49 protein-coding genes and 1 pseudogene (1 of these 50 only partly in view) are annotated in these 57303 nt (G+C 62.5%); 27 read left to right on the forward strand and 23 right to left on the reverse strand.

Annotation, left to right across the window (positions count from 1 at the left end):
- Nucleotides 1–114: transposase (locus tag ACQ4W7_RS22800; protein WP_426074579.1), on the forward strand; the 114-nt coding region annotated here is incomplete at its 5' end.
- A 30-nt stretch (nt 115–144) separates the two neighbouring features.
- Here the strand turns inward: ACQ4W7_RS22800 and ACQ4W7_RS22805 are convergent.
- Together ACQ4W7_RS22805 and ppnN are read right to left on the reverse strand one after the other, a co-directional pair.
- Nucleotides 145–1215, reverse strand: a complete 1071-nt coding sequence (locus ACQ4W7_RS22805; protein ID WP_436533458.1) for a LacI family DNA-binding transcriptional regulator — start codon at nt 1213–1215, stop codon at nt 145–147.
- A gap of 199 nt (nt 1216–1414) precedes the next feature.
- Nucleotides 1415–2785 (reverse strand): nucleotide 5'-monophosphate nucleosidase PpnN, encoded by a 1371-nt coding sequence (gene ppnN / locus ACQ4W7_RS22810; protein WP_436533460.1) that lies wholly within the window; start codon nt 2783–2785, stop codon nt 1415–1417.
- 311 nt (nt 2786–3096) lie between these two features.
- Between ppnN and ACQ4W7_RS22815 the strand changes: the two genes are divergently transcribed.
- From ACQ4W7_RS22815 to ACQ4W7_RS22825, 3 genes are all read left to right on the forward strand, one after another.
- Nucleotides 3097–4602, forward strand: coding sequence for a peptide MFS transporter (locus ACQ4W7_RS22815; RefSeq protein WP_426073732.1), 1506 nt, complete (start codon nt 3097–3099; stop codon nt 4600–4602).
- 130 nt (nt 4603–4732) lie between these two features.
- Nucleotides 4733–5419, forward strand: coding sequence for a UPF0149 family protein (locus tag ACQ4W7_RS22820; RefSeq protein WP_436533462.1), 687 nt, complete (start codon nt 4733–4735; stop codon nt 5417–5419).
- 12 nt (nt 5420–5431) lie between these two features.
- Nucleotides 5432–7126 (forward strand): hypothetical protein, encoded by a 1695-nt coding sequence (locus tag ACQ4W7_RS22825; RefSeq protein WP_436533464.1) that lies wholly within the window; start codon nt 5432–5434, stop codon nt 7124–7126.
- 45 nt (nt 7127–7171) lie between these two features.
- On the opposite strand, the gene ACQ4W7_RS22830 is transcribed toward ACQ4W7_RS22825, so the two are convergent.
- The gene (locus tag ACQ4W7_RS22830; protein WP_436533466.1) at nt 7172–7741 is read right to left on the reverse strand and encodes a GNAT family N-acetyltransferase; all 570 of its coding nucleotides are present in this window, start codon (nt 7739–7741) and stop codon (nt 7172–7174) included.
- Nucleotides 7742–7797: 56 nt separating this feature from the next.
- Entirely contained in the window at nt 7798–8025 is a 228-nt protein-coding gene (locus ACQ4W7_RS22835; RefSeq protein WP_426073736.1) for a hypothetical protein, read from the reverse strand.
- Between the two features lie 201 nt (nt 8026–8226).
- Here ACQ4W7_RS22835 and ACQ4W7_RS22840 point away from each other — a divergent pair, with 201 nt between their 5' ends.
- Together ACQ4W7_RS22840 and ACQ4W7_RS22845 are read left to right on the forward strand one after the other, a co-directional pair.
- Complete coding sequence (locus ACQ4W7_RS22840; protein WP_436533468.1) at nt 8227–9417, forward strand: prenyltransferase/squalene oxidase repeat-containing protein; 1191 nt, start codon at nt 8227–8229, stop codon at nt 9415–9417.
- Nucleotides 9410–10339, forward strand: a complete 930-nt coding sequence (locus tag ACQ4W7_RS22845) for an AAC(3) family N-acetyltransferase (protein ID WP_436533470.1) — start codon at nt 9410–9412, stop codon at nt 10337–10339. The genes ACQ4W7_RS22840 and ACQ4W7_RS22845 overlap by 8 nt, the downstream gene beginning before the upstream one ends.
- Nucleotides 10340–10395: 56 nt before the next feature.
- Here ACQ4W7_RS22845 and ACQ4W7_RS22850 read toward each other — a convergent pair whose 3' ends face one another.
- Nucleotides 10396–12663 carry an OPT family oligopeptide transporter gene (locus ACQ4W7_RS22850; protein WP_436533472.1) on the reverse strand — a complete coding sequence of 756 codons (2268 nt, stop codon included), beginning with the start codon at nt 12661–12663 and terminating at the stop codon, nt 10396–10398.
- Nucleotides 12664–13035: 372 nt separating this feature from the next.
- On the opposite strand from ACQ4W7_RS22850, the gene ACQ4W7_RS22855 reads away from it, so the two are divergent.
- Nucleotides 13036–15360, forward strand: coding sequence for a penicillin-binding protein 1A (locus ACQ4W7_RS22855; protein ID WP_436533474.1), 2325 nt, complete (start codon nt 13036–13038; stop codon nt 15358–15360).
- 43 nt (nt 15361–15403) lie between these two features.
- Here ACQ4W7_RS22855 and ACQ4W7_RS22860 read toward each other — a convergent pair whose 3' ends face one another.
- A complete protein-coding gene (locus ACQ4W7_RS22860; RefSeq protein WP_426073741.1) occupies nt 15404–16102 on the reverse strand; it encodes a TetR/AcrR family transcriptional regulator in 699 nt (232 codons plus the stop codon).
- Between the two features lie 347 nt (nt 16103–16449).
- Between ACQ4W7_RS22860 and ACQ4W7_RS22865 the strand changes: the two genes are divergently transcribed.
- Nucleotides 16450–17364 (forward strand): lipase family alpha/beta hydrolase, encoded by a 915-nt coding sequence (locus ACQ4W7_RS22865; protein ID WP_426073742.1) that lies wholly within the window; start codon nt 16450–16452, stop codon nt 17362–17364.
- A 10-nt stretch (nt 17365–17374) separates the two neighbouring features.
- Nucleotides 17375–18295, forward strand: coding sequence for a lipase secretion chaperone (locus ACQ4W7_RS22870; RefSeq protein ID WP_426073743.1), 921 nt, complete (start codon nt 17375–17377; stop codon nt 18293–18295).
- 3 nt (nt 18296–18298) lie between these two features.
- On the opposite strand, the gene ACQ4W7_RS22875 is transcribed toward ACQ4W7_RS22870, so the two are convergent.
- The 4 genes from ACQ4W7_RS22875 to ACQ4W7_RS22890 all read right to left on the reverse strand — a co-directional run bounded on the left by ACQ4W7_RS22875 (nt 18299) and on the right by ACQ4W7_RS22890 (nt 25897).
- Nucleotides 18299–21076, reverse strand: a complete 2778-nt coding sequence (locus ACQ4W7_RS22875; protein ID WP_436533477.1) for an ATP-binding protein — start codon at nt 21074–21076, stop codon at nt 18299–18301.
- A 51-nt stretch (nt 21077–21127) separates the two neighbouring features.
- Complete coding sequence (locus tag ACQ4W7_RS22880; RefSeq protein WP_436533479.1) at nt 21128–22171, reverse strand: putative bifunctional diguanylate cyclase/phosphodiesterase; 1044 nt, start codon at nt 22169–22171, stop codon at nt 21128–21130.
- Nucleotides 22171–23769 carry a methyl-accepting chemotaxis protein gene (locus ACQ4W7_RS22885; protein ID WP_436533481.1) on the reverse strand — a complete coding sequence of 533 codons (1599 nt, stop codon included), beginning with the start codon at nt 23767–23769 and terminating at the stop codon, nt 22171–22173. Before ACQ4W7_RS22885 ends, ACQ4W7_RS22880 begins: the two co-directional genes overlap by 1 nt.
- Before the next feature lie 364 nt (nt 23770–24133).
- Nucleotides 24134–25897, reverse strand: coding sequence for a methyl-accepting chemotaxis protein (locus ACQ4W7_RS22890; protein WP_436533483.1), 1764 nt, complete (start codon nt 25895–25897; stop codon nt 24134–24136).
- A gap of 340 nt (nt 25898–26237) precedes the next feature.
- Here ACQ4W7_RS22890 and ACQ4W7_RS22895 point away from each other — a divergent pair, with 340 nt between their 5' ends.
- From ACQ4W7_RS22895 to ACQ4W7_RS22925, 7 genes are all read left to right on the forward strand, one after another.
- Nucleotides 26238–27182 carry a 5'-nucleotidase gene (locus tag ACQ4W7_RS22895; RefSeq protein WP_426073748.1) on the forward strand — a complete coding sequence of 315 codons (945 nt, stop codon included), beginning with the start codon at nt 26238–26240 and terminating at the stop codon, nt 27180–27182.
- 87 nt (nt 27183–27269) lie between these two features.
- Nucleotides 27270–30713, forward strand: a complete 3444-nt coding sequence (gene mfd / locus ACQ4W7_RS22900) for a transcription-repair coupling factor (protein ID WP_426073749.1) — start codon at nt 27270–27272, stop codon at nt 30711–30713.
- A gap of 56 nt (nt 30714–30769) precedes the next feature.
- Nucleotides 30770–31612 (forward strand): phosphoserine phosphatase SerB, encoded by an 843-nt coding sequence (gene serB / locus ACQ4W7_RS22905; RefSeq protein ID WP_426073836.1) that lies wholly within the window; start codon nt 30770–30772, stop codon nt 31610–31612.
- A 117-nt stretch (nt 31613–31729) separates the two neighbouring features.
- Nucleotides 31730–32458, forward strand: a complete 729-nt coding sequence (locus ACQ4W7_RS22910; protein WP_426073750.1) for a hypothetical protein — start codon at nt 31730–31732, stop codon at nt 32456–32458.
- A complete protein-coding gene (locus ACQ4W7_RS22915; RefSeq protein WP_426073751.1) occupies nt 32455–33375 on the forward strand; it encodes a TIGR04222 domain-containing membrane protein in 921 nt (306 codons plus the stop codon). Before ACQ4W7_RS22910 ends, ACQ4W7_RS22915 begins: the two co-directional genes overlap by 4 nt.
- Nucleotides 33365–34222 carry an MbnB/TglH/ChrH family RiPP precursor modification enzyme gene (locus ACQ4W7_RS22920; protein ID WP_436533487.1) on the forward strand — a complete coding sequence of 286 codons (858 nt, stop codon included), beginning with the start codon at nt 33365–33367 and terminating at the stop codon, nt 34220–34222. The genes ACQ4W7_RS22915 and ACQ4W7_RS22920 overlap by 11 nt, the downstream gene beginning before the upstream one ends.
- On the forward strand, nt 34219–34494 hold the full coding sequence (locus ACQ4W7_RS22925; protein WP_436533489.1) for a hypothetical protein: 276 nt from the start codon (nt 34219–34221) through the stop codon (nt 34492–34494). The genes ACQ4W7_RS22920 and ACQ4W7_RS22925 overlap by 4 nt, the downstream gene beginning before the upstream one ends.
- A 7-nt stretch (nt 34495–34501) precedes the next feature.
- Here the strand turns inward: ACQ4W7_RS22925 and ACQ4W7_RS22930 are convergent, their stop codons facing one another.
- Complete coding sequence (locus ACQ4W7_RS22930) at nt 34502–36367, reverse strand: serine hydrolase domain-containing protein (RefSeq protein WP_436533491.1); 1866 nt, start codon at nt 36365–36367, stop codon at nt 34502–34504.
- Between the two features lie 86 nt (nt 36368–36453).
- On the opposite strand from ACQ4W7_RS22930, the gene ACQ4W7_RS22935 reads away from it, so the two are divergent.
- Nucleotides 36454–36816: a DUF4870 family protein gene (locus ACQ4W7_RS22935; RefSeq protein ID WP_436533493.1), complete on the forward strand. Its 363-nt coding sequence runs from the start codon at nt 36454–36456 to the stop codon at nt 36814–36816.
- Between the two features lie 37 nt (nt 36817–36853).
- On the opposite strand, the gene ACQ4W7_RS22940 is transcribed toward ACQ4W7_RS22935, so the two are convergent.
- A complete protein-coding gene (locus ACQ4W7_RS22940) occupies nt 36854–38020 on the reverse strand; it encodes a cystathionine beta-lyase (RefSeq protein ID WP_436533495.1) in 1167 nt (388 codons plus the stop codon).
- A gap of 221 nt (nt 38021–38241) precedes the next feature.
- Between ACQ4W7_RS22940 and ACQ4W7_RS22945 the strand changes: the two genes are divergently transcribed.
- Nucleotides 38242–38817 carry a PEP-CTERM sorting domain-containing protein gene (locus ACQ4W7_RS22945; RefSeq protein WP_436533497.1) on the forward strand — a complete coding sequence of 192 codons (576 nt, stop codon included), beginning with the start codon at nt 38242–38244 and terminating at the stop codon, nt 38815–38817.
- A 125-nt stretch (nt 38818–38942) separates the two neighbouring features.
- Nucleotides 38943–39653 (forward strand): annotated as a pseudogene (locus tag ACQ4W7_RS22950) (ISL3 family transposase); the annotation flags it as partial.
- An 82-nt stretch (nt 39654–39735) separates the two neighbouring features.
- Here ACQ4W7_RS22950 and rimO read toward each other — a convergent pair.
- Nucleotides 39736–41091, reverse strand: a complete 1356-nt coding sequence (rimO, locus tag ACQ4W7_RS22955; protein ID WP_426073837.1) for a 30S ribosomal protein S12 methylthiotransferase RimO — start codon at nt 41089–41091, stop codon at nt 39736–39738.
- Between the two features lie 295 nt (nt 41092–41386).
- Here rimO and ACQ4W7_RS22960 point away from each other — a divergent pair, with 295 nt between their 5' ends.
- Both ACQ4W7_RS22960 and ACQ4W7_RS22965 read left to right on the forward strand, forming a co-directional pair.
- The gene (locus tag ACQ4W7_RS22960; RefSeq protein ID WP_436533499.1) at nt 41387–42919 is read left to right on the forward strand and encodes a beta propeller repeat protein; all 1533 of its coding nucleotides are present in this window, start codon (nt 41387–41389) and stop codon (nt 42917–42919) included.
- A 144-nt stretch (nt 42920–43063) separates the two neighbouring features.
- Nucleotides 43064–43168, forward strand: coding sequence for a DUF1203 domain-containing protein (locus tag ACQ4W7_RS22965; RefSeq protein ID WP_436533625.1), 105 nt, complete (start codon nt 43064–43066; stop codon nt 43166–43168).
- A gap of 72 nt (nt 43169–43240) precedes the next feature.
- Here the strand turns inward: ACQ4W7_RS22965 and ACQ4W7_RS22970 are convergent, their stop codons facing one another.
- The 3 genes from ACQ4W7_RS22970 to phaC form a co-directional block, all read right to left on the reverse strand.
- Nucleotides 43241–43831: a nucleotidyltransferase family protein gene (locus tag ACQ4W7_RS22970; protein WP_436533501.1), complete on the reverse strand. Its 591-nt coding sequence runs from the start codon at nt 43829–43831 to the stop codon at nt 43241–43243.
- Nucleotides 43832–44029: 198 nt separating this feature from the next.
- The gene (phaR, locus tag ACQ4W7_RS22975; RefSeq protein ID WP_071076767.1) at nt 44030–44593 is read right to left on the reverse strand and encodes a polyhydroxyalkanoate synthesis repressor PhaR; all 564 of its coding nucleotides are present in this window, start codon (nt 44591–44593) and stop codon (nt 44030–44032) included.
- Between the two features lie 224 nt (nt 44594–44817).
- A complete protein-coding gene (gene phaC / locus ACQ4W7_RS22980; RefSeq protein ID WP_426073759.1) occupies nt 44818–46542 on the reverse strand; it encodes a class I poly(R)-hydroxyalkanoic acid synthase in 1725 nt (574 codons plus the stop codon).
- 238 nt (nt 46543–46780) lie between these two features.
- Between phaC and ACQ4W7_RS22985 the strand changes: the two genes are divergently transcribed.
- Nucleotides 46781–47014, forward strand: a complete 234-nt coding sequence (locus ACQ4W7_RS22985; RefSeq protein ID WP_436523000.1) for a hypothetical protein — start codon at nt 46781–46783, stop codon at nt 47012–47014.
- Between the two features lie 16 nt (nt 47015–47030).
- Here the strand turns inward: ACQ4W7_RS22985 and pgeF are convergent, their stop codons facing one another.
- Both pgeF and ACQ4W7_RS22995 read right to left on the reverse strand, forming a co-directional pair.
- Nucleotides 47031–47816: a peptidoglycan editing factor PgeF gene (pgeF, locus tag ACQ4W7_RS22990; protein WP_436533504.1), complete on the reverse strand. Its 786-nt coding sequence runs from the start codon at nt 47814–47816 to the stop codon at nt 47031–47033.
- Nucleotides 47816–48841, reverse strand: a complete 1026-nt coding sequence (locus tag ACQ4W7_RS22995) for an RluA family pseudouridine synthase (RefSeq protein WP_101481730.1) — start codon at nt 48839–48841, stop codon at nt 47816–47818. Before ACQ4W7_RS22995 ends, pgeF begins: the two co-directional genes overlap by 1 nt.
- A gap of 89 nt (nt 48842–48930) precedes the next feature.
- Here ACQ4W7_RS22995 and ACQ4W7_RS23000 point away from each other — a divergent pair, with 89 nt between their 5' ends.
- Nucleotides 48931–49734, forward strand: a complete 804-nt coding sequence (locus ACQ4W7_RS23000; protein WP_071076763.1) for an outer membrane protein assembly factor BamD — start codon at nt 48931–48933, stop codon at nt 49732–49734.
- Nucleotides 49735–49771: 37 nt separating this feature from the next.
- Here ACQ4W7_RS23000 and yaaA read toward each other — a convergent pair whose 3' ends face one another.
- Nucleotides 49772–50542: a peroxide stress protein YaaA gene (gene yaaA / locus ACQ4W7_RS23005; protein ID WP_436533506.1), complete on the reverse strand. Its 771-nt coding sequence runs from the start codon at nt 50540–50542 to the stop codon at nt 49772–49774.
- Nucleotides 50543–50572: 30 nt separating this feature from the next.
- On the opposite strand from yaaA, the gene ACQ4W7_RS23010 reads away from it, so the two are divergent.
- The 3 genes from ACQ4W7_RS23010 to ACQ4W7_RS23020 all read left to right on the forward strand — a co-directional run bounded on the left by ACQ4W7_RS23010 (nt 50573) and on the right by ACQ4W7_RS23020 (nt 53420).
- Nucleotides 50573–51007, forward strand: a complete 435-nt coding sequence (locus ACQ4W7_RS23010) for a putative toxin-antitoxin system toxin component, PIN family (protein ID WP_436533508.1) — start codon at nt 50573–50575, stop codon at nt 51005–51007.
- A gap of 83 nt (nt 51008–51090) precedes the next feature.
- Nucleotides 51091–52269, forward strand: a complete 1179-nt coding sequence (locus ACQ4W7_RS23015) for a pyridoxal phosphate-dependent aminotransferase (RefSeq protein WP_436533510.1) — start codon at nt 51091–51093, stop codon at nt 52267–52269.
- A 47-nt stretch (nt 52270–52316) separates the two neighbouring features.
- Complete coding sequence (locus tag ACQ4W7_RS23020) at nt 52317–53420, forward strand: HD-GYP domain-containing protein (RefSeq protein ID WP_436533512.1); 1104 nt, start codon at nt 52317–52319, stop codon at nt 53418–53420.
- A gap of 7 nt (nt 53421–53427) precedes the next feature.
- Here ACQ4W7_RS23020 and ACQ4W7_RS23025 read toward each other — a convergent pair whose 3' ends face one another.
- Complete coding sequence (locus ACQ4W7_RS23025) at nt 53428–54243, reverse strand: DUF2625 family protein (protein ID WP_436533514.1); 816 nt, start codon at nt 54241–54243, stop codon at nt 53428–53430.
- Between the two features lie 167 nt (nt 54244–54410).
- On the opposite strand from ACQ4W7_RS23025, the gene ACQ4W7_RS23030 reads away from it, so the two are divergent.
- Nucleotides 54411–54653, forward strand: a complete 243-nt coding sequence (locus tag ACQ4W7_RS23030; protein WP_436533516.1) for a hypothetical protein — start codon at nt 54411–54413, stop codon at nt 54651–54653.
- Between the two features lie 136 nt (nt 54654–54789).
- Here ACQ4W7_RS23030 and ACQ4W7_RS23035 read toward each other — a convergent pair whose 3' ends face one another.
- The 3 genes from ACQ4W7_RS23035 to ACQ4W7_RS23045 all read right to left on the reverse strand — a co-directional run.
- A complete protein-coding gene (locus ACQ4W7_RS23035) occupies nt 54790–55692 on the reverse strand; it encodes an alpha/beta hydrolase (protein WP_436533518.1) in 903 nt (300 codons plus the stop codon).
- 165 nt (nt 55693–55857) lie between these two features.
- Nucleotides 55858–56505, reverse strand: coding sequence for a hypothetical protein (locus ACQ4W7_RS23040; RefSeq protein WP_426073771.1), 648 nt, complete (start codon nt 56503–56505; stop codon nt 55858–55860).
- An 81-nt stretch (nt 56506–56586) separates the two neighbouring features.
- A protein-coding gene (locus ACQ4W7_RS23045) for a tetratricopeptide repeat protein (protein ID WP_436533520.1) crosses the window boundary here: on the reverse strand, nt 56587–57303 show its 3' portion. The gene runs 351 nt beyond the window's last position; the window shows 717 of its 1068 coding nt (coding positions 352–1068); its start codon lies off the right edge, out of view — the gene reads right to left on this strand; the stop codon is at nt 56587–56589.

The following is a 57303-nucleotide window of genomic DNA, read 5'->3' on the forward strand; positions in this document are numbered from 1 at the left end:
CTCGAGGGTGTCAACAACCGCATCAAAGTTATCAAGCGGATGGCTTACGGTTTCCGGGACTCGGCATACTTCTTCCTCAAAATCAAGGATGCGTTCCCCGGCAAAGTGCGATGAACCAAAAAAAGGGCTACGCCCTCTTCCCCTTCAAGCGTCGCCGTACTTGCCTGCTTTTCCCCCTTGGGTGGAATTGCGCACAATCAACTTACCCGGCAACAGCACCTCGCGCGGCGGGCATTGCTCGCCCTGCAGGCGAGACAGCATGCACGTCATCGCCGAAAAGCCGATCTCGTAAGTCTGCTGCTCGATCGTGCTCAGGCCCGCCAGCGGCGACCACGGCAATTCATCAAAGCCCAGCAAGCCCACGTCTTGCGGCATGCGCAGCGCAAGGCGCTGCAGCATCAGCGCCAGTTCCAGCGCGACCATGCCGTTCGAGGCCAGCAGCGCCACGCGGCGGCCGCGCCACTGCGCCAGGCATTGCCGTACCTGCGCGTCGATGGAGGGACTGTCGTCCAGGTCCACTGCCAGCACTTCGCCCACGCAGCCGGGATGTTCGGCCATCACGGCCTGAAAACCGTCGGCGCGCATCTGCCGCGAACTGACGCCCGTCAATGGCGGCGCGACGAAGGCGATGGCGTCGAAACCCTGCTCGATCAGATGCGTGGTGGCCAGCCGGCCCGCTTGCACATTGTCCAGGCCCACCAGGTCAAAATCGGCGCCCTCGATGCGGCGGTCGACCAGCACGATGGGCATGTCCGCCTGCTGCAAGTCGGACGACTGGATGTTGCGCCCCTGCGTGTTGACGATCAGCCCTTCCACGCTGTACGAGCGCAGCGCGGCAAGCGACTGCCGTTCGCGCTGCTCGTCATTACCGGTATTGCACAAGATCAAGGTGTAGCCATGCTGCTGGCAAGCCGCTTCCACGCCGCGCAGCACGGCCACCGTGTAGGGGTTCAGCATGTCCGCCACGACCATGCCGATCAGGCGCGTGCGCCCGCGCTTGAGGCCGCGCGCCATCTGGTTCGGCTGGTAGCCGAGGCGCGCGATGGTGCTGTCGATCTGCTGGCGGATGTTCTCGGACAAAGCGTCCAGTTCGCCGCCGAGAAAGCGCGACACACTGGTCTTCGACACGCCCGCCTCGCGCGCCACCTGGGCGATGGTCACGGGCCTTGCCGGCTCGCCGGAGGCTGTTTTTTTGCTGCCACGTACTGTATCCAAGGTTGCTCCCGACTGCCTGTTGACATCCAAACGTTAAATTTGGAACCGGTTCCAAAGATAGCACCACAGAATCGATGACGCAAGCGATTTGAGCGCTTGTGGCGATGAAGGAACACGCTGGGGGCCATGCAGAGGGGATTACGCCGCTGCCCGCCCCCGGCAAACGCGGAGTCGGGCAGCGCGATGACTGGAAGGTTGCTTACTGGATTACGGTGTAACAAGGCACGTAGGCCGTACCCGCCAGCTTCATGCGGTGCTGCGCCACGAACGAGGCCAGCAGCGCATCCATGGGGACCATGATGTCCTTGTCGCCATGGATTTCGAAGTTGCCGTGCTCTTCGATCGAGCGGATACCGTCGTCCTTGACGTTGCCCGCCACCACGCCGGAAAACGCGCGGCGCAGCTGGGCTGCCAGCAAGTGCGTGGGCTGATTCTTGTGCAAGCTCAGGTTGCGCATGTTTTCATGCGTGGGATGAAACGGCTTCTGGAACTCGTGGTCGATCTTCAGCAGCCAATTGAAGTAATACGCATCGCTGTGGGCCTTGCGGAATTCGCGCACCTGGCGTATGCCTTCGAGCATCTCGCGCGCCACCAGTTCCGGGTCGTCGATGATAATTTTATAGCGCTGCTGCGCTTCCGGGCCCAGCGTGTCGCTGATGAACTGGTTGATCTGCACGAAATACTCACGCGAGGTTTCCGGTCCCGTGAAAATCAACGGGAAGGGAATCTCGGCATTCTCCGGGTGCAGCAGGATGCCGAGGATATACAAAATCTCTTCGGCCGTACCGGCGCCGCCGGGGAACACGACGATACCGTGGCCCGCGCGCACGAACGCTTCCAGGCGTTTTTCGATGTCCGGCATGATGACCAGGTCATTGACGATGGGATTCGGCGATTCGGCGGCAATGATGCCCGGCTCCGTGATGCCCAGGTAGCGGCCATTGTGCAGGCGCTGCTTGGCGTGGCCGATGGTGGCGCCCTTCATGGGACCCTTCATGGCCCCCGGGCCGCAACCGGTACAGATGTCGAGGCCGCGCAAGCCCAGCTGGTAGCCCACTTCCTTCGAATAATTGTATTCGGCGCGGTTGATCGAATGGCCGCCCCAGCACACCACCAGGTTCGGATTGAGCTGGGTTTGCAGCACGTTCGCGTTGCGCAGGATGTGGAAGACGGCGTCCGTCACGCCTTCCGTGCTGTGCAAATCGAATTTCGGGTTGCCCGTGACTTCATCGCTGACGAAGATGATGTCGCGCAGCACGGCAAACAGGTGCTCGTGGATGCCCTTGATCATCTTGCCGTCGACAAAGGCGATGGCCGGCGCGCCCTTGATGTCGAGCTTGATGCCGCGCTCGCGCTGGATGATGGAAATTTCAAACGATTGGTAGCGCTCCAGCAAGGCGCGGCCATCGTCGATGGTGCTGCCGCAATTCAAGACCGCCAGCGCGCAGCGGCGGAAGGTGTTGTACAGGCCGCCCTGGCTGGTGTCGAGCAGTTTGTTGACTTCAGTCTTGGAGAGCACGTCCAGGCGGCCTTCCGGTGAAACCAGAGTATCGATAACGTCGTGTTCCATAATGCGAAAAATTCCTTTAAAAATCGATGCTCGAAGGTCTTGCAGCCTTAATATACGACAAGTCGGGCAAGTTGTGCTGTGGCGCCGCCAAATCGCCCCGGCCGCCCTTGCCTGCAAACCGGTTTGACTAATATGAAACAGTCATTCTTGCTAATGCAAATCGAAATCTTCGCGCAGCGCAATTTGTAGATTAGAATGCCAGCCTATTGGAATTCCCGTGCGTGAGGTTCTTCATGAGAGTCCCCGCCGCCCGCAGGCTTCCATAAGTTTGTTGTATCTATTGACTATAATAATTTTTCAGGAGGAACCGCATGAGCGGTGCGACTACGCCCAACAAGGAAGCCGTTATTCCCGAGTTCAAGCAGATTATGGGCCATCCAAGCCCATTGTGGATGTTGTTCATGACTGAATTCTGGGAACGCTTCGCGTTCTACGGAGTTCGCTGGGCGCTGGTACTGTACATCGTTGCCCAGTTCCACGGTGGCGACGGTTCAGGACAGGCAGCGGCCAACCTGACCTACGGTTCCTTCCTCGCGCTGGTGTACGCCGGCGCCCTGTTCGGCGGCTACATTGCCGACCGCGTCATCGGTTACCAGCGCTCGATCCTGCTGGGCGCCGTCTTCATGGCTGCCGGCCTGTTCTGCATCTCGGTACCGAACCAGGACATCTTCAACCTGGGCCTGGCCACCATGATCGTCGGTAACGGCATGTTCAAGCCGAACATCTCGACCATGGTCGGCAAGCTGTACACGACAGCCGATCCGCGCCGCGACAGTGGCTTCACGATCTTCTACATGGGCATCAACATGGGCGCCATGGTCGCCCCTGTCTTCACCCAGTGGCTGGCCGAGTCGATCTTCGGCACCAGCGCCATGCCGTCGTACAAGATGGTCTTCATGGCGTCCGGTTTCGGCATGATCATCAGCCTGATATGGTTCGCCATCGGCCGCCGCGCCCTGAAGGGTATCGGCGCTCCGGAAGCCGGTGCCGGCAACCCGATGCGCGTCGTCTGGGTGGCCGTCGGCTCGCTGTGCGTGATCCCGCTGATGTACTTCCTGCTGACCGTCGGCGCTGAAAAGCTGCAAATCGTCCTGACGGTGCTGTTCATCGGCCTGGCCTTCATGCTGATGATCGAAGGTATACGCAACGGTAAAGTGGCGCGTGACCGCGTCATCGCCATGCTGCTGATCTTCGTCTTCAACATTCTGTTCTGGATGTTCTTCGAACAGGCAGGCAGCTCGTTTACCTTCCTGGCTGACAAGATCGTCAACCGCGACCTGGGCTTCTGGATCTTCCCGACCGCCTACTTCCAGACGGTCAACTCAGTCGCCATCATCGTCTTTGCGCCGATCATCGCCGCCATCTGGGTCTTCCTGGCGCGCCACAACGTCAACCCATCGATCCCGCGCAAATTCGGCCTGGGCTTGCTGGGTAATGCGCTGGCCTTCGGCTTGCTGATCTTTGCTCTGTCGAGCCTGGTTGGCGCCGATAACAAGATCCCGTTCTGGACCCTGACCACTGTGTACGTGCTGCAATCGATCGGTGAGCTGTGCCTGTCGCCTATCGGCCTGTCGATGGTCACCAAACTGGCCCCAGTGCGCCTGGTCGGCCTGGGCATGGGCGGCTGGTTCCTGTCGACCGGTATCGGCAACAACCTGTCGGGCATCTTCGCCAGCCACGTCAGCGGCACGAGCGGCATGTCGGTGCAGTCGGCCCTGTCCGGCTATACCTTCGGCTTCTGGTCCCTGCTGGGCGCCGGTGTCGTGCTGTTCTTGATCGCACCGCTGATCAACAAACTGATGCACGGCGTGAAGTAAGCGTCTTGCTGTAGATCAGAACGGCGGCCTGCGGGCCGCCGTTTTTCATTCCGGCAGCCGTTTTCTCCTGGCCGGGCGGTACAATAACGCCAGGGCCACCGGCCATCCTCCCACATTACTGAAGAACCCCATGTCCAGCATCTCCACCACCACGCCCCTCTCCGACGACGAATACGCCGAACTCGACACCTTGCTGGCCGCACCCACCCTGGCCGGCGTCGCCATGGACGTGTCCATGCTGGAAGGTTTGCTCACGGCCGTCGCCCTGAGCCCGAAACAGATCACGCCGGAACAATGGTTGCCATGGGTATGGGACAAGGCCGCAGGTAGCGCTGCGCCCGTTCAAGACGCGGACAAGGAACGTGCAGCCGCCCTGGCACAGCGCCACCACGCCTACATGGTCGAATGGCTGGCGAAGGACCCGGACAGCTTCGAGCCCATCTACGTATGCGGCCCCGAATGGAGCGTGCCCGCCTGGTGTGCAGGCTTCCTGCTTGGCACCAGCCTGGACAAGCCCCAGTGGGCGGCCCTGGCCGTCAGCCACCCGCAATACCTGGCGCCGTTCCGGCACCTGGCCGCTGCCTGCGAGCTTGACGACGATGCAGCCGAAACGGCCATGGATGGCGTGATTCCATCCGTGATCGCCATCAACGCCGCCTGGGCGCGCCAGCGCCACCTGAAAAGCCAGGTACAAAGCCAGCCCGGCGCCACCGTGCTGCGCGACGTGCCGAAGACGGGCCGCAACGACCCGTGCCACTGCGGCAGCGGCAAGAAGTACAAGAAATGCTGCTTTGATGCCGATAGCGCGGCCAGCTAAGGCGGACTCTCCTTGCGCCAGCTGCTGACGGCCATCCTGCGCTTCCTGCTGCGCCACGCGCTGCAGTTCGCGCTCTTCATCGTCATCCTGCTGGCCGGACGCTTGCTGCTGGCCGAATGGCGCGCCTACAGGGCCGGCAGCGAGGCCATGGCCACCCTGCGCCAGGCTTCCAGCAACGCCGGCAACCATGGCGCCGGCCTGGCTGATGCCGCCACGATCCGCGTCAACGCCCTGCAACAAGCCTCGCACACGGCCATCGCCGCGCGCATGGCGCAAGTGCAGGCGCAATTGACCGCCTTACGCGCGCAGCAACAACCCTCGCTGTTTACTATTCCCCTGCCCGACACGAACACCCTGGCCATGCACGCGCAGGACGAAGCGGCGCGCCGCGTGGAAATCGAAGTGCTGGTGCAGGAAGCCCGTTATCTGACCTCCTTGCAAGCGGCGATCAGCGGCGAAGATGCGCGGCACACCCTGGCGCGCCTGCACGCAGAACACGTCAGCGCGTATGCCGCGCTGCAGCACAAGCTGCGCCAGCGCCGGCAACTGGAAGCGCAGCACCCCGTGGCGACCCGCCTGCCCGGCAGCGACGCCTACGCGCAGCTGTCGCAGCTCGAAGTGGAAAGCCAGCACCTGCGCGACATCAACCTGCAAGCTTATCGTGCCTGGGTAGCGCAGCGCGCCCGCACCAGCACCGCCACCCGCCCCGCCTCATTTGCCATCGACAACACGGCATTGGCCGGCGCGCTGGCGCCCGTGCAGGCGGCCATCGCGGCCGGCGAAGGGCAACTGGCGCGCAACTGGATCGCCCGCTGGCGCGCTCCCGTGCTGGACGTGGCACCGACAGCCGCCCTGCTGGTGCTGTCGGCCATCCTGCTGCCCGTCGCCATCAAGGCCTTCTTTTACTTCGTGCTGGCACCCCTGGCCTCGCGTTTGCCGCCGCTGTCGATTGCGCGCGAGCTGCAGATGGCGGGCAGTTCCCTTCCCCTTCCACCACATGGCGAATCGCGCATCTCCGCCGTGTCGCAGGCATTACAGCTAAACCCTGGCCAGCAGATGCTGATCCACCCTGCATACCTGCAATCGTCGCCCGTCAGCACGCACAAGCGCACGCAATGGCTGCTGGACTGGCGCTTTCCATTTACCAGCCTGGCCGCCGGCATGGTTGCGCTGACGCACCTGTACAGCGACGAACCAGCATCCGTGACGGTCTCCGCCAGCGACGATCCGCTGCTGGAAGTGGCCATCGTCCACCTGCCAGCCGGCAGCGCATTGGTATTCCAGCCACGGGGCCTGGTGGGCCTGATCTGCGACACGGGCCAGCCGCTGGCGATGTCCTGTCACTGGCGCCTGGGCAGCCTGCATGCCTGGCTCACCCTGCAGCTGCGCTTCATCGTCTTTCGTGGCCCCGTCACGCTGATCGTGCGCGGCTGCCGTGGCGTGCGCCTGGAGCGGGCCGGCCAGGGCCGCTCCATCAGCCAGTCCGCCACCCTGGGCTTTACGACCGACGTGCTGTACTCGACCCTGCGCAGCGAAACCTTCATCCCCTACCTGCGCGGCCAGCAAGCCTTGCTCAACGACCGCTTCGACGGCGACAACGGCGTCTACCTGTACGAGGAAACCCCGCGCCACGGCAAGCAGCCGGGCACAGTGGGCAAGTGGTTCGAGGGATTCACCGATGCGATCTTGAAAGTGTTCGGCATCTAGCTGACGAAACCATGATGAACGAATGACCTGCGCGCCTGGTTCATGTCAAGCTAAGGGCAAGCTAAGGGCAGCACCATCCGGCACAAAATCCGGCTGCAGCAAGCCATACACATGCAGGTCGACAAACACGCCATTTAACAATTCCGCCTGCCGCAACACGCCTTCGCGCGTAAATCCCAGCCGCCCGGCCAGCCCCATGCTGGCATGATTGCCTGCCGCGCACTGCAATTCGATGCGGTGCAATTTCAGCGCGCCAAACGCATGCGCCAGGACGGCGCGTACCGCTGCGCTGGCGATGCCACGGCCCAGGAACTGGCATCCCACGTAATAGCCGATCCTCGCATTTCGGTCAGCCTGTTGTATGTCTTTCAGGCGGATGCTGCCGCATAAAGTCGTGCCGGAAAAAACATGCCATTCCAGCACTTCACCGCTGGCGGCGCGCGCGGCAGCGGCTTCCAGATAGGCCCTGGCATCGTCGACGCACGCCAGTTGCACCACGGCGGGAAGGAAAGCGTGCAGGTGGTCACGGTTGTGTCCTACCAGTTCAGCAAGGGCTTCGGCGTGTTCAGCCGAGGTTGGAACAATAGAAATATCTGGAAATGCTGAAATATTCACACGCAGAGACCTCTGGCGGGCCGGTAAAGTGAAAGAAGAAACACGTAGTTGGACCGCTACACCGCAATCGAATGCGACACCGTCAGCCACTCGTCCGGCTGCAAATTCGCCGCCGCCTCGCGGGTAGCCAGCACGCTGTCCGGGTCCAGGTCGGACCGGTTCAGCTTGTAGGAATAGGCAAAATCATCGGCATCGAATGCCTGCCCTGCCTTGACGTAATACTTGAAGCCGACAAAGGAGTCGGGATTGGTGACGACGGTGTATTCAAGCGTGACGCTATTCATGGCGGGCCTCGTCAACGATGGTGAAATAGATATTATGCGTGAATTTGCGTCAATGTGCGTCAATTCTGGCGGCAGCGACGCGGCGGCTAATCCTTGCGGCAAGTCAATGGCCCTGCCGGCTGCCAGCGCTACAGTAGCCTGAACCCACCACCACGCCATTACTGTCCATTACTGTCCATTACTGCCATGCACACCTTGCTCATGAAGATCAGGAACACACTGGCGCCGCCAGCGGGCCTGCCGGCGGCGGCGCGCATGGAGAGGCTGTCGGACCGGCGCGGCCTGCCCGCCGTCGACCCCGGACCGCAAGCCGTCGTCAAGGCCTGTACCACCTGGCTATGCGCGGCGCAAGACCATTCCAGTTCAAACGACGACGGCGTCGCGCGCGACTACAGCCTGCTGACAGGCTGGTCGAGCTCCTACCCGGAGACCACCGGCTACATCATCCCTACCATGATCGCCCTGGCGCAGCGCACGGGCGACGATGGTCTGCACGGGAGGGCACGCCGCATGCTCGATTGGTGCGTGGCCATCCAGTTCCCGCAAGGCGGTTTCCAGGGCGGGAAGATCGATTCGACGCCGCGTGTGCCCGTCACCTTCAACACGGGCCAGATCCTGCTTGGCCTGGCCGCCGGCGTGCAAGCCTACGGCGCGGCCTACCAGGATGCCATGCACCGCGCAGCAAGCTGGCTGCGCGACAGCCAGGATGCCGACGGCTGCTGGCGCAGACATCCGACGCCGTTCGCCAGCGCCGGCGACAAGGCTTACGAAACGCATGTGGCGTGGGGCCTGTTCGAAGCGGACCGCATCGCGCCGGGCCACGGCTATGGCGCGGCCGGCCTGCGCCAGGTTGACTGGGCGCTGAGCAAACAGCGTCCCAACGGCTGGTTCGCCTCGAACTGCCTCGACAACCCGCTCCTGCCCCTGACCCACACCATCGGCTACGCCTTGCGCGGCCTGCTCGAAGCGCACCTTTTTTCGGCGCGCGCCGACCTGCTGCAGGCCGCCGCGCGCACCGGCACGGGCATCGCCAACGCCGTGGCGGCCAACGGCTACCTGGCCGGCCGCCTCGGCCCGGACTTCCAGCCGGGGGCCAGCTACGCCTGCCTCACGGGCTCCGCGCAAAACGCGCATTGTTTGTTCCTGCTGTACCAGCTCACGGGCGAGCGGCACTACCTCGACGCGGGACGCCGCCTGAACCGTTACGTGCGGCGCTCGGTCAGCATCGACGGCCCCGCGCACGCGCGCGGCGGCGTCAAGGGCTCGTTTCCCATCGATGGCGACTACGGCACCTGGGCTTACCTGAACTGGGCTGCCAAATTCTGCATCGATGCGAACCTGCTGGAACTGGCGCTGGAACCGCATTTGGAACAGAAAGCCGGCGATGCTTGAGCGGGCCCAACGCGCCGCCAGGGCTGCGCTGGAAGCGTGGCGCCGCGCCGCCAGCACCCGGCACGTGCGCCACAACGCACCCCACGTTACGCGCGAAGCCCTGGCGGCCGGCCTGGCGCGGCTCGGCATCACGCAGGGAGAGACGCTGTTCATCCATTCTTCGCTGAAAAGCCTGGGCTACGTGGAAGGCGGCGCGCTGGCGGTGATACGCGCCCTGCAGGACGCCGTCGGCCCGCAAGGCACCCTGCTGCTGCCCACCTACTATCTGCCCGGCGGCACGGTACGCGCCACCTGCGCCATGCCAGACTATGTGTTCGATCCGCGCCGCCATGGCACGCACATGGGACGCATGCCCGAAGCGTTCCTCGCCAGCGCCGGTGTCCGGCGCAGCATCCACCCCACCCATTCCGTGTCCGCGTGGGGCCGCCACGCCGCCGATCTCACCGAGGCGCACCACCGCGCGCCTTCGATCTTCGGCATGGACTCGCCGTGGCAGAGGTTTATCGGCTGCGACCATGCGAAGGTGCTGGGTCTCGGCATCTCCATGGGCCCGGTGACGTTCTATCACGCGCTGGAAGACGCCATGGGCGACGCCTTTCCCGTGCCCGTGTGGGAAGACGATACAAAGCTGCTGGCCTGCCTGGACCACGCCGGCCATCGCTGGGACGTGCCAGTGCGCCCTTTCGATCCGGCATTCGCGCAGCGCCGCATCGACCATCCCGGCCGTGACGACCTGCGCGAGTACTTTCACCGGGAATTTGACGCCGCCGGCCTGCGCGTCAACGGACAGGTTGGCGATGCGGCGTCGTGGTGCATTCCGGCGCAGGCGTTCTTCGAGCACCTGCGCCAGCTGGCGTCCGAGCACGTGACCATCTACGCCAGCGCGGCGCAGCTGGCGGCGCGGCCCATCGGGCACACATAAAAAAACCGCCCGGATCGTTATGACACCGGGCGGTTTTGATTGGATTGGCTAGAACGTCAAGCCTGCGGGCTGTCCGCCTTTTTCTCTCTTGCGACGATGTACAACAGCACGATGATGATCGCATACGGCAGCAGGGACAGCGCATCCGAGTGCAGGCCCGCGTAGAACGGGTTGCCGTGCTCGGCCCAGTCGGCCATCATCTGGTCGAAGTGCGTCAGCACGCCTGCCGTGATGGCAATGATGATGCCGGCCAGCGCGCCGCCGGCGATGTAGCCGGACGCCAGCAGCACGCCCGAACTGCGGTCGCCCGCCAGCTGGCGCTCTTCCTCGTTCAGTTTTGCGTTGTGTTCCAGCTTGTTGTTGCGGCGGTCCGCCAGCCAGCGCACCAGCCCGCCGACGAAGATCGGCAAGGTGGACGACAGCGGCAGGTACACACCGACCGAAAACGCCAGCGACGGGATGCCGGCCATTTCCAGCACCACGGCGATCATCACGCCGAACAGCACCAGGGTCCACGGCAGTTGCTGGTCGAGGATGCCCTTGATGATGTAGGACATCAGCACGGCTTTCGGCGCATCGTATTTTTTCACTTCCGAACCGTCGGGACGCTTGCTGTAATGGCCATTGATGCCCGGATCGACCAGGTAGGCCAGCTGGCCATCTTCTTTGACAAAATATTTGCCGGCCGGGCCGCCCACGGTATCCGTCTTTTGCCAGACTTTATACGTATTGTGGTCGGTGTCGGCTTGCGGGCCATGCAGCTCGCCCGTCACCGTCAGTGTCGATGCGTCAATCGTCAGGCCAGGCGCCACTTGCGCGGCCGGCACGTAGACGGTGCTCGCTTCGTTCAGTTTCAGCAGGATCGGACCGAGAATCAGCGCCGACGACAGCGCGCCCGCCAAAATCGCATACTGCTGCAGGCGCGGCGTGGCGCCCACCAGGTAGCCCGTTTTCAAGTCTTGCGACGTGGTGCCCGCGTTGCTGGCGGCGATGCAGACGATGGCGCCCACCGACAGGGCCGTCACATAGTAACGCCCGCCCGTCCAGCCCATGATGAGGAAGATCAGGCAGGTAAACAGCAAGGTGGCCACGGCCATGCCGGAGATCGGGTTCGACGAGGAGCCGATTTCGCCCGTCAGGCGCGACGACACGGTGGCGAACAGGAAACCGAAGACGAGAATGAGCAGCGCACCGAGGAAATTCATGTGCAGCGGCGTGGCGAAGGTGATCACGGCAATGATGGACAGGCAGCCGATGATGACCCATTTCAGCGGGATATCCTGGTCGGTGCGCAAGGTGGAATTGCTCTTCACGCCTTTGCCCATGCCTTTCAGGCCGGCCGACAGGCTGCGCCAGATCATGGGCATGGCGCGCACCAGCGAAATCAGGCCGCCGGCGGCCACGGCGCCCGCGCCGATGTACAGCACGTAGGCACTGCGCACGTCGTCGGCGCCCATTTCGCTGATCAACTTGGTGCCCGGCGAGAGCACGGTGGTCAGGCTGTCGCCGAAGAACTTGATCATTGGGATCAGCAGCAGGTACGACAGCACGCCACCGGCCGCCATGGTGGCGGCGATGCGCGGGCCGATGATGTAGCCCACGCCCAGCAATTCAGGCGAAATCTCGGCGCCGATGGAGCCGCCCTTCAGCGGCGCGGCAAATTCCACGCCCGGCGTATCCTTCCAGCCCTTGAACGAGATATTGAAGACTTTATACAGCAAGCCGACGGCGAAGCCGCCGAAGATGATCTTGGCGCGGCGCTTGGCGTCCAGCGCGGCGGCCGAATCCTTGTCGATGCTTTCGCCGGCGGCGATGCGCGATTCTTCCGTGGCGGCCGCCTTCAGCACTTCGGCGCAGGCCGTGCCTTCGGGGAATTTGAGCTCCTTGTGCTGGTCGACGATCATGGTGCGGCGCATGGGGATCATCATCAGGATGCCCAGCAGGCCGCCGAGGATACCGACCAGCATGACGCGCGAAATCTCCAGATCGAAGCCCAGGATCAAGATGGCGGGCATGGTCACGCCCAGGCCGAAGGCCAGCGATTCGCCGGCCGAGCCGGCCGTTTGCGTGATGCTGTTTTCCAGGATCGACGAATCCTTGCCGCCCACCTTCTTGGCCAGGCCGAAGAGGGTGATGGCGATCACGGCGACGGGAATCGAGGCGCTGACGGTCAGGCCCACTTTCAGCACCAGGTACAGTGAGGAAGCGCCAAAGACCATCCCCAGGATGACGCCCATGAACAGCGCGCGGAAGGTCATCTCGGGCAGCTTCGCATCGGCCGGGATATACGGCTTCACGACGCTCGGTATTGCATCTTTTGCCATAAATAAATCCTTAATTGTATAAAATAAACAGCCCGGATTTAAGTAATCCTCGGAAAATTAGTGTGAATTTATGACAAACAGAACCGGATGCTATGCAAGGCGCTCGCTGCGACGCAGTGCGAGCACTGCTAGCAGTGAGCAACGCCGCAGAGCGCCGGTTATGGAAGTCAGAAATCACAATAATTTATTGGGGGTTACTTAGGCCCGGGCTATTTTCTTGAAGCCGAGACTATCGCACAGCCGCGTTTCGATGAAAAGGTTTTTTGCTCCCGCTCCCGGAGGCCGGCCCCGCCGCCCCGCCCGCACAGGAAGCGCCGGCGCATTGGTCTATAATCGCTGCCACCGTGCCTTGCACGCTCACGTGAGACTGCCTTGACTGCCAAACGATCCGGATTCCCCTGGCCTTCCCGCCGCGCCACCGTGCGCGGCTTCATCCTCGCCGGCGGCGCCGCGCTGGCCGCAGCCGTGCTGCTGGCCGCCTACCTGTTCCTGTACGTGCGCCCGCGCCTGCCCGAGCTGGACGTCATCACCGACTACCAGCCGAAGATACCGCTGCGCGTGTACACGGCCGACAATGTGCTGATCGGCGAGTTCGGCGAAGAGCACCGCGACTTCGTGCCGATAGCGCAAGTGCCGGAAATGATGAAAAAGGCCCTGCTGGCCATCGAGGACGGCCGCTTCTACGAACACCACGGCATCGACTTCGTGCGCGCCGGCGGCGCCGTGCTGTCGAACCTGCGCCACGGCTTCGGCCACGGCGGCGGTTCCACCATCACCATGCAGGTGGCGCGCAATTTCTTCCTGACACGCGAAAAAGTCGCTTCGCGCAAGCTCAATGAAATCATGCTGGCCCTGAAGATCGAAGCAGCCCTGTCGAAGGAGCAGATTCTCGAGCTGTACATGAACCAGATGTACCTGGGCCAGCGCTCGTTCGGCTTCGCCAGCGCGGCGCAAACGTATTTCGGCAAGCCTTTGTCGGAACTGTCGATCGCGGAAATGGCCATGCTGGCCGGTTTGCCGCAAAACCCCTCGCGCCACAACCCGATCAGCAATCCAAAGAAGGCGCACGCGCGCCAGCAATTGGTCTTGAAACGCATGCGCGAACTCGATTACATCAGCGAAGGCCAGTACCAGCAGGCGCTGGCGCAACCGCTGCATATCAATAGCCGCGGCAAGCAGGGTTTCGACACGCATGCCGAATACGTGGCCGAACTGGCGCGTCAGGCCGTCTACGCCCAATACAAGGAAGACAGCTATACCAAGGGCATCAGCGTCTACACGACGATCCTGAAAGCGGACCAGGACGCGGCCTACGCATCGACGCGCCGCAACGTCATCGCCTACGACCAGCGCCACGGCTACCGCGGCCCGGAAACCTTCATCGATATGCCGGTTGAGCCCGAGCAGCGCGACGACGCCATCGATGCTGCACTGCAAAAACGCCCCGATAGCGACGGCCTGATCGCCGCCGTCGTCACGCAAGTCGTCAGCGGCAAGGTGGTGGCCGACACGGGCGATGGAGACGCCAAGGCCATCACGGGCGAGGGCTTGCGCTTTGCCGCCCCTGCCCTGTCCGCCAAGGCGAGCGCCGGCGTCAAGCTGCGCCCAGGCGCCGTGATCCGTATCAGCAAGGATGGCAAGGGCAACTGGGCCATCACGCAGGTGCCGCTGGTAGCCGCCGCCTTCGTCTCGCTGGACGCGGAAACGGGCGCCTACCACGCCATGGTGGGCGGCTTCGATTACAACCTGCAAAAGTTCAACCACGTTACGCAGGCCTGGCGCCAGCCCGGTTCGGCCATGAAGCCCTTCGTGTATTCGGCGGCGCTGGAAAAAGGCTTTTCGCCAGCCACCCTGATCAACGACGTGCCCCTGGAAATGCAGGCGGGCGGCAAGGTCTGGGCGCCGCAGAATGACGACTTCAAGTTCGATGGCCCCATCACCATGCGCTATGCGCTGGCGCAATCAAAGAACGTGGCCTCGGTGCGCATCTTGCGCGCGCTGGGCGTGTCATATACGCACGATTTTATGGAAAAATTCGGTTTCGACCCGGCGCGCCAACCCAGCAATCTCACCATGGCGCTGGGCACGGGTTCCGTCACGCCCGTGCAGATGGCGGGTGCCTACGCTGTGTTCGCCAATGGCGGCCACCAGGTGGAACCGTATCTGATCGACCGCATCGTCGACGCCAAGGGCACGGTGCTGATGCAAACCAAACCGCCCGCGCCGAACGACGACAAGACCCTGGCGCTGGACCCGCGCAACGCCTTCGTGATGGACAGCATGCTGCGCGAAGTGGCCCGCACCGGCACGGGCGCGGCGGCGACGAAAAAACTGGGGCGCAGCGACATCGCCGGCAAGACGGGCACCACCAGCGACGCCGTCGACGGCTGGTTCGCCGGCTACGGCGGTGGCATCGTGGCGGTGGCGTGGATGGGCTATGACGAACCGAAATCGCTGGGAGGACGCGAATTCGGCTCGACCCTGGCCATGCCGATCTGGATCGACTACATGCGCACGGCCCTGTCGACGCGCCCGCAAGTGACGCGCGCCGTGCCGGGAGGCCTGAGCCAGGTCGATGGCGAGTGGCTGTACGATGAATTCATCGATATGAATGGCATCAAGACGCTCGACATGGACGTGGAAACACCGACGGACCCGGCGGCGCTGCCGGAGACGCTGCCGGTGGAAACAAACTAGTGAAAAAGCCAGGAGCGATCCTGGCTTTTTTCAGCTGCGTTTTTTACGGCGCCTTGACCATGCTCAGGTATCCGCGCACCGTACTGACTACGCTATCGGCAAAATCGTCGACATTGACCTTCGCCGCGCGGTACTTCCAGCGCTTCACATACCAGTCCTGGAACAGGGCCAGGCAGTGCGCGGCCAGCAGGGTGGAATCGCCCTGCGGCTTCGGCTCGATTTCATCGATGGTGGCGGCGATCAGGGTCTGCACATACAGTTCCGAATTCTTCGCCATGCTGCGCTGCTCCACCTGCAGCACGCGCGAATCCATGAAGACAAAATAAAACCACGGCTGCAGCACTTCGGACAGGTAGATCGACGAGCGTATCATCGCTTCCAGGCGGTCCAGCGGCGACTTCACGTCGGCAAACAGCAGCGGCAAGGCTTGCGTGGCGTGGCGCACCACGTCCTCGATCATTTCGGCCAGTTGATCCTTGCTGGTGATGTAGCCATACAGACCGCCCATCGACAGCCCGGTCTCGCGGCACAGGTCGCGCAAGCTCATGGCGCGGAAGCCCACGTCATTGGCCAGGCGAAAGGTGGCGACGAAGATGCGTTCAAGATTTTCCAGCGCCGGCTTGCGGCGTTTGACGCCAATACGTTCCGCGTGACGGTCAAGAATATATTCCCAGATATTTTCGCCATTCAAAGGCGTCATCTGCTGAAACTGTTCAAAATTAAAATGGGTCGACAAGTGCATTCCCAAGTAACGGTGTAGAAGCGAGATCCAAGCAATGCCTGGACACGGCATTGCAAGACGGCGGGATGGCTGAAGCCGGGCCGATTATAGCTCAGGAAAACAACTATTTTACTTTTCAAATATGCAATGGGCGCATACGCAACGCCAAATTCCCACAGTTATTGCGCTGCATCATGCAATTCACTGCAATTTACATCCAGCAGTGATACATTCAAAAAACCGAGCGCTCGCTATTTTTGATGCATCAATAGAATGTACAGGGGCGCACGGCTCATCGCAACAGCATCGACATTTCCACTATTAATCGGCTATTGACTAGTCGATCACTAATACATAACGGAGACAAAATGAAGACTCGCTTTTGGCAACTGCTATCCACCCTTCTGATTTCCCTCGCCATCCTGCCCGGCAGCGCCAGCGCCGCCGGCTACACGCAAACGAAATACCCTATCGTGCTGGTGCACGGCCTGTTCGGCTTCGACAAGCTCGGCCCCGTCGAATATTTCTATGGCGTGCCCGCCGCCCTGCGCAGCGGCGGTGCGCAAGTGTATGTGACCACCGTGTCGGCTGCCAACAGCACCGAAGTGCGCGGCGAACAATTGCTGTCGCAGGTGCGGCAAATCCTCGCCGCCACGGGTGCGGCCAAGGTCAACTTGATCGGCCATAGCCACGGCGGCCCCACGGCCCGCTATGTCGCTTCCGTGCGGCCCGACCTGGTGGCCTCCGTCACCAGCGTGGCCGGCGTCAACAAGGGTTCCAAGGTGGCCGATATCCTCAGCGGCGCCATTCCCAACACCAGCGGCGCGCTGGGCAATGCGCTCGCCTCCCTGATCGGCATTTTATCGGGCAACAAGGGGCTGCCGCAAAACGCGGGCGCCTCGCTGGCATCGCTGTCCACGGCCGGTTCGCTGGCCTTCAACAGCCGCCACCCGCAAGGCATCCCGACCACCGCCTGCGGCGAAGGCGCCTACCAGGTGCAAGGCGTATACTACTTTTCGTGGAGCGGGGCGCAACCGTACACGAATGTGCTCGACGTGGGCGACCCTGCCCTGGCGGCCATCAGTCTGGCCTTTGGCGGCGTCAAGAACGATGGCCTGGTCAGCAGCTGCTCCAGCCACCTGGGCAAGGTGATCCGCGACGACTACGCCATGAACCATCTCGATGAAGTCAACCAATTCGTCGGCATCGTCAACCTGTTCGAAACGAACCCCGTCACCGTCTACCGCCAGCAAGCCAACCGCCTGCAAGGCCTGGGACTGTAAGGAGAAGCGCATGCACGCGAAATGGATCATCGGCGCTAGCTTGGCAGCCCTGGCCCTGTACCTGGCGCTGCGCCCGGGCGAACCGCCTACCCCGCCGCCGGAAAAACCGGAACCGGACCTGTTCGCGTTCGTGCGCTCGATGCAAGGCACGCGGCCCGATGGCAACCTGACGGTGGCCGCCGGCGACAAGCTGGTGGTCGACGCGGAACTGGGCCACCTGTTCGACTACTACCTGGCGGGCCTCGGTGAAAAACCGCTGGCCGCCATCCGCAGCCAGATCGAGGCGGAACTGGACCGGCGCCTGGCGCCCGTCCCCGCCCGCGAAGCGAAGCGCCTGCTGGGCGCCTGGCTGGCCTACAAGCAGGCGCTGGCAGGCGCGGAACAAGCCTTGCCGGCGCAAGCCGATGCGGCCCTGGCGGCGCGCGCGCGCCTGCAAGCCATGCGGGCCTTGCGCGGCAATTATTTTACGCCCGAGGAAAGCGCGGGCCTGTTCGCCGCCAGCGACGCGTATGACGACGATGCAGTGGCGCGCATGGCGATACTCGGCGACAGTGCCCTGGACGAAGCGCAGCGCCAGGCGCAACTGACCGCGCTGGATCAAAAAATGTCGCCGGCCCAGCGCGCCGCGCACGATGCGCCGCTGCAGGTGGCGCAGCTGGATACCTCCGTCAAAACCCTGCGGGCACAGGGCGCCGGCGAGAATGAAGTCTACCGCCTGCGCGCCAGCACCTTCACGCCGGCTGCGGCGGCGCGCCTGGCGGAACTGGACCGCGAAGAATCGCAGTGGCAGCAGCGCATCATCGCGTATCAAGCGCTCAAGGCGCAGCAGGCCGGCCTGGCCGGCGGCGCGCCGGATGCAGCAGCCCTGCAGCAGCTGCGCGACGCCAGTTTCACGCCGGACGAACAGCGCCGGCTGGGCGCCTACGAATAGCCATCAGGCCAGTTGCGCCAGCAAAGCCGCCGCCGCCATCACATCCGTGGAGTCGCGCCCCTGCAGGTATCGCGCATGGACAGGGGCCAGCAAGGCATGCGCGGCGGCGCGGCGGCCTTGCGTCTGCATCACGGCCGCCAGGCTGGTGGCGCAGCGCAGCTCCCAGCCCGGCGCCTGCTGCCCCCTGGCCAGCTGTAGCGCCTCTTCCAGCTGCACGCGTACCGCTTCCAGGCCGGCCGCATCGCCTTGCGCCAGCGCCCGCCAGCGGTGATGCGCATCGCGGCGCAGCACTTCCGGCGCGCTCCACGGCGCCTGCCCCGTGCGTGCGCGCCGCAGCGCCTGGCTATCGGCAGCGGCGTCGTGCAAGGTAGCCATCAAATCGATCTGTATCGGCCAGCTGCGCACCGAGGGCCAGGGGAATTGCGTCATCGACTCGCCAGCATCGAGCAGGCGCTGGTAGGCGGAGCCCCAAGCGCTCCAGTACAGCAGGCCATAGCGGGCCGCATGCTCGCACAGCAAACAAGTCCAGGTATGCGCCAGTCCCCGCTGCCCACACCACAGGGCGACGGGGATGGCATTGATGGCCAGCGCCACGCACAGCGTGACGCCATTGTGCTCGAAGCCCATCGTCACCGCCTCGCGCACCAGCGCCAGGGCGTCGTCGGGACGGCCCTGCATCCACAGGCAGCGCGCCAGCGTGCCGCGCAGACAAACCTGGTGATCGGCCAGCAAGGCATTGTTGAAGCCAAGCTGTCCGGCGCCCTCGGGGTGCGCCAGCACCATGCGCGCCAGCGCCGCCGACTGCGCGTACCGCCCGCGCAAATACTCGCCCGCCGAGCGCATGCGCGCAAGCACCAGCCGCATCGTCGTGTCGTCGCGCGCTGCGCACAGGACGGCAAGCTGCGCCACGTAATTGTCGGCGCCCTGGAAATCTGCCATCTTCAGGCTGCAGATCCACATGCCGCAAATCGCCTCGGCGCGGCGGCTGTCATCGTCCGTGCGCATGGCCAGCGCATAGCCGCGCTGGAACGAACCCAGCATGGTGCCGGTGACGCCCTGCGTATGCAGCAGCAGGTGGGCCAGCGAGGCGTGCAGCTGCATCTCGCTATCGGGGTCCTCCACCGCATGCGTGGCCATGCGCTCGAGCGCCCGCTCGACGCGCACGCGGTATTCATCCATCAGCGACAGCTGATAGAACAGGGTCTGCGCGGCCAGGGTCAGGGCCACGCCCAGCGCTACGTCGCCCTCTTCGCCGAAGGCCCAGTCGATGGCGGCGCGCAGGTCATCGACATGGCGGCCGTAGCGCGCGCTCCATTGCGCCGGCGGCATGCTTTCCCAGTCGGCGGCGATGCGTCCCGCCAGGCCCAGGCAATGGCGCGCATGGCGCAGCAGCACGGCGCCGGCGCCCCCGCTCGCCGACAGCAGCGCCGCAGCGTAGGCGCGCGTGGTGTCGAGCAGCCGGTAATACACGTGCTGGCAGCAAAACTCGATGCTGACCAGAGACTTGGCCGCCAGGTCGGCCACCGTATCGAAGACCTCGCATCCCGCCACGGCGCTGGCCGACTCCAGGCGGAAGCGGCTCTTGAACACGCTCAGCGCCTGCAGCACCTGGCGCTCTTGCGCATCGAGCAAGCCGTAACTCCAGTCCAGGGTGGCGCGCAGGGTCTGGTGGCGCAAAGGCATGTTGCGCGCGCCGCGCGTGAGCAGGCGAAAGCGGTCATCGAGCTGGCGGCGCAATTCGTGCAAGCCGAAATGGCCAATGCGCCCGGCCGCCAGCTCCAGCGCCAGCGGGATGCCATCGAGACGCCGGCAGATGTCCACCACCACCGACACGTCGGCGTCGGCCAGCACGAAAGCATCGTCCACGGCCGCGCAGCGTTCGCAAAACAGCTGCACCGCAGTGAAATGCCGGGCCGCCGCCGCATCGGGCACGGCATCGGCCGGCGGCAATTCCAGCGCGGGCAGGTGCAGCAACTGCTCGCTGGTGATGCGCAACGGCTCACGGCTGGTGGCCAGCACATGCAGCAGCGGCGCGCCCTTGAGCAAGGCATCGGCCAGCGTGCCGGCAGCGCCGATCACGTGCTCGCAGTTATCGAGCACGATCAGCATGTGGCGCGGGCGCAGGTAGGCCAGCAGGACCGGCATGGCCTCGCCAGCCGGTACCGCCATTCCCAGCGCCGTGGCCAGCGCCAGCGGCACCAGGCGGCCATCGTCCAGCGGCGACAGGTCGACGAAACACACGCCGTCGGCATAGCGGCGCAGCACGCGCGTGGAGAGAACGACGGCCAGCGTGGTCTTGCCGATGCCGCCCGGACCGGTAACGCACAGCAGGCGCAATTGCAGCAGTTGGTTGGCCATCGTTTGCAACACCTCGGCGCGGCCCAGCATGCGCGTCAGCATGACGGGCAGGTTATGCCGCGGCTCCACGCCAGCCGTACCGGGCGCCGGCCGGCCCGTGTGCGCCAGTGGCGCCAGGAAACCGTAGCCGCGCCCGGGGATGGTGGTGATGTAGCGCTGGCCATCACGGCCATCGCCAAGCGCCTTGCGCAACGCCGCCAGATGCACGCGCAAGGTCGCGTCGTCCACCACGACATGGGGCCAGACGATGGTCACCAGTTCATGCTTGTCAACGATGTCGCCGGCACGCTCCAACAGGGCCAGCAGCAAGTCCATGGCCCTGCTGCCCAGGCGCAGCGCGCGGTCGCCCTCGAACAGCAGGCGTTCTAGCGGCAAAAGGCGAAACGGGCCGAATACATAGGCCGGGACGGGACTGTTTATCATTCTTGCATGGGGGAGAAAGTGTTCAGGCATGCGGCTGGCGGTGGTGATATTTTACTGAGCATCCGCGCCACGCCGCATGGCGCCCTGTTGCGGCGCTGTGACAAGACAGGCCGGCGCACCAGCAGCCAGCAGCGCGGCCACGTCGGCCGCAGGCGCTGGCCGGTGCAGGTAAAAGCCCTGGACCTGGGGGCAACCCAGGCGCCGCAGCTGCGCCAGCTGTTCGCCGTTTTCCACGCCCTCGGCCAGCACCTGCAAGCCCAGGCCGCGCGCCAGCGCTATCGTCGAGGCGACGATTACAGTATCAGTGCCTGCGCTGTCCAGGTCACGGATGAAGCAGCGGTCGATCTTGATGGTGTGAATCGGCAGCAGCCTGACATGGCTGAGCCCTGAATGGCCGGTGCCATAATCGTCGAGGGAAATGGCCAGGCCCAGTGCGCGCAGCCGGCACAGCACCTGCGACGCCTGCGCCATGTCGTCGATGCAGCAGCTTTCCGTCACTTCCAGCTCCAGCAGGCCGGGAGGAATGGCATGCCGCTGCAGGCAGCGCAGCACGAAGTCCGGCAAGTGCGGCTGGCACAGCTGGCGCGCCGAGACATTCACCGCGACAGGCGCCAATGGCAGGCCCGCCGCGCGCCATTGCGCCAGTTGGCGGCAGGCGGCATCGATGCCCCAGTTACCCAGCGCGACGATAGCGTCAGTCTGCTCGGCCAGGCCGATGAAGGCGTTCGGGTAGATCAGGCCGTGGTGCGGATGGTCCCAGCGCAGCAGCGCTTCCAGGCCGACCAGGCGCAGTTGCGCCGTATCGAATTTACCCTGGTAGTGGAAGCAGAATTCGCCATTGACGATGGCGCTGTCCAGGCGCGCCTGCAGCTCTAGGCTGCGCGTCGAAGCCAGGGGCTTGGCACCTTGCCCATCGCGCGCCTGGCGCCGCCGCACCCTCCATATCAGGACGCAGCCCAGCGCCAGCGCCGTCAGCACCACATGCCGTAGTTGCGCGCCGTCCAGCCAGATGCCCAGCGGCAGGCAAGCTGCCAGCGCACAGCCCAGCAGCGCCCGCACCTGCGGGCCATGCCAGAACCTTGCCAGGCGCGCCACTAGGCCAGCAGGCGCGGCACGGCCGGCGCGCTGCGGCGTGGCAAGGTGTGCGTCGGCCCCTGGTGCAGGCGAAATACGCTGACCACCTGCAGCAGGTTCGCCGCCTCGCCTTCCAACGATTGCGATGCCGCCGCCGCTTCTTCCACCAGAGCGGCGTTCTGCTGCGTCACTTCGTCCATCTGCAACACCACCTGGCTGACCTGGCCGATGCCGGTGCTTTGCTCGGCGCTGGCGGCCGTGATGTCAGCCACCATCTGGCTGACCCGACCCACGGCCGCCACCACTTCCTGCATCGTGGCGCCGGCCTGCGCCGCCAGAGCTGCGCCCGCATCCACCTGCTGCGTGGAGGTGGCGATCAGGGCATGGATATCGCGCGCCGCCGCCGCGCTGCGCTGCGCCAGGTTGCGCACTTCCGTCGCCACGACGGCAAAGCCGCGCCCCTGCTCGCCCGCGCGCGCCGCTTCCACAGCCGCGTTCAGAGCCAGGATATTCGTCTGGAAGGCCAGCATGTCGATCACGCCGATGATGTCGGCAATCTGCGCCGACGACGCGCTGATGGCGTCCATGGTATGGATCACCTGCCCCACGGCCTGCCCGCCCGTGCCGGCGATGTTCGCCGCCTCGATGGCCAACACGCTGGCATGGCGCGCATTGTCCGCGTTCTGCTGCACGGTGGAGCTGAGTTCTTCCATCGCAGACGCGGTCTGTTCGAGCGCGCTGGCCTGCTCCTCGGTGCGCGATGACAGGTCGAGATTGCCAGCCGCGATCTGCGACGAAGCAGTAGCGATGGTGTCGGTGCCGCTGCGCACCTGCTGCACGACGTCGAACAAGTTACCGTTCATGATGCACAGCGCGTCGAGCAGCTTGCCCGTTTCATCGCCGCCGTGGCGGCCGAAGGTCGATGTCAGGTCGCCGGCGGCCACGGTTTGCGCCACTGTCAACGCGTGGTGCAGCGGATTGACGATGCTGCGCGTGACCAGCCAGGTGGTGACGAGCGAAAAGAGCACGGCCAGCGCGCTCAGCGCCAGCATCATGTCGCGCGCCGTGGCGTATTCCGCGTCCACCCGGGCGCCCGCCTCCTCCATCAAGTCATGCTGGTGCGTGACGAGCGTTTCCAGCGCCGCCAGGTAGCGCAGCTGCTCGCCGCGCACCGCGCCGAGCAGCAAACTGGTCGCTTCATCGCGCGCGCCCTCTTCCAACAGGGCCAGTACTTTGTCGCGCCCGCCGTTGAAGGCGGCGCGCGCCTGCGTCACGGCCACCATCAGCTTGCGGCCCTGCGGCGACAGCACCACCTTTTCCAGCTGCGCCAGTCCCTTTTCCTTGGCGTCGCCCGCCCTGGCGATGGTGGCGCGTTCCTGCGCCAGCTGCTGCGGCTCGCTCATCAGCAGCAAGTTGCGCGAGGAGCGCGCGATAATGTTGACATTCTTGATAATGTCGTTGGCCAGCACGGTTTTGGGATATTTGTCATCGATCACGTCGCGCATGCGCAGTTCCAGGCTCGACAGGCGCAGCATGCCCAGCCCGGCAGTCGCCAGCAGCAGCAAGGTCAACAATGCAAAGGCGCAGCGCAGGCGCGTGCCGATTTTCATATTTGCCATCTATTCGCATCCTTCAATGTGGTGCATCGGTCATTGCGCCGGACTCGCATGCAAGGCTGACGGCAATGGCTGCCGCCTGCCACGAATGGCTGGACGCAACAGGCGAAGGGGTCAGCCGGGATGTGGCCGAGGCGGGAACAAGGGTGGTACGGCAGGCAGTTTGAGTTATCTCACAAGCAATGTCGCGTTAAGTTTTGAAAAGATTTGCTTAGATGGCAAAACAGCTATTTTCATAATGCTGTTTTTTTAGTAAGTAGTAGCCGCAGTGCAGACCGTAATGCGCGCCTGCGCGCGCATGTAAAAACGGCCGCACAAGGCGGCCGTCCGATAGCGCATGCTGGCGCCGTCTATCCGTCAGAACCCGTCAGAACACTTCCCACTCATCGTCACGCGGCGCGCTCTGGCGCTGGGACGGCACGGCGCGCAAGGCCGGGCGGCCCGAGTTGGGACCTGATGCAGGACGCGGTGCCGGACGCTTCAGCGCGCTGCTGGCCACCACGGCGCGCGGCGCGGCCGCTTTGGCATGCGCGGCCGGTGCCAGTGCGCCATCGAGTTTGAAGACGCTGACCACCTCAGCCAGCTGGCCCGATTGCTCCTGCAGCGATTCGGCCGCAGCCGCCGCCTCTTCCACCAGGGCCGCGTTTTGCTGCGTCACCTGGTCCATCTGGCTGATGGCCTGGTTGATCTGGTCGATGCCCGAACTTTGCTCCTGCGTCGCCAGGCTGATTTCCGCCATGATGTCCGTCACGCGCTGCACGCTGGCGACGATTTCGGCCATCGTGTTGCCCGCCTCGGCCACCAGCTTGCTGCCCGCGTCGACCGCCACCACGGAGTCGCCGATGAGGGTCTTGATTTCCTTGGCCGCCGCCGCCGAGCGTTGTGCCAGGTTGCGCACCTCGGTGGCCACCACGGCAAAGCCGCGCCCCTGCTCACCCGCGCGCGCCGCTTCCACGGCCGCATTCAGGGCCAGGATATTCGTCTGAAAAGCGATGCCGTCAATGACGGAAATGATATCGACGATCTTGCGCGAGGAATCGTTGATGGCGTCCATGGTCTCGACCACCTTGCCCACCACGGCCCCGCCCTTGACGGCCACGCCAGAGGCGCTCAGCGCCAGCTGGTTGGCCTGCTGGGCGTTGTCGGCATTTTGCCGCACGGTGGACGTCAGTTCTTCCATCGACGACGCCGTCTCTTCCAGCGAACTGGCCTGCTCTTCGGTGCGCGAGGACAGGTCCAGGTTGCCGCTGGCAATTTGCGACGACGCCGTGGCGATGGTCTCCGTACCGCTGCGCACTTGGCCGACGATATTGACCAGGCCGGAATTCATGTCTTTGAGCGCCTGCAGCAGCTGCCCCGTTTCTTCCGTCGTGTGCACCTCGATCTGGCTCGTCAGGTCGCCCGAAGCCACCGTTTGGGCCACTTTCACGGCCAAATTGATCGGCTGCGTGATGGCGCGCGTGATGTAAGCGGCGCAGCCGATGCCCAGCGCGGAGGTCAGCAAGCCGAGGATGACCATCAGGCTTTCCGAGCGGATCACGGCCGCGCCGACGCCCTTGACGCTCGCGTCGGCCACGCCGTTATTGAGCTTGATGATCTCGTTGAGCGTGCCTTCGGCCTTGCCGAACAGCCCGCGCGAATCCTGGTACTGCCTGTAGAACGCCACGAACAGTTCTTTTTGCCGCGGCTCGTCGCGGTTGTCGGCCAACTGGCGCAGGATGGCGCGCACCTTGTCATCATCCCCCTTCCAGGCGGCCCATTCCACCTGGAAGCGCTTCCACAGCACGGCTTCCTCCGGCGTTTGCGGCAGCGGTTCGTACAGCTTGCGGCCAGCCTCGATATTGTTCCAAGCCTTGGTGCGCAGCTGCAGCGCTTCCGCGAACTTGTCTTGCGCCTGGTAATTGTTTTCATAGATAGCGGCCGTCAGGGTGGCGGCGACGACGGCCGTCTGGCCTTCGCTGACCATCATCAAACCCTGGATAGACGGCAGGCGCACCACGCCGATTTCATTCACGGCGCGGCCCACGGTGGCGATGCCCGTGTAACCGCAGATGCCCACCACCAGCAAGGCCGCCATCATCACGGCGACGAGGGTTGCCAACTTCCATTTGATCAGTAAATTCTTAAACATGGCTAGGTCCTTTATAAAGTCACGACGACTGCTGGCGAGGTTCGGGCTGGCATGTTCGAGTAAAACAGCTGACATTTGTATAAAGGTGGCGGGGATGGGGCGTACGCTTCGTTACAATTGGCGAGAATTCCTAAATGGAAGCATAGTGGAAAAATGCCGCGCTGGCTGATATATACTTGATACAAAACAATATTTATTTCTTTACTGTGGCGCGTATTGCACAACGATCAGAAAAAATGCCCTGGCGCCACGCTTTGGTGCAATAAATCGCCGTGCGCCCCGACTGGCTGCATAGTTAATAGTCGTATAAGATGGTCAACACGCACACCACAGGAACAGCATGGCTTATCCTATCGAACACAAACTGGTGATCGGGGTCGCTTCCAGCGCCCTGTTCGACCTGGCCGAATCGCACCAGATCTACCTCGACAACGGCCCCGAGGAATACCGCAAGTACCAGGAAACGCATATCGACACGGTCTTGCCGCGCGGCGTGGCCTTCCCCTTCATCCGACGTTTCCTGAACATCAACAAGCACTATCCGCGCCAGTCGCCCGTGGAAGTAGTGCTGTTTTCGCGCAATTCGCCGGAAACGGGCTTACGCGTGATGCATAGCATCGCCCATTACGGCCTGGATATTTCGCGCGCCGCCTTCATGACGGGCAAATCGCCCTACCCCTACCTGCCCGCCTTCAATGCCTCGCTCTTCCTCAGCGCGAATGAGCATGACGTGCGCAGCGCCCTTGCCTGCGACTATCCGGCCGGCCTGGTGCTGCCGTCGCGCACGGAAGACGACGAGAACGACGAAGAACTGCGCGTGGCCTTCGATTTCGACGGCGTGATCGCCGACGACGAAGCGGAAACCGTATTCAAGCGCAACAATGACGTCGATGAATTCCATGCGCATGAAACCCTGAACGTGGGCACGCCGCACCGCCCCGGCCCGCTGGCCGACCTGTTCCAGAAGCTGGCCACCATGCAGCGCCTGGAAGAAAAGGCGCAGCGGCGCGACCCCGGCTACAAGAAGATCCTGCGCATCGCCATCATCACGGCACGCAACGCGCCCTCGCACGAAAGAGTCGTGACGACCCTGAAAAGCTGGGGTGTGGCGGCCGACGAGACGTTTTTCCTGGGCGGCATGGACAAATCGCGCGTGCTGGCCGTGTTCAAGCCGCATATCTTCTTTGACGACCAGTTGAGCCACCTGAAATCGGCGGGCGGCACCATCCCCATGGTGCATGTCCCCTTCGGCATAGCGAATGCGCGCGCTGGCGATGGTCTATAATCTCGCCTGTCAGCGCCGTCACTGGCGGCGCTGCGCGCACCACAGCTGTCCCACTCAACTGCCTCTGCCACTAGTGTCATCGCCTGCATGTCCTTAGACTTAAAAAAAGCCCTCCCCAAGCCCGGTAACCGCTACGCGCTGCCCGCCCTGTATGGTTCATCCGACGCCTATGCCCTGGCGCTGGCCGCTTTGGCCTTGAAAGCGCGGGGCCAGATGCTGGCCGTGGTGGTGGCGCAGGCCAGCGACGGCCAGCGCCTGCTCGATGAAATCCCATGGTTTGGCGGCAAGGAACTGCGCTGCCATCTGCTGCCGGATTGGGAAACCCTGCCCTACGACGCCTTCTCGCCGCACCAGGACCTGGTCTCCGAGCGCCTGGCCACCTTGCACGAAATCCAGACGCGCCAGTGCGACGTACTGATCGTGCCGGCCACCACGGCGCTGGTGCGCCTGGCGCCGCCGTCCTTTTTGGCCGCCTATACCTTCTTCTTCAAGAAGGGCGAAAAGCTCGACGAGGCGCGGCTGAAATCGCAGCTGACCCTGGCCGGCTACAGCCATGTCTCGCAAGTGATGTCGCCGGGCGAATACTCGGTGCGCGGCGGCCTGCTCGACCTGTTCCCCATGGGTTCGGCCCTGCCCTACCGCCTGGACCTGTTCGGCGACACCATCGAGACCATCCGCACGTTTGACGCCGATACCCAGCGCTCGCTGTACCCCGTGCACGAAGTGCGCTTGCTGCCGGGGCGCGAATTTCCCATGGACGAAGTGGCGCGCACCACTTTCCGCAACCGCTGGCGCGAACAGTTCGAGGGCGACCCTTCGCGCTCGGTCGTCTACAAGGACATCAGCAGCGGCATCGCCTCGGCCGGCATCGAATACTACCTGCCCCTGTTCTTCGAACAGACGGCCACCCTGTTCGACTACCTGCCGGAAGACGCCTCGCTGGCCCTGGTGGGCGAGATCGACGCGGCCATTGGCCGCTTCTGGACCGATACCCAGTCGCGCTACCGTTTTTTGAAGGCGGACCGCGAGCGGCCGATTTTGCCGCCCGAATCGCTGTTCCTGTCCGACGAGCAGTTCTTCGGCCTGGCCAAGCCGTATCCGCGCCTGGCCATCACGAAATCGAACGATGCGCTGGCGTCCGAACTGTCGGCGCCCGTGCCGAACATCGCCGTCAACCGCCGCGCCGACGATCCGCTGGCCAACCTGCGCAGCTACCTGCTGCAATCAGGCCGCCGCGTGATGATCTGCGCCGAATCGAACGGCCGCCGCGAAACCTTGCAGCAGTACTTCACCGAATACGATTTGCACCTGACACCGGTGGAAGGCTGCGACGGCTTCCTGCAGTCCGACGCCAAGCTGATGCTGGGCGTGGCGCCGCTGCACGCGGGTTTCGAGCTGTTCACGCCGGACGGCAACCTGGCCTTCATCACGGAAACCGAGCTGTATGCCGGTTCCGGCCGCCGCGTCGGCACCAAGAAACAGGAAGGCGTGACACAGGTCGAATCGATGGTGCGCGACCTGTCGGAGCTGAAAATCGGCGACCCCGTGGTACACATCAACCACGGCATCGGGCGCTACATGGGCCTGACCAGCATGGACCTGGGCGAAGGCGAGACGGAATTTTTGCACCTGGAGTACGCCAAGGACACCAAGTTGTACGTGCCCGTGTCGCAGCTGCACGTCATTTCCCGCTATTCGGGCGCCTCGCCGGAAGACGCGCCGCTGCATTCGCTCGGCTCGGGCCAGTGGGAAAAAGCGAAAAAGCGCGCAGCCGAACAAGTGCGCGACACGGCCGCCGAACTGCTCAACCTGTACGCCCGCCGCGCGCTGCGCCAGGGCCACTCCTTCGAATTCTCCGCGCACGATTACCAGCGCTTCGCCGACAGCTTCGGCTTCGATGAGACGCCGGACCAGGCCGAGGCCATCCACAACGTCATCAAGGATATGACCTCGGGCAAACCGATGGACCGCCTGGTCTGCGGCGACGTCGGCTTCGGCAAGACGGAAGTGGCGCTGCGCGCCGCCTTCATCGCCGTCATGGGCGGCAAGCAGGTGGCCATCCTGGCACCCACCACCCTGCTGGCGGAGCAGCATGCGCAAACCTTTGCCGACCGCTTCGCCGACTGGCCCGTGCGCATCGCCGAACTGTCGCGTTTCCGCACTGGCAAGGAAATCACGCAGGCTTTCAAGGGCATGGCCGACGGCACCATCGACATCGTCATCGGCACGCACAAGCTGCTGTCCGATGACGTGAAGTTTACCCGTTTGGGCCTGGTCATCATCGACGAGGAACACAGGTTCGGCGTGCGCCAGAAGGAAGCGCTGAAAGCCTTGCGCGCGGAAGTGGACGTGCTGACCCTGACGGCCACGCCGATCCCGCGTACCCTGGGCATGGCGCTGGAAGGCTTGCGCGACTTTTCCATCATCGCCACGGCGCCGCAAAAGCGCCTGGCCATCAAGACGTTCGTGCGCAGCGAGGGCGAAGCCATCATCCGCGAAGCATGTCTGCGCGAACTGAAACGCGGTGGCCAGATCTATTTCCTGCACAATGAGGTGGAAACCATCCAGAACCGCCTGGCCATGCTGACGGAACTGCTGCCCGAGGCGCGCATCGCCGTGGCGCATGGCCAGATGCACGAGCGCGACCTGGAAAAAGTCATGCGCGACTTCGTCGCCCAGCGTTTCAATATTTTGCTGTGCACGACGATCATTGAAACGGGCATCGACGTGCCAACGGCGAACACCATCATCATGCACCGCGCCGACAAGTTCGGCCTGGCGCAGTTGCACCAGTTGCGCGGCCGGGTCGGACGCTCGCATCACCAGGCGTACGCCTACCTGCTGGTGCACGATGTGCAGGGCCTCACAAAACTGGCGCAGCGCCGGCTGGACGCCATCCAGCAGATGGAAGAACTGGGCAGCGGCTTTTACCTGGCCATGCACGACCTGGAAATCCGTGGCGCCGGCGAGGTGCTGGGCGAGAGCCAGTCGGGCGAGATGACGGAAATCGGCTTCCAGCTGTATTCGGACATGCTCAATGAAGCCGTGCGTTCGCTGAAGGCCGGCAAGGAACCGGACCTGGCCGCGCCGCTGGCCTCGACGACGGAAATCAACCTGCACGTGCCGGCCCTGCTGCCGGCCGATTTCTGCGGCGACGTGCACGAGCGCCTGTCGATTTACAAGCGCCTGGCCAACTGCGCCACGCAAGAAAAAATCGACGATATTCAGGAAGAGCTGATCGACCGCTTCGGCAAGCTGCCAGACCCGGCGAAAGCACTGATCGAGACGCACCGCCTGCGTATCGCGGCGAAAACCGTGGGTATCGTCAAGATCGACGTGCATGGCGAGGCGGCCACCCTGCAATTCATGGCCAAGCCGCCCATCGACCCGATGCGCATCATCGACTTGATCCAGAAGAACCGCCATATCAAGCTGCATGGCCAGGACAAACTGAAAATCACGGCCGCCATGCCCGACCTGGCCGCGCGCGTGACGCAGATCAAGACCACCATCAAGCAATTGACGGTGTAGACTTTTAGATAACTTTACGCGGGACTGCCCCCATGACCAATACCAAGACCATCACCATGAATCTGATCCTGCAGGGCCTGGACGGCGACATGGCCAGGCTCGAGCGCATCGCCGCGCTGGCCGCGCCGACGTCCATCACGCGCCTCGGCCCGAATGCCGTGCGCTGCGAACAGATCGCCTACTCACCCGCGCTGCGCCCCACCATCGAAGTGGCGGCCCAGGCGGCGCAGCTGGACGCCACCTACATGATGGGCCAGCGCGAACTCGCCGAATTCAAGCTGGTGGCGATGGACATGGATTCGACCCTGATCACCATCGAGTGCATCGATGAAATCGCCGACATGCAGGGTTTGAAACCGCAAGTGGCGGCCATCACGGAAGCGGCCATGCGCGGCGAACTCGATTTCGCGGCCAGCCTGAAGCAGCGCGTGGCCCTGCTCGAAGGCCTCGATGCGTCGGCCCTGCAGCGCGTCTACGACGAGCGCCTGAAGCTGTCGCCTGGCGCGGAAACCATGCTGGCGGCGGTGCAGAAGGCCGGCCTGAAGACCCTGCTGGTCTCGGGCGGTTTTACCTTCTTTACTGAACGCCTGAAACAGCGCCTGGACCTCGATTACACGCATGCGAACGAGCTGGAAATCATCGACGGCAAGCTGACGGGCAAAGTGTTAGGGGGCATCGTCGATGCCGAGGAAAAGCAGCGCACGGTGGAGCGCGTGTGCGCAGACCTGGGCATTTCTCCATCGCAGGCCATCGTCATGGGCGATGGCGCCAACGACTTGAAAATGATGGGCATCGCCGGCCTGTCCGTGGCCTTCCGCGCCAAACCCGTGGTGCGCGCGCAAGCCGACGTGGCGCTGAACTTCGTGGGACTCGATGGTTTGCTGAACGTATTGACCTGAGTTCGCACTAAGTTCGCGGTACCGGAGGAGAGAGCGGGCGGTGCGCGCAGGGTTGTCTATTTTTGCTATATTGCAAACTTGTGATCATCCAGTCAACCCATCGTGAAAGAACAGCGCATGCCGCCACCGCTGCCAGAAGAGATACAACGCCACCTGGATTTGTTTGTCGCCGCCGCGCAAACGGCCTTAGCTGGGGACCTTGCCGCCGCCGTGCTGTTTGGCTCGGCCGCCGATGGCCAGTTGCGCGCCACCTCCGACGTCAACCTGCTGTTGCTGCTCAAGCGCTTTAGGCCGCAGGCGGCCGATGCGCTGCGCGGGCCTTTGCGCCTGGCGCACGCCGCCATCGATTTGCAGGTGATGTTCCTGCTCGACAGCGAATTGACGCAGGCCGCCGACGCCTTCGCTGTCAAGTTCGCCGATATCATTGCGCGCCATCGAGTGCTGCTGGGCAATGATCCTTTCGCCAGCCTGCACACCAGCCGCGACGCCGTGCTGCGACGCCTGCGGCAAGTGCTGCTGAACCAGCAGGTGCGCATGCGAGAACGGTATATGCTATTGAGCCTGAACGAAGAACAGCTGGCCGGCGCCATCGCCGACGCAGCCGGTCCGCTGCGTTCGGCCGCCGCCTCGCTGGCGCAGCTGGAAGGCCGGGTGCCACTATCGGGAAAACAGGCGCTCGAAGCATTTGTCGACCAGTTGGGCGACGCTGCCCTGCACGCGGCCTTGCAAGCCATGTCGACGGCGCGCGAAACGGCGCGTCTGGCGCCGGGGCAGGCCCTGCCCGCCTTTACGGGCCTGATGGCCATTACCGAGCGCTTGCGCGAACACGCGGAGCATATGCGGTGAACGGCGCGAATCCGTTTGACTGGAGCGGGCCCTGGTTCCTGCTCGCCTATCTGATCTTCGGCATGCTCGTGTACTACTTCGCACGCGAGCTGCTGATACGCCAGGAGCTGCGCAATCCACACGCCCAGCTGTCGCTGGCCGACGACCCCTACCGCATCGCCTTCTTGCGCGGCGGCGCCCTCGAAGCGGTGAAAATCGCCACCATCGTGCTGGTCGACCGTGGCTTGCTGCGCGCCGATGGCCCGTTGCTGGAAACGGTCAGCGCCGACAGCCTGCGCTTCGCCAGCCATGACATCGAACGCGACGTGCTGCGGTTGTACCTGGGCCACCAGGGCCATAGCAAGGAACTGGCCGAGCAGGCAGAGATGCTGCCATCGTGCCGCGCCTACCAAGACACCTTGACGCAGCAGGAATTGCTGGTCGGCCCGCCGCTGCTGCGCCGGCGCGAGCGCATCACCCGGGTGGCACATTACCTGCTGCTGACGGTAGCTGCAGGCAAAGCCGTCATCGCCATCAGCCGCCAGCACTACAAGCTGCTGTTCCTGGCGCTGCTGCTGATGATATTTCTGCTCATGCTGCGCGGCTTGCGCACCCAGGCGACCAGTTGGAGCGCGCAGCGGCTGCTGACGGACTTGCGCATGTTGTTTGGCCGCCTGAACATGCGCGCATCGCGCCTGCAGGCAGGCAGCCGCAGCGCCGACATGGCACTGCTGGCCGCCATCTTCGGCATCGGCGCCCTGCCCCCGTCGGTGTACGCGTATGTCGCCGAGCTGTACCCGGCATCCCGGCAAAACACGAGCAGCGACTCCTCGTCCGGCAGCACGGGCGACTCGGGCGACTCCTCATCGGGCGGCGACGGCGGCGGTTCATCCGGCGGCTGTGGCGGTTGCGGCGGTGGCGGCGGCTGTGGCAGCTAGCACGGGGGCCACGCGCGACCGCGTCGGCCTGGGATGGCGCGGCGAACTGGCCGGCGGCATTCTGTCCAACCTGGCGCAGATCGACGTGTTGGAAGTGATCGCCGACGATTATTACCATGCTGCGCGCGCCGGCATCGCCGCCCTGTGCAGCCTGGCGCGCCAGGTACCCGTCAGCCTGCACGGCGTGGGCATGGGGCTGGCCTCGACGATTCCCGCCGATCCCCGTCGCCTGCATGCGATGGCGCGCCTGATGAAGACGGTGCAGGCGGAGTCGTGGTCCGAGCACCTGAGTTTCGTGCGCGCCGGCGGCGTCGAAATCGGCCACCTGGCGGCACCGCCGCGCACGCCGCACAGCGCCGCCGGCGCGGTGGCCAATATCGCGCTGGCCACCCGCATCGTCGGCAGTGCGCCGCTGATGGAAAACATCGCCACCCTGATCGACCCGCCGGCCAGCACCTTGGACGAAGCCGAGTGGCTGGCGCAGATTATCCACGGTGCGCAAGTGCCGCTGTTGCTGGACTTGCACAACCTGTATGCGAATGCCGTCAATTTTGGCCACGACCCGGAGCAACTTCTGCTGCGCCTGCCCCTGGCCAGGGTCGGTGCCGTGCATCTGAGCGGCGGCCACTGGATCGAGGCGCCGGGCGGCGCCGGCAAGCGCTTGTTGGACGACCACTTGCACGACGTGCCGCCCGCCGTTTTCACCCTATTAACCGTGCTGGCGCGCCATGCACCGCAACCCTTGACGGTGATCGTCGAACGCGATGGCAATTACCCGTCGTTCGAGCATGTGCTGGGCCAGCTGGAGCTGGCGCGCGCGGCCTTGCGCGCGGGACGGTGCGCATGAGTTCCGCCGCACTGGAAACCTATTTGGCACGACTGTACACGGACGACGTCCTGCGTGATGCCTTCCTGCTGGAACCGCGTGCGCAAGCCTTGCTGCATGGCTTGTCGCCGCAGGAAGCCGAGGCGATGGCGGCGATGGAGCGCATCGGCCTGCAGATGGCGGCGGCCAGCTATCGCGCCAAGCGCGCCGGGCGCGCCGAACACGCTGCACGCGCCACGCCGCTGCAACGCTGGTGGCGTTGGTGGCACCGGCTGCTGCAAGTCTGGCGCTGAGCGCCCGCTACAGCTGCCACAGCCGCAGCGGCAGCAAGCCCCACCAGGCCAGCACCAGCAGCAGTTGCAACGCCGCCAGCAAGGCGACCCAATCCCATTTCGCCCACGAGCCCGCCTCGGCCGCCGTGCCGCGGCTACGCCAGCAGCGGGCCAGGCCGAATGCCGTCGCCAATGGCAGCGCACCCGTCGCCAGTGCCAGCAGCACGCTGGCGATGGTGACGTCGCCCAGGCAAAGGTAAGACTGGAAATAGAAAAACGGCAGGGGCAGGAGTAGCGCCAGCAGCGACAGCAGGGGCGCGAACAGATGGTCGCCCCGCCCCAGGCTGCGCAGCGCGGCGCGCCAGACGCCCACCAGCAGCACATACAGCAAGCCGGCCACACCCAGCGCCAGGCTGCCCCATAGCACCAGCATGCGCAGCATCGATGCGCGCTCATAGCTGCGCAAGCCATCGCTGAGCACATGCTTGCCATCCTCTTGCATCAGCACATGCGACGGTGTGCTGCGGTCGCTGGCGCGGAACAGCAAGCCGCCCACCGGTTCCAGTTCCTTGGGCTCGCCCTGGAACGGGATCAGGAATAGCGATTCGCCATCCCATTTCAGGCGCGTAAAGCCGAAAACGGCATCGACCCAGGCCATGCTGGCCATGGGGCTGGGCGACGGCACATACACGCCCTGCCAGTTTTCCACCGTGGGCGCGGGCGTGCCCTGCGGGGCCGGCGCGCGCAGCGGCAGTTCAAGGTCGCGCAGCAGCAGGCGGTTGAAGCGTTCATAGTCGGCCTGTTCCGCATCCGTATTGAAGGCCACGAAGAAGGCGCTGTCCTGCTCCGGATAGATGCACAGCATGGCGCGAAAACCCACGGCCGTGCCGGGGTGGCAGGCACCCACAACATTGTGGCGGTCGCGCACGGCAAGTGCCAAGCCGTGGCCCGTTGCCAGGCCCGCCTGCGCCGCATCCGTGCCAGCCGGTTCAGACAAGGCGCCCATCAGCGCCAGGTCGATGAAGCGCTTGCCCTGCAGCTTGCCATCGCCCATCAGGAATTGCGCCAGCTTGCCCATGTCGGCCGCCGTGGTGGTAAATTGCGCGGCCGGACGCAGATACTGGGGCACGGCCGGCTGCGCCACGCCATGCTCGAAGTGGCCCATGGCCAGGCGCGGATCAAGCTGCGCACCCACCTGAGTGACGAAAGCGAACGTGCTGCCCACCATGCCCAGCGGCTGCAGCAGCTGCGCATCGAGATAACGTTCGTACGGCTGGCCCGTGACCTTTTCGATCACCATGCCCAGCAAGCCATAGCCCATGTTCGAGTACGCATAACGGCTACCGGGCCGGGCGCGCACGCGCAGCAAATTGCGCCCGCCGTCAAAAGCCTCGGCCAGCGGCGTGTCCGGCGCCGGGTTCAGGCTGAACGCCTGCCAGAAGCGCACATTATCCAGGCCGGACGTGTGCGCCAGCAGGTGGCGGATGCGCACGGGATCGCTGGCCTGCCACGGGTTTTTCAGCGCCAGTTCCGGCAGCACCTGCTGCAATGGCGTGTCGAGCGTGAGCCGGTCTTCGCTGACCAGGCGCAAGACGCCCAGCGCCAGCGCTACCTTGCCCACGGAACCCACCTGCATGCGCGTGTCCGCCTGCATGGGTATTTTCTTGGCGGCATCGCGCAGGCCGGATGCGCCGACTTTGACTGTTCCATCGGGCAAGACTTCGCTCCAGACGGCGCCAGCCAGGCCCTCTTCCTTCAAGCCGGCGGCAAACTCCGCGTCCAGGGGGGCGCTAGCGGCATGGGCCACCGTGGCGCACAGCAGCAAGGTCGGCACCGCGCGCCGCAGCCAGAATCTGGCGCGCGCGGCCAAGGTGGGATGTGGATCTGCTTTCAACAATGTATTCCGCCTTTTCCATGGACTGCGCTCCCACGCCGCTTTGCTTGTTACAATTAAAAAATTGAACAATGACGGGAGCCTGCATGTCACAAGATATTATTCTCGATAGCCAACTTCAACAGACCAAAAAACTGGCCTGGTGGTTGTACCTGATACATGGCGCCAGCTTTGTGTTTTCGCTGGGCGCCTTTTCCTTCATTCCGCTCATCATCAATTATGTGAAGCGGGACGAAGCGGCCGGGACCTTCGTGTACAGCCATCACAGCTGGATGATCCGTTCCTTCTGGTGGTATATGGCCTGGATCGTCGTCGGCGCCATCCTGTGGATCACGCTGATCGGCATTCCGCTGGCGTTCCTCGTGTGGGGCCTGGCCTGGCTGTGGAAAGCCTACCGCTTGCTGCGCGGCTTCCTCGACCTGAACAACAACCAGCCCGTGCCCATGTAATTCCTTGTGGGCAAGCCCACGTGCTTGCCCACTGCCGCTACATCGCCGCGAACGCCCGTTCGATATCGGCGATCAAATCCTGCGGATCTTCCAGCCCCACATTCAGGCGCACCAGCTGGCCCGGCAACTGCCAACCCTTGCGCATGGCGGCGATGCGGTACGGCATCACCAGGCTGTTCGCGCCGCCCCAGCTGTAGCCAATCTTAAACAACTGCAAGGCATCGATAAAACGATCCGTCTGCTGCTCCGTGTAGCGGGCATCGAAGAGCACGGAAAACAGGCCGCCCGCGCCCGTGAAATCGCGCTGCCAGATAGCGTGGCCCGGGCAATCGGCGAAAGCCGGATGCAGCACCGTGGCGATCTCGGTCCTAGCCTTGAGCCAGCTGGCCACCGCGCGCGCGCCCGCATCGTGAGCGTCGAAGCGCAGCTTCATGGTGGGCAAGCCGCGCAGCACCAGATAGGCATCGTCCGCCCCCACGCCCATACCCAGACGCATGTGCGCCTGCGCCAGGCGGTCGTGCAGCGCCCGCTCGCGCGTGATGAGTGCGCCCATCAGCACGTCCGAGCCGCCCGACTGGTATTTCGTCAGTGCCTGCATGATGATGTCCACGCCCAGGTCAAAGCCGCGCAGGGCCAGGCCGGCCGACCAGGTGTTGTCCATAGCCACCAGCACGCCGCGCGCATGGGCGGCCGCGCAGATGGCGGGCAAGTCAGGCACTTCCATCGTCACGGAACCCGGCGCTTCCGTCCAGATAAGCTTGGTATTCTCCTGGATCAAGCCTGCGATGCCGGCGCCGATGAGCGGGTCGTAATAGCGTGCCGTGATGCCGAAATCCTGCGCCAGCCAGCGTCCCAGTTCGCGGTTTGGGTTGTAGATATTTTCCGGCAGCAAGACATCATCGCCCGTCTTCAGCAGGGCAAAGTCCGCCATGGCGATGGCCGCCAGGCCCGACGGCGCCAGCAGACAGTATTTGCCCCCTTCGATCTCGGCCAGCCGCGCTTCCAGCGTGAACGTGGTGGGCGTGCCGTGCAAGCCGTAGGTGTAGGCGTTTTTCTCTTTCCAGTCGCCCGAGCGCATGGCCGCCACGTCCTTGAACAGCACGGTCGATGCGTGATGGATGGCGTTGGGAAACGCGGCAAAGCCTTGCGGCGCCTGGTAATCGCTGTGGATCAGCGCGGTTTGCGGAGATTTGATTGTGGTCATGGCGGCGTCGGCAAAGTACGTGGGCAGGTAAAAAGCGGATCGCGCAGTGCGGTTCCATCTTAATTGTAAGGGCTTTACTCAAAAAACGCCGTACAACTGACGCCAGGCGCATTCTGAATGAAAGAATAAATCCGATAATGGCTTAACATTTATCATGTATTATTGACATGCTTTATTTTTAATCTTTTAATTTTATACATTCCATTCTAAGGAGGTATTCCATGTTGAAAAATGCAGTGCTCGCTTGCGCCCTGGCTGCGGCCACGACGACGGCGCTGGCCGCACCGGCCAAACCTAACCTTGTCAATTTTTCCTATACCGGTTTTTATGATGACTTGAACGGCGGCGCATGGAACCCCGACTTGCGGCTGGAAGGGAGCTTCAATTTCAACAATACCAATGGCGACAATATCATCACGAAAAACGAAGCCTACAACCTGGTGTTCAATGGGCGGAACTACTATCATGACTGCAACAATGGCAATATCTACATGCGCTGCGGCGTAAATGTACTGGAATATTCGGCTGAAGGCGGCTTGAAGATTTCAGCATATTTCACCGGCAGCTATCCCGACGAAACCTATTTTGGCACGCTCAAGACGGGCGACTCTTTCGCATACACCTATTACCATCCTTTCGATCCCAGCTCAAACAGCATCCGCGTACGCTGGTCACCCGACACCAAGCTGACGATCAGTCCCGTACTGGTCCCCGTACCCGAACCTGAAACCTACGCCATGCTTTTGCTGGGCCTGGCCGGTATCGGCTGGATGCAGCGCCGGCACCGCGTCATTTAAAGCACGATTGAGTAGGGGACGGAGTTACCCCCGTCGCCCTCTCACACCACCGTACGTGCGGTTCCACATACGGCGGTTCATTTCACAAGCTGGAAGCGCTGCTGGGTGTCCAGCAGCCAAACTAACACGCCACGGTCATGCTGGACGCGCAACACAGGCGCGTACTGTGGGTTGGCGAGGGGAATAGCCGGGCAGCGATCCGGCCCTTCTTCGAAGCACTGGGAGCGGAGGGCTGCAGCCGGATCGAAGCAGTGGCAATGGATATGAACACGGCCATGGATCTCGAGGTACGCCAGCACTGCCGTAACGCCGAAGTCGTCTACGACTTGTTCCATGTCGTGGCACGCTTCGGATGTGAGGTCGTTGACAGGGTCAGGGTGGATCAGGCCAATGCGTTACGCGCCGATCCCAAAGCCCGTCAGGTGATCAAGCGCAGCCGCTGGCTGCTGCTGCGCAATCGTGACAACTTGGACAACGAACGCGCCGTCGAACTGGACGAACTGCTCGCTGCGAACACCCCCTTGGCCACAGTCTACCTACTGAAGACCGAACTCAAGGAACTCTGGTATGCGTCGTCCGTTCGAGAAGGCGCGCGCCGTTGGAAGCGCTGGCTAAGGCTGGCACTTGATAGCCAGATTACGCCGGTCATCCAGTTCGCCAAACGACTACGCAAATACCTGCGTGGCATTTTGGCTTCGGCAATCTATCCGATGAATTCGTCCATCCTGGAGGACATCAACAACCGCATTAACGTCATCAAACGGATGGCCTACGGCTTCCGGGACTCAGCCTATTTCTTCCTCAAAATCAATAATGCGTTCCCCGGTAAACCGCGATGTACCAAAAAAGAGGGACCGCCAACTGGCGATCCCTCCTATTCAGAACGGTATCAACGCGGCCTGTCAGACCATGACAGCGTTACTCTGCCGCACCCCACAAGTCGTGCGCGTCGGCCGACGTGATGGTCACGTCGAAGAACTGGCCCACGGCCAGCTTGCGGTGCGGCTCAAACGGCGGCTTCACGTACACGACGCCGTCGATTTCCGGCGCATCCGCGGACGAGCGGCCGACGCCGCCGGAGCGGGTGACTTCATCGATCAGCACGCGCACCGTCTTGCCGATCTTGGCTTGCAAGCGTTTTTTCGAGATTTCTTCCTGCAACAACATCACGCGGCCGCGGCGCTCTTCGCGCAACTCTTCCGGCACGGGATTGGCGATTTCGTTGGCGGTCGCGCCTTCGACGGGCGAATAGGCAAAGCAGCCCAGGCGGTCGATCTGCGCTTCCTTGAGGAAATCAAGCAGGTACTCAAACTCCGCTTCCGTTTCGCCAGGGAAACCGGCGATAAAGGTCGAGCGGATGGTCAGATCCGGGTTGATGGCGCGCCAGGCCTGAATGCGGTCCAGGTTTTTCTCGCCGCTGGCCGGGCGCTTCATGCGTTTCAGCACGTCAGGGTGCGCATGCTGCATCGGAATATCGAGGTAGGGCAGGATGTGGCCGCCGCTCATCATCGGGATGATCTGGTCCACGTGCGGGTACGGATACACATAATGCAAGCGCACCCAGGCGCCGTAGGACTTGGCCAGCTCGCCCAGCGCTTCCGTCAGCTGCGTCATGTGCGTCTTGACGGGACGGCCATTCCAGAAGCCGGAACGGAATTTTACGTCCACGCCATACGCCGAGGTATCTTGCGAAATGACCAGCAATTCCTTGACGCCAGCCTTGAACAGGTTTTCCGCTTCGATCATCAGTTCGCCGATCGGACGCGAGACCAGGTCGCCGCGCATCGATGGGATGATGCAGAAACTGCAACGGTGGTTGCAGCCTTCGGAAATTTTCAGGTAGGCATAATGCTTCGGCGTCAGCTTGACGCCTTGCGGCGGCACCAGGTCGAGGAACGGCGCGTGCGGTTTCGGCAGGTGCAAGTGGACGGAATCCATCACTTCAGCCAGCGCGTGCGGGCCGGTGACGGACAGCACTTTCGGATGCACCTTCATGATAATGTCGTCGCCGGCAGCATCTTTCTTGGCACCCAGACAACCGGTCACGATGACTTTACCGTTTTCAGCCAGCGCTTCGCCGATGGCGTCGAGCGACTCTTGCACAGCAGCATCGATAAAACCGCAGGTATTGACGATCACCAGATCGGCGCCAGCGTAGGATTTCGCCGTTTCGTAACCTTCGGCGCGCAGTTGGGTCAGGATTTGTTCGGAGTCGACCAGCGCTTTCGGGCAGCCGAGCGAGACAAAGCCCACTTTCGGCGCCGCACCTGGCATGGCCAGCATGGCCTCTGGCTTGGCGGAAGGAACGGGAATACGGTGAATTTCAGACATAGTTGGCAGCTAGTAAAATGGTGAGGCGAATCGGCTATTGTACCCCGAGCCGCCCTTAGCTGTCAGTGGCGGTCTGGTTTTGCTGCGGGATATGCAACGGTGGGAGCCACGGGCGACCTGCCCTGAGCATATTCTTTCACGCATTCCATATCTGGCTGCAGCCCATACTTGACTAATGTACTTGTTATTTCATACACAGTCTCGCTATAATAAGATTTTATTGCACTGTGGAAATAAAATGTTCATCAAAAATTTCGTTGCCAACGTTTTTGCAGGAGCCGTCTCTGCGCTGATGCTCGGTGGCTGTGTCACAACGCATGTGCAGCGCCCTCTCAGCGTCGGCGTGCCCTCCGAAGGTACAGCCGTTACTGTCAGCATTACTGCCAACACTGATGCGGTGAACGGATTGGGCCAGATCACCTTGGGCCGCCTGAGTAGCGGAGACGCAGTGTCCAGCCTGGTCCTGCAGCAATATATCCTGAACCAGGTTGCCAAGGATATGGCGCGCGACACGACTCTTTTCATGGGGACCCTGCCACCGGGGAAATACTACTTCAGTCAACTGGCCGACGCCGGCAAATCAAACCGCTACATCAAAATGGGCAGCGGCCTGGGCTTATTTACTGTGGAGGAAGGCAAGCCGGTCGATCTGGGCCGTCTGATCGTCACTCCTCTTTATGGCGAGCGTGTACTGGTCGGCCGCAGCGTGCGGGTGCGAGACAACCGCACCCTGCTCGAACGCTATTCTCCCGAGCACCTGAAGCTGTTTGCACCCGAAAAGACAGTCAGCTGGTCCGGATCGCGCAGTGATACGGATCGCGCTGAGGAAGTCGCCATGGCCCGCCCCACCGGCGCCGAATGCGTGACGGAGCTACCAGACGGCAGCGTGGCGGCCGCAACCCGCATGGGCACAGTGCTGTGGCGCAGCCCTGAGGGAACATGGAAACAACTGGCCAGTGACAAAATAGAGACGCTGAACTGCGTGCAGCCGGTGCAAATGCCGGATGCAGACTTGCTGGCCTTCGGCGAGTTCGGCACCCTGCTGCGCCATGCGCCGGGACAGAACAAGCTTGAACCGATTGACACTGGCAACCTTCCCTATGGCAATCTGGTCGGACTGGCTGGCAATATGGACGCTGGCTGGTATGTCGCCGTCCAGCGTAACAATGAAGTCACGATTTATCATTCCGCCCGTCTCGAGCGCGGCGAGTGGAATCAGGTACGCAGTGAGAAGCTGGGAAAGTGGCTCCTGAACCAGGACACCTGGTTCTGGCTGCGCGATATCGGCACAGGCTTTGCCTACACGTCGACGAAAGGAACGCTGCACCTCTACGACTACGCCAGTGGCCAGTGGTCAGAGCGGGCAATGCCCGATCGCCGTGTGGATGCGATGCGCATCAGCGGCAGCGGCATGTGGAGCCTCATAACACAAGGTTACGGGCCATTTGCGATCACCTCCAGAGATGCTTTCGTTTCAGTGAATCAAGGTCAAACCTGGCAAGAGGTCACCGCTAGCCACATTCCGCTGGTTCAGCGTACCGATGGCACCCTGCTGCGTTTTGAAAGCAGTCTGATGAGCGATACGACCTTACATGCCAGTAGCGACATGGGCAAAACGTGGACACTGGTGGACGCCAAACCGAAATCACGCGAGTTGACCCCGCTTAAATCGGGTGCGATTCTGGGAAAAATAATGCGCTGGAGCGTGCCGGCGCAATTTGAAATATCGAACGACGGCGGTAAAAGCTGGACTGCCGAAAGCATGAAGTGAAAGTTCTGACCGTCAGTCGACAATGCCATGCCCACCCGATGTGAACGATGACTACCAGGCGGCATCCGTGCCGTCTGCCTGGATCGACTTGCAGAGCAAGAGCCGGATGGCGGACGCGCCTGAATATGTGGTGAAGGCACGTCGATTGAAACCCTGATTGAGCAGATCTTTGGCAATCAGGAAGTCAGCTATATCCACGTCCACAACGCCAGACGCGGTTGCTACGCTGTCCGGGTTGACCGGGCATAGGTAGCAATGGATTGCATGTGCGATTCTCAGGCTCCTGCATCGCTTATCATCAAATGCAGGCTATGAGCTTGCTCAGTCCGGTTCCAAAGCACGGCAGGAAGCAGCACCTGGGAATTCAATACGTAGCTTGGGCCAGGTACTTTGCCAATTCTTGCCACGCACGCGGCCTGCGTAGACCGATTGCTTCGCTGTCAGAAATCGCTCTGTCGGCCGGACCACCAGATCGAAAAGATCATGCAGGCCGAAAGGAGCCGCTATATCGATGTCTGCAAGGTCATTGAGTCGCACACCCACGGCAGTGGCGGTTTCCGGCCAGTATCTCATGGCATCGGAAGCGGTCAGGTAAGGCAGGTCCGCATTGCGTTCATGCATACGCGCCTGATTCTTTACCGACCAGCCCAGCGTGCCGTCCCGTGCTCTTAAACTCGACTCAAGCATGGCGTCATGCGCCTGTGTCGCCTTGCTTGGGTCGTACCAGATGACGTCGATATCGTGAGGCAGTGGCGAAGGCGAACGTTGGTGCAAATGATCCCAGACACAGCATCGCACAAATCCCGCAGCAACCCAGCAATCGGGCAGATCAAGTTCCCTGACAAGACGAAGGACATGCATACGCTCATTATCGGCTGCAATCATTGCCTGCAATTGCTCAAGCAGCGCCATATATACTCCTCGTGGACCTGCAGTTGCATATCAAACGAACGCTGCGATGTCATCTTTGCCGGACAGCGTCTGCCCATCAAGGAAAAATGGTTGCACCATGCTCCGATCAAAACCCGGCACACCGAGGCGATATGGCGCCTGAATGCACAACGGCACAGGAACTCCTGTGCCGTTGTGCGACGTAAAAACCGGATCAGCTTATTTTTTGTCCGTCGGCGGCACCGGCGGAACGAACGGGAACGTGCCGAACAGATTCTTGCTCTGGCTCTGCATCTGTTCCTGCATCTGCACGAACAGGCTCTTGCTCTGGTCGATGTAGTTGTTCATCATGCCTTGCATCATCGGGCCCTGGACATTCATGAACTGGGTCCACATTTCAGGACTGAATGGCTTGCCTTCGAAGCTGCCGGCCGACGTGCCCGTGAATTTATGCTGGATATCGGTGAACGCTTGCACGTTCTTTTCCAGGTAGGATCCCATCATGCCCTGCATGGCATGGCCATAGTAGCGGATGATCTGCGACAACACGCTGCTCGAGAACATGGGCGCGCCATTCGCTTCCTCTTCCAGTATGATTTGCAGCAAGATGCTGCGCGTCAAATCTTCACTGGATTTAGCATCGACGACGGTAAACACTTCATTGTCCAACACCAGCTGCTTGACGTCCGTCAAGGTGATGTAGGAACTGGTTTGCGTGTCATACAGACGGCGGTTGGGATATTTTTTAATCAGGCGGTCTATACTTTTTTTTGCACTACTCATCACAAGTTCCACTTATTGCGCCGCAGCGCGTACAGAGTTAATCCGAAAAAAAAGCGAACGTGGGTCCGCTTTCGCACCTGCCTACCTTTTCCATTATAGAGTGGAAAACGGTTCCATTGCACATCAGGGTAGTAGATTCCCGCATTTATTGCAACGCAACTAAAAGTAGATTCCTGACAAGACCGGAGATTACGCCAATCTTGCCTGGCAAAACGCTTTATGACTTAATCCGCCCTGACTTTAACATACCGCCCCGGCGCCGCCTCGATTGGTGCGTGCCGTTTGTTGCCCGGTTTGCCTGGTGCCTTCACCTGCGCGCCGCCGTGTTCGGCCAGGAAGGCCGCCCATTCGGGCCACCAGCTACCCACGTGCTCGGTGGCGCCTTCCATCCATTGCTCGGCAGTCAAGGGCTTGGCTTTCGCCGTGCGTACGCCTTTGCCTGCGTCGTTGCTCCAGTAACTGCGCTTTTTCTTCGAGGCCGGGTTGATCACGCCGGCGATATGGCCCGAAGCACCGAGGACAAAACGGTTGGCTTTCGGTTTTTTCGGGTTCAGCAAGGCCGTGCTGGCGTAAGCGGCGCCCCAGGGCACGATATGGTCTTCACGCGAACCGTAGATAAAAGCGGGCGCGTCAATGCTGCTGAGGTCGACCTTTTCACCGGCCACCATCAGCTTGCCCGGCACTTTCAGGCTATTTTCCAGGTAGGTATTGCGCAGATACCAGCAGAACATGGGGCCTGGCAAGCCCGTGCCGTCGCCATTCCAGTACAGCATGTCGAACGCGGGCGGTTCCTTGCCTTTCAGGTAATTCGACTGCACGTAGTTCCACACCAGGTCATTCGGCCGCAGGCTGGAGAACGTGCTGCCCAGGTCGCGGCCCGACATCAGGCCGCCCTTGGCCAAACTCTGCTCGCGCAACGCCACTTGCGGCTCGTCAATGAAGACGTCGAGCGCGCCCGCGTCGCAGAAATCGAGGAAGGTGGTCAAGAGGGTCAGGCTGGCGGCCGGATTCTCGCCCCGCGCCTTGAGCACGGCCAGCGCCGTCGAGACGATGGTGCCGCCCACGCAAAAGCCGAACATATTGAGCTTTTCCTGGCCGGAAATGTCCTGCGTCACCCGGATGGCTTCGATCACGCCTTGCTCAACGTAATCGTCCCACGTCAGGTGCTGCATGCTCAGGTCCGGATTGCGCCAGGACATCAGGAATACGGTACTGCCCTGCTCTACCGCATAACGCACGAGCGAATTTTCCGGCTGCAAGTCAAGGATATAGAATTTATTGATGCACGGCGGTACCATCAGCAGGGGCCGCTGGTGCACCGTGGCCGTCGTCGGCGTGTACTGGATCAGCTGGAACAAGGCGTTTTCAAACACCACCGTGCCCGGCGTGGTGGCCACGTTGCGGCCCACTTCGAAGGCCGATTCATCGGACTGCGAGATGCGGCCCTTTCCCATATCGGCCAGCATGTTGCTCAGCCCCTTGGCCAGGCTTTCGCCCTTGGTTTCGATCAGGGTTTGCTGGGCGTCGGGGTTGGTGGCGAGAAAGTTGGCGGGCGACATGGCGTCGACGATTTGCTGCACGGCGAATGCAATCTTTTGCTTCTGGTGCGGCGTCGCCTCCACGGCATCGGCCATGGCGCTGAGAAACTCCGCGTTCAGCAAATAGGCCGCCGCATTGAAAGCCGACAGGGGGCTGGCGTGCCAGGCGGGCGCGGCAAAGCGCCGGTCTTTCAGCTGCGGCGCCTTGCCGGCCATAAAGTCGGCCCACAAGCCCGTCAGCTTGGCCACATAGGCATCTTTCAGTTGCTCGATCACGTCCGGCTTGATGCTGGCGCCCGCATCCTGCAAAATGCCGGCAATCGGATTGCCTTGGGGCTGCGGTACCATGTTGAACCACGTCTTCCACTGCTCAGGATTGCTGATCTGCGCCATCCATTCCTTGGTCATCATTTGAGGATCGGGCATGTTCATAGATATATGTAAGTCCATTCAAGATTGAGGGACGCCGAACAAAACCTACTGCGCGTCGGTATAGGCGGCCTGCGATGCTCACCGTACCAGAATACGGTTGCGCTTCTTAGCCACCTCTCCCTTCCGCTCGCTACGGTTTTGTTAGGCGCCGAAACGTAGTCGAAAAATAAATACTTTTGGATCACTTCATGCAAACTCTTACTGACTGCCAATACTCATGATGCTCATGACCGCTGTTGCCTGGATCTATGTCGTCGGCCTCATGGCGCTGACGGAACCGTCCATCGTTGCCGGGGTGATGACCTTCGTGCTGTACTGCGTCATCCCGCTATCCATCCTATTCTATCTGACGGGCTCGCGGCGACGCAAACGCAAGGCGGCGCGCATCGCTGAGATGCAGACGCGCGCGCTTGCCTCGGCAGACGATAAAACAAAAACGGCAGACACATAAGTGTCTGCCGTGCAGATTATTTGCGCCAGATCAAGCTGGCCTGTCTTCCCGTGACGCCATCGCGCCGGTACGAGTAAAACTGCGACGCATCGCTGACGGTGCAATATTCTCCACCCGCCACTTGCGTCACGCCATCGCGCAGCAGCATGGTGCGCGCCAGGGCATAGATGTCGGCCAGGTACTTGCCTGGCTTGCCATCGATGGCGGCGAACGCAGCGCTCAGCACTTGCCGCTCGGCAGCGTCGCGCGCGCCGCCGCGAAACGCTTGCAGCACGTCCTGTCCCACTTCGAATTGCTGCGGGCCAATGGCCGGCCCCAGCCATGCGAGGATCTCCGTCGCGCCCTGCGCCCGCATGTTTTCCAGCGTGCGCTGCAAGACGCCGTTGGCCAGGCCGCGCCAGCCCGCGTGGGCCGCACCGACGACCAGGCCGTCCGTCGAGCTGAACAGCACCGGCAGGCAATCGGCCGTCATCACCACGCACACGGCGCCAAGCCGCGTTGCCATGCTGGCGTCGGCATCGGGCACGCAACCGTGCAAGCTGGCCGCGTCCATCACGGCCACGCCATGCACCTGCGACAGCCAGGCGGGCTCGGATGGCAAGATAGCCGCCAGCCGCGCGCGGTTGGCCGCCACGTGCGCGGGCTCGTCGCCCACGTGCGTGCCCAGGTTCAAGCCGCCGCCGCCCTGCCCATCACCATATGGTTCCTGGCTGACGCCGCCCGCGCGCACGGTCGCCAGCGCGCCCACGTTCTCGGGCAGGCCTGGCCAATGGGGAATAATACAAGGCAACGGTGACGTCATCAAACCTGTTCCGGCTCGGGAATGCCGGCTGTGGCGATCAGTTCAGCGAAATCATCGGCCAGCGGTACGATCCATTCGCACGCTTCCAGGGTGCCCGGATGCACGAGGCCCAGTCGACGCGCCTGCAATGCCTGGCGCGAGAAGACGGACACCAGGTGCTGCTTGCCGTACACGGAGTCACCGACCAGCGCAAACCCCAGGTGCTGCATGTGCACGCGAATCTGGTGCGTGCGGCCTGTTTCCAGGCGGCATTGCATCAGGCTGACGGGACGGCGGTCGAGTTCGCCGCTGCCGATCAACTCATAATGCGTGATGGCCGGTTTGGCCGTAAAATTTTCCGAGACGGCCATCTTGACCCGGTCGCGCGGGTGGCGCGCGATGGAGGCGTCGATGGTGCCCGCCATTTTCGGCGTGCCCCACACCAGCGCAAAATATTCGCGCTTGACGGTGCGCGCCTGCAACTGGCGCACCAGATCCGTTTGCGAAGCCAGGGTCTTGCCGACCACCATCAGGCCGCTGGTATCCTTGTCCAGGCGGTGCACGATGCCGGCGCGCGGCACGCCAGCCAGTTGCGGACAGTGGTGCAGCAAGCCGTTGAGCAGTGTGCCCGACCAGTTGCCGGGGCCAGGATGCACGACCAGTCCGGCCGGTTTGTTGATCACGATGATATGCTCATCTTCGTGCACGATGTTCAATTCCATCGCTTCCGGCTTAAAAGCCTCGTCTTCCGGCGCGCTTTGCGGCAGAATGACGATCTTCTCGTCGCCATAGGCGGTCATGTTGCGTTTGGCAACTTTTCCATCGACGGTCACGAAACCGGCTTCCAGCCACAATTGCAAGCGGCTGCGCGAGTACTGCGGCACCAGCTTGGAAATGACTTTATCGAGGCGGTGGCCGCAGGCGTCCGGCGTCAGTTCCAATGTAATCGGGGCCATGATCTCGAAGGCGTCGTCGGCGGCAAAATCGCCGTCAAACGCATCTTCGGCGCCATGGTCAGAAAGGGAGTCAAACGCGGAGTCAGCCAAATTAGGCTTCGGAGTTAATATCACAGCATTCCCATCGGCTATAATCAGCCTATTGTAAAATCTTGGTTAAAACCTTCTTGCAAAACGTCATGCAAAAAAAATTATCGTTGGTAGTCGCTTCAGTCGTTCTGCTCGGCATGTCCGCTTGCAGCTTGTTGCCTGAAAAAGTGGATGAGACCAAAAACTGGTCCGTTACGAAATTATACTCGGAGGCGCGTGAAGAAATGGCCGGGCAGCACTATGAAGCTGCAATCGGCCTGTTCCAGAAGCTGGAGGCTAACTATCCTTTCGGCAACTATGCCCTGCAAGCGCAGATGGAGATCGCTTACGCGTATTATAAGGCGGGAGACCAGGCGCAGGCACTGGCTGCCGTTGAACGCTTCATCAAGTTGCATCCGAACCACGCCAATGTCGACTATATGTACTACTTGCGTGGCCTGATCAGCTTTAATGACCAGATCAGCTTCCTGAACTTCCTGTACGAGCAAGACCCGACCGAGCGCGACCCGAAAGCCACGCGCGAAGCGTTTGCGGCCTTCAAGCAACTCGTCGACAAGTTCCCAAATAGCAAATATGCGCCCGATTCGCTGGCCCGCATGAACTATTTGATCGATGCCATGGCGAAATACGAAGTGCACGTGGCGCGTTATTACTACCGCCGCGGCGCCTACCTGGCTGCCGCCAACCGCGCGCAAACGACGGTGAGCGACTTTGCCGCTTCGCCAGCCATCGAAGAAGCGCTGTTCATCATGTACCGCTCGTATGACAAACTGGGCTTGACCGACTTGCGCGACGACACTTTGCGCGTGCTGACCAAAAACTACCCGAACACGGCATTCCTCAGCCCGGAAGGGGTGAACAAGGAACGCAAGTGGTGGAAATTCTGGCAGTAAGCTGCAATAAAAAACCGGGCTAGCCCGGTTTTTTTACTTAATCACCCACGCGGCGCCGGAATACCCAGCTCTTGTCATTCGACGCTTCCGGCACGAAACCGTAGCCATCGACGTCGAACTGTTTCAGCTGTTCAGGGTCGCGGATGGCGTTGACGGCAGCATAGCGGGCCAGCATGCCGCGCGCGCGCTTGGCATAGAACGAAATGATTTTATACTTGCCGTTCTTCCAGTCCTCGAACACGGGCGCGATGACGGGCACATCCAGCTGACGCGGCTTGACGGATTTGAAATATTCTTCGGAAGCAAGATTAACCAGCACTTTCGCGCCCTGCTCTTGCGCGGTACGGTTCAGGCCATTGGTAATGGTGTCGCCCCAGAACGCGTACAAATCCTTGCCACGCGTGGTCGACAAACGCGTGCCCATTTCCAGGCGGTGCGGGTGGATCAGGTCCAGCGGGCGCAGCAAGCCGTACAGGCCCGACAGGATGCGCACGCGCGACTGGGCATAGTCGAGCTGGGCCGGCTGCAGGCTGCGCGCCTCGAAACCGGCATACACGTCGCCATTGAAAGCCATGATGGCCTGGCGCGCTTCCGCCAGCTTGGGCGTCCAGGAGGCGTAACGGGCCACGTTCAGGGCCGACAAGGCGTCGGAAATGCCCATCAGGCTACCCACTTCGGCAGGCGAAAACTGGCGCATGCGTTCGATCAGCTGGGCGGAATGGTCGAGAAAATCGGGGGTGCTGTGCAACGTGGTTGTTGGCGGCGTCTCCAGGTCGAGACTCTTGGCGGGCGAAAGCACGATCAACATAAATTATCACTACAGAATAGAATTGCCGACATGATACCTGCTCCACAAAAACTCGTCCTCGACACCAACGTTTGCCTCGACCTGTTCGTCTTCAACGACCCGCGCTGGGCGCGCCTGCTGGCGGCCATGGAAAGCGGCGCCGTGCACGCCATCACACGCGAAGATTGCCGCGCGGAATATCTGGTCGTCTTGCATTACAAGCATCTGCCGCTCGATGAAGCCAGCCGTCTGCTTGCCGCCGCCCGATTCGACGCCCACATCAGCGTCGTGGCGCCACCCGTGTCCGGCGTGCGCCTGCCCGTCTGCACGGACAAGGATGACCAGAAATTCCTCGAACTGGCGCGCGACGCCAACGCCGACATCCTCATCACCAAGGACAAGGCCCTGCTGAAACTGGCCCGCAAGACGGCCAAGGCCGGCATGTTCAAGATCATGCTGCCGGAAGGCTGGGCTTTGCCAGGCTGAGCTGCCAAAGCCCCGCACGCAACGGGGCGCGCTGCGCTAGAATGGGGAACGATTCCACTTTCCGCACCGCGACCCTACCGTTCATGAACAGCCCGTCCCTGCCGCATCTGACTCCCACCCTGACCACCCGCCTGCCTCTAGTGGGCACCACCGTGTTTACCCGCATGTCCAGCCTGGCGGCCCAGCATGGCGCCGTCAATCTGGGCCAGGGCTTTCCCGACTTCGATTGCGCGCCGCAACTGATCGATCTGGTCAGCGACGCCATGCGCGCCGGCCACAACCAGTATCCGATGATGACGGGCGCCGCGCCCCTACGCGCGGCCATTGCCGCGAAGATCGCCAGCCTGTACGGCCACGCCTACGATGCCGGCACGGAAATCACCGTCACGGCGGGCGCCACGCAGGCCCTCACGACTGCGATCCTGTGCTGCGTGCATCCGGGCGACGAAGTCATCGTCATCGAACCGGCTTACGACAGCTATCTGCCGGCCATCTCGCTGGCCGGCGGCGTGCCCGTGCTGGTGGCCATGCAAGTGGGAGAATCGGGCTACAGCGTGCCGTGGGACAAGCTGGCCGCTGCCGTCAGCAGCAAGACGCGCTTGATCATTATCAATACACCGCATAATCCGACGGGCACCATTTTGCGCCCTGCCGACGTGGCGGCCCTGGCCGACATCGTGCGCGGCACGCAAGTATTGATCTTGTCCGATGAAGTCTACGAACACATGGTGTACGACGGCGTGCGCCATGAGTCGCTCGCCCGCCACCCGGAACTGGCGGCGCGCAGCTTCATCGTTTCCAGCTTCGGCAAGACGTATCACGTGACGGGCTGGAAAGTGGGCTATGTGGCGGCGCCAGCGGCCCTGACGGCGGAATTTCGCAAGGTGCACCAGTACAACGTGTTTACCGTCAACACGCCGATGCAGCACGGCCTGGCCGGCTACATGGCGGACCCGCAGCCCTACCTGGATTTGCCCGCGTTTTACCAGCACAAGCGCGACCTGTTCCGCGACGGCCTGGCGGGCAGCCGCTTTACCCTGCTGCCGGCCGACGGCACGTATTTTCAGTGCGTGCGCTACGATGCCATTTCACAAGAGACCGAAGCGCAATTCGCCGAATGGCTGACGGCCGAGATCAAGGTGGCCGCCATTCCCGTTTCCGCGTTTTACGCGCAGGGCAAGGAGTCGGGCATCGTGCGCTTCTGCTTTGCCAAGCAGGACGAGACCTTGCGCCTGGCGCTGGAGCGTCTGCGCAGCATTTAACCGAGCACTGAGCATGGCTTCGCCACGGTGGAGCAAAGGATGACAGCATGGTACAGCGTCGCATCGGCCCGGCCGACCTGGTTCCCGGCGAACCCCTGCCCTGGGATTTGTTTTTGGCTGACCATAGTGCCGGCCCGCAACTACGCAAGGGGCAAATCATCACGGATGGCGCGCAACTGGGCCGCTTGCTGCAGCTGGGCCTGTACGTGGGCACGCCCGAGCAGCCATCCGTGCTGCGCCTGCTGAACCAGGCGGCGCAGCGCCTGGAACGGCTGCTGCTGGACTTGCGCAGCGAAAGCAATGCCGAGCGCGACGTGCGCGACATCGCCCGCGAACTGCTGCGCGCGCTCGGGCACGATGCCGACATCGCCCTGGCCAGCATCCTGCTCAATCAAATCGCCGGCAGCTACGCCGTGCGCCATTGCATCGAAACGGCACTGCTGGCCATGCTGGTGGGGCGCAGCATGCACAAGTCCCACGATGAATTGCTGTTGATCGGCGCGGCCGCGCTGACCATGAACGTTGGCATGCTGCGCCACCACGACAGCTTCCAGGACCGGCGCGGCCCCCTGAATGACGAAGAAATGCGCATCGTGCGCCAGCATCCGCAGGAGAGCACGGAACTGCTGCGCTGTGCCGGCGTCGACGACGAGGAATGGCTCAGTTGCGTGCTCTTGCACCATGAAAACGACGACGGCAGCGGCTACCCGCAGGGCCGCACGGCCGATGAAATCCTGCAAAACGCCAAGCTGATCGGTCTGGCCGACCGCTATTGCGCCCGTGTCTCGGCGCGCAACTACCGCCGTTCCATCGTGCCCGACCAGGCCCTGCAGCACATTTTCCTCGACCAGGGCGTGCCCATCGACCCGCTGCTGGGAGAACAGTTCGTCAAGCTGCTGGGCAAGTATCCACCCGGCACCCTGGTACGCCTGCGCAGCGGCGAACTGGGGGTGGTGACGCAACGGGGCGCCAGCCACGTGCATCCGCTCAGCGACCCGCTGGGCGCACCGCTGGCCGCCGCCGAGCTGGCGCAGCTCGCCCCGCGCGACACGGCGGACAGCCGCTTTGCCATCGTTTCGTCGCTGCATGAAGACGATGCCGGCGTGCATTTCAGCATGCGGCATGTGTGGGGCGATGAGGCGCGCTTGTAGACAGGCCTCAGCCCGCGCTCACAGGAGCACCCAGCAACGTCTGTTTCAGATCAAGGTTGAGCGCCCACTGCTCTGCCACCGGAATGGCGCGCCGCGAACTGGTCTTGAGTGACCCCTCTTGCGTCCACAGGAATGGATAAAAATTCAGGCATAGCTCGCCGGGCAAGGGCGATTCGTCAAAGCCATCGGCATCGCCAGGCTGCCGGCCATAAAACTGCCGCAACTGGCTTGTAAAGGCCCATTCGACAAACGTCGTGAAGCCGATCTCCAGCGCTTCCCACTCCAATGTCTCGGGGGCAAGGTAATACATATTGCCCTGGTCAGCCCCGAGTGCGCCGCCATTGATGGCAAAAAAACCGCCAAGCACATCATCGGCCACCAACAGAAAACCCTCGGCCTTTCCTTCGTTCCACGTAGCAATGTTCCTGCCCAGCTTGCCATGGCCAGACCCCAGTATTCGGAGCCAGCCGTCATCCACCAGGATGCCCCCGGTTTCATAGGCTATCGCGCCGAGGGGAGAACGCGTGGTGACCTGCAGGCTCAGCAACACATCCTCCCTGGCGGCCGAGGGAGGCAGCAATTCCACCGGTATCTCGGCCTCGCTGGCCCATTGCCTGATCAGCGGAAACGCTGGGTCTTCCCTATCCAATAATTCATTCAATGTACGCATATCATCTGGCCTTATCGATGACCGCTTCCGGCGGTCGGTGAGTTCATGACGAAGCTGGCACCGTCTGGCGGGCATCGCAAGGCATTCCAGCGGCTCGCCCATGGCGCGATCCAGTATCAATGACGAAAACTGAACGCTTGGCAAATTTTTCACATACCCGCTCCTGTACGCCTACACGCCTGCCACTCGCCACGGAGAGCAGGTTTGATGGCGCCGTCCGACATCCCGCGCATGCCCCTGAATCGACCATTCATCCTGCGTCTGGCGCCATGCGTCGGCCCGCGCTCGCCCTTCCGCGCGGGCGCACATACCATGCCGATATGACCACTCCACTCCAGTTCAAGTCCGGCCAATTCTATGGCGACGTGCATCACGGCGCGCGCGGCAGCATTTTTGATATCCGCCGCCTGAAGGCCACGCGTGGCGAGGACGAAGTCGAAACGCATCGGCATGACGATGCCCACTTCGTCTTTGTCCTGTCCGGCACGTATATTTCCAGCGCCCTGCGCGCCCAATGGGCGCACGGTGCAAAGCTAGGGAATGGCGGGTTCGGGCGGCAATAAAGTGCTCGTCCGCCGAAACTCGATGCGGTGATCGTCATCATCACGACCAACTTCCAGGTGCGCGATGCCCACGCGCTCAGCGAAAAATTGCTGACCAAGCTGATCATGCCGGCATTGATGCGCCCCTGAGCGCCATTCATTTTGCGGACGTCAAATACGCCCGCAAACCATGCGTCAGGACAAAAGGAAACACGCTCGCATGATCTTCGTCGTCGAACACGCGCAAGCGCGTCTTCAAGCCGGGGAACTTGCGCGATTTCAACTTCCCGTCGAACTCGCGCAAATCGGCCAGCATGTCGGCGTCTTCCTCTGAACGCGAACGTTTCTTTCCTGGTGCCAGCTTTTCCAGGCCGCCGATGCCGAAGAAGACCGATGCGGACAAGTCCTTGTGGCTGCCGGCATACGCCTGCTCGCGGTCGAACATGACGCCGGCGTCGTACCACAGCGACGGACTGCCGAGGATGTAATGCTCGAAGGTACGCGGTTCGCTCAGCAAAAATTGCAGGCCCAGCAGGCTGCCATAGGAATGGCCAATAAAAACCTTGCGCTGCATGTTCACGCGATAATGTTGCGCAATCAAGGGAAACACCTCGCCCGAAACAAACTGGCCATACGCCTTCGCTTCGCCAAATGCCGGTTGCCGCCCCGGCATGTCCGAGCGGTACTCATGCTTGCGCGGCGTGGTGGGCGTGTAATCGCGGCGGCGGCTGTACACCCCGCCATCGCCGTTGGCGTACGACAAGCCGACCACCACCACTTCTTCCATCCCGGCATGCTTGTTCAGGCGCTGCGCGATATTGCGCACGATGGCGAACGAATAATTGGCGTCCACGACAAACAGCACCGGATAGCGCTTGCTGCCTTGCCGATAGGAGTCGGGCAAGGCCACATATACCTGGTAGTCGCGGTTCAAGGCTTGCGCATGGATGTCGCGCACTTCCGTATTGTCAAGAACGTAGCTGGCAGGCGCGCTGGCGGGTGCGGCCAGCGCGCTGTTGCACAGCCAGCAGAAAGCAATGAGCTGGCCAAGAGGTTTCAAACGGGCTTCCTTTCTTGTCACAGTGAGCATGCGACAGCCACATGCATGTCGCAGGGAATGTCAAAGGCGAAATCGGCAACGATACCGTCAAAACTCGCCCGGCATGAACAGGGCGTGCGATAACGAAACAAACACCTGCGCGTTCATCTCGCACGGCGTTTCCTGTCATGCCTGTTCACGAGCAAGGTCTGCCACATGCAGGGGATGAAACGCGATGAGGTCGCCGTATCTGGCTGCCGGATGCTGCGGAGCATTCTCGATGGTGCCGCTGTACCAGCCTTCCTCTTCATCGATGCCGGTCACTTGTACCCACATTCTTTCGCACTGGCCATCCGCGCGCGCGCCATCTTCGGCGGCGAAGCGAAAAACCAGTTTCACGTACGTGCCGATGGCCAGTTGCTCGCGCACTTCCGCGGGCGGAGGCTGGATATCTGTCAAATACCGGGCAAGCCAGATGGCGTCTTCCAGGTAATAACCATGCTCAGCAAACGAGGGAAACGGATTGTCCTTGAAACGCTCCCAGTTTCCTGCGCCTGCATTCCATTGTGCGCTCCAGCCATAGGGCAAGTCATGCAGGCGCGCCAGCAAATCATCGCTGCCTATCATGTATGCCAGACTGACGATTTTGACGGAGCTCGATACCGTTGCGCCTGGCGCGCCGTGAAATTGCCAATCCCCTTCGTAATCATGGGACACATGCACGACGGAGGCACCGTTCAATACCTCGGTGGTCGTGAAGCAGGCAGTATTGGGGGCATCGGGAAATTTCCAGGCAGTGGTCATCTTGTTTGCGGGATCTTCCGCTTCAGTCATGTGGTACAAGTCCATCCCCCACGGCCTGCGATGTGGCTTGCTGCGGGGGTGAAAGTGGGGGGGGGGGGGCTCGGCCAGCGCTTATTTGGCGCTCGCCGCCGTCAACTGCACCAGCTTGCGCTCGACAAACGCCTGCAATTGTGGCGACAGGGTTTGCAAGCCCTTGGCCCGCTCGAATGCCTGGCGCGCCTGGGCCAGGTGGTTGTCGGCTTGCAAAGCTATCCCCAGGCCCATCCACCAGACGCTGTTGTCGGGCGCCGTCTGCAGCGCCAGCTGGTAGTGCTCGGCCGCTTCGCGGTAGCGCTGTTCGCGCTGCAGCACGCCGGCCAGGAAGGCGCGGTAGTCGCCATTATCGGTAGCATGCGGCAAGCTGCGCATGAGGGTGTCGAGAGCCGCCGCGCCTCCGTTGGGCTTATCCAGCTGCAAACGGGCCAGCATCATCGCTTGCGCCGGCTGTTTCGGGTCCAGCGCCAAGCTCAGCTGCAACTGGCGCGCCGCCTCGTCAGGATGCTGCGCTTCGAGCAACAGGCGCACCAGGGTTTCACGCGCACCCTGGTGGCGCGGGTCCATCTGCAGGGTCTGCTGCAAGGCCAGCATGGCGTCGGAGACGCGGCCATCCTGCAACTGGGCCAGCGCGCGCCGGTACTCGTTCTCCACGCGCTGCTGTGCAGTGACTTGTTTTCCATCAATGATGCGCTCGCTGGTGGCGGGTGCGGTCGTCTTCACCACCGGCGCAGCGGCAGGCTTGGCGGGTTTTTCCGTGATGCGCCGCAATTCGGCGGACCTCGCCCTTGTCGG

It is taken from the genome of Janthinobacterium algoris (assembly GCF_051380935.1).
GTDB lineage: Bacteria > Pseudomonadota > Gammaproteobacteria > Burkholderiales > Burkholderiaceae_D > Janthinobacterium.

What these genes read in the sequence shown, in the direction of transcription:
- ACQ4W7_RS22970 (WP_436533501.1), bottom strand. Translation starts at nt 43,831, where the DNA reads ATGGCGCTGCTTGAGCAATTGCAGGCAATGATTGCAGCCGATAATGAG.
- ACQ4W7_RS22890 (WP_436533483.1), bottom strand. Translation starts at nt 25,897, where the DNA reads ATGTTTAAGAATTTACTGATCAAATGGAAGTTGGCAACCCTCGTCGCC.
- ACQ4W7_RS22835 (WP_426073736.1), bottom strand. Translation starts at nt 8,025, where the DNA reads ATGAATAGCGTCACGCTTGAATACACCGTCGTCACCAATCCCGACTCC.
- ACQ4W7_RS23040 (WP_426073771.1), bottom strand. Translation starts at nt 56,505, where the DNA reads ATGACTGAAGCGGAAGATCCCGCAAACAAGATGACCACTGCCTGGAAA.
- ACQ4W7_RS22940 (WP_436533495.1), bottom strand. Translation starts at nt 38,020, where the DNA reads ATGACCACAATCAAATCTCCGCAAACCGCGCTGATCCACAGCGATTAC.
- ACQ4W7_RS23030 (WP_436533516.1), top strand. Translation starts at nt 54,411, where the DNA reads ATGACCACTCCACTCCAGTTCAAGTCCGGCCAATTCTATGGCGACGTG.
- ppnN (WP_436533460.1), bottom strand. Translation starts at nt 2,785, where the DNA reads ATGGAACACGACGTTATCGATACTCTGGTTTCACCGGAAGGCCGCCTG.
- ACQ4W7_RS23010 (WP_436533508.1), top strand. Translation starts at nt 50,573, where the DNA reads ATGATACCTGCTCCACAAAAACTCGTCCTCGACACCAACGTTTGCCTC.
- pgeF (WP_436533504.1), bottom strand. Translation starts at nt 47,816, where the DNA reads ATGACGTCACCGTTGCCTTGTATTATTCCCCATTGGCCAGGCCTGCCC.
- phaR (WP_071076767.1), bottom strand. Translation starts at nt 44,593, where the DNA reads ATGAGTAGTGCAAAAAAAAGTATAGACCGCCTGATTAAAAAATATCCC.
- ACQ4W7_RS22815 (WP_426073732.1), top strand. Translation starts at nt 3,097, where the DNA reads ATGAGCGGTGCGACTACGCCCAACAAGGAAGCCGTTATTCCCGAGTTC.
- ACQ4W7_RS22850 (WP_436533472.1), bottom strand. Translation starts at nt 12,663, where the DNA reads ATGGCAAAAGATGCAATACCGAGCGTCGTGAAGCCGTATATCCCGGCC.
- phaC (WP_426073759.1), bottom strand. Translation starts at nt 46,542, where the DNA reads ATGATGACCAAGGAATGGATGGCGCAGATCAGCAATCCTGAGCAGTGG.
- rimO (WP_426073837.1), bottom strand. Translation starts at nt 41,091, where the DNA reads ATGCCAGGTGCGGCGCCGAAAGTGGGCTTTGTCTCGCTCGGCTGCCCG.
- ACQ4W7_RS22945 (WP_436533497.1), top strand. Translation starts at nt 38,242, where the DNA reads ATGTTGAAAAATGCAGTGCTCGCTTGCGCCCTGGCTGCGGCCACGACG.
- ACQ4W7_RS22960 (WP_436533499.1), top strand. Translation starts at nt 41,387, where the DNA reads ATGTTCATCAAAAATTTCGTTGCCAACGTTTTTGCAGGAGCCGTCTCT.
- ACQ4W7_RS22935 (WP_436533493.1), top strand. Translation starts at nt 36,454, where the DNA reads ATGTCACAAGATATTATTCTCGATAGCCAACTTCAACAGACCAAAAAA.
- ACQ4W7_RS23000 (WP_071076763.1), top strand. Translation starts at nt 48,931, where the DNA reads ATGCAAAAAAAATTATCGTTGGTAGTCGCTTCAGTCGTTCTGCTCGGC.
- serB (WP_426073836.1), top strand. Translation starts at nt 30,770, where the DNA reads ATGAATCTGATCCTGCAGGGCCTGGACGGCGACATGGCCAGGCTCGAG.
- ACQ4W7_RS23020 (WP_436533512.1), top strand. Translation starts at nt 52,317, where the DNA reads ATGGTACAGCGTCGCATCGGCCCGGCCGACCTGGTTCCCGGCGAACCC.
- ACQ4W7_RS22885 (WP_436533481.1), bottom strand. Translation starts at nt 23,769, where the DNA reads ATGGCAAATATGAAAATCGGCACGCGCCTGCGCTGCGCCTTTGCATTG.
- ACQ4W7_RS22860 (WP_426073741.1), bottom strand. Translation starts at nt 16,102, where the DNA reads ATGCACTTGTCGACCCATTTTAATTTTGAACAGTTTCAGCAGATGACG.
- mfd (WP_426073749.1), top strand. Translation starts at nt 27,270, where the DNA reads ATGTCCTTAGACTTAAAAAAAGCCCTCCCCAAGCCCGGTAACCGCTAC.
- ACQ4W7_RS22985 (WP_436523000.1), top strand. Translation starts at nt 46,781, where the DNA reads ATGATGCTCATGACCGCTGTTGCCTGGATCTATGTCGTCGGCCTCATG.
- yaaA (WP_436533506.1), bottom strand. Translation starts at nt 50,542, where the DNA reads ATGTTGATCGTGCTTTCGCCCGCCAAGAGTCTCGACCTGGAGACGCCG.
- ACQ4W7_RS22820 (WP_436533462.1), top strand. Translation starts at nt 4,733, where the DNA reads ATGTCCAGCATCTCCACCACCACGCCCCTCTCCGACGACGAATACGCC.
- ACQ4W7_RS22845 (WP_436533470.1), top strand. Translation starts at nt 9,410, where the DNA reads ATGCTTGAGCGGGCCCAACGCGCCGCCAGGGCTGCGCTGGAAGCGTGG.
- ACQ4W7_RS22870 (WP_426073743.1), top strand. Translation starts at nt 17,375, where the DNA reads ATGCACGCGAAATGGATCATCGGCGCTAGCTTGGCAGCCCTGGCCCTG.
- ACQ4W7_RS22840 (WP_436533468.1), top strand. Translation starts at nt 8,227, where the DNA reads ATGAAGATCAGGAACACACTGGCGCCGCCAGCGGGCCTGCCGGCGGCG.
- ACQ4W7_RS22925 (WP_436533489.1), top strand. Translation starts at nt 34,219, where the DNA reads ATGAGTTCCGCCGCACTGGAAACCTATTTGGCACGACTGTACACGGAC.
- ACQ4W7_RS23015 (WP_436533510.1), top strand. Translation starts at nt 51,091, where the DNA reads ATGAACAGCCCGTCCCTGCCGCATCTGACTCCCACCCTGACCACCCGC.
- ACQ4W7_RS22895 (WP_426073748.1), top strand. Translation starts at nt 26,238, where the DNA reads ATGGCTTATCCTATCGAACACAAACTGGTGATCGGGGTCGCTTCCAGC.
- ACQ4W7_RS22875 (WP_436533477.1), bottom strand. Translation starts at nt 21,076, where the DNA reads ATGATAAACAGTCCCGTCCCGGCCTATGTATTCGGCCCGTTTCGCCTT.
- ACQ4W7_RS22910 (WP_426073750.1), top strand. Translation starts at nt 31,730, where the DNA reads ATGCCGCCACCGCTGCCAGAAGAGATACAACGCCACCTGGATTTGTTT.
- ACQ4W7_RS22865 (WP_426073742.1), top strand. Translation starts at nt 16,450, where the DNA reads ATGAAGACTCGCTTTTGGCAACTGCTATCCACCCTTCTGATTTCCCTC.